We start from the raw sequence: 55,192 nt of genomic DNA on the forward strand, positions 1-55,192 counted from the left end.
GTTGGGGGGGGGGGGGGCCCTCCCCCCCCCCCACCGTTGTGTCCGCCGGGCCCGGGGGATGTGTCCCGGCGGACGGTCCTGGGTGTCGGGTCGTGTCGTCGTCAGGCCCGGGGTTCGGGGCCGGGACCCGCCGGGTCCACGACCTCGATACGGCCGCGCAGCGCCGCCTCGCGGATCGTGTCGCGCAGGGACCGGCAGCCCTCGAAGGCACCCTCGGTCCCGCCCGTCCCACTCGTCCCGTCGGCCGCGTCCCGCTCCGCGCAGGCCGCCGTGGCCCGCGCGGTCCACTGCACACTCGTCTGCTGCCAACTGCTCTTGCGCACCAGCACCTCGGCGGCGCACCGCTCGCAGGCCAGCGGCCGCATCGGGACCCCGTCGGCACGCCGGGCGTCGAGCCGGTTGTCGACGCGCATCAGACCGGCCGGCCCTCGGCGACGGCGGCCTTGCGGGCGAGGTTGGCCTCGACCTCCCGCTGCCACGCCTCCACGGGCCGCGTGGTGTCCAGCTCGAACTCGAAGCGGTCGGTCATCTCCGGCGTCACGTCGGCGGCATCGACGTAGAACTGCTCGTACCAGCGGCGCAGTTGATAGACCGGGCCGTCCTCCTCGCACAGCAGCGGGTTGTCGATGCGGGTCTTGTTCTTCCAGATCTCGATGTCCTGCTCGAAACCGAGCTTGATGAACTGACCCATGCCCGCGGCGAGTTCGTCGGCCTCCTCGGCCGACAGGGACGCCGAGCGCTTGACGACGATGCCGTACTGGAGCACGAAGCGGTTCGCGTCCACCGGGTAGTGGCAGTTGATCAGGACCGAGCGCACGTCGTCGGCGTTCTCGTAGTGGTAGGTGAGGTCGTCGATCATGAAGGACGGGCCGTGGTACGAGGCCACCGAGTTGCTGCCGCTGGTCCTCGGCTTGCCGTCCTGCTCCTGCGGGCGCGCGTCCGGACGGCCGGTGCCGCGCATGAACTGGGTGGCGGTGTGTCCCTCGAAGACGTTCTTGAAGTACGTCGGGAAGGAGTAGTGGACGTAGAAGAAGTGGGCCATGTCCACGACGTTGTCGACGACCTCACGGCAGTTTGCGTCGACCACGGTCTCGTACCAGAGCCAGTCGGTCCACTCGTCGCTGGTGGCGCCCTCGATGCGGGGGACGGTCACGTCCGCGGGCGGCGGGTTGCCCTCCGGGTCGTTCCAGACGAACAGCATGCCGTCCTGGTCCAGGGTCGGCCAGGCCGCCGTACGGGCCCGCAGCGGGACCCGCTTGGAGTACGGGATCTGCTTGCAGCGGCCGTCGCCGCCCCAGCGCCAGTCGTGGAAGGGGCAGGCCACCTGGTCGCCCTTGACCGTGCCCTGGGAGAGGTCGCCGCCCATGTGCCGGCAGTAGGCGTCCAGGACGTTGAGCGTGCCGTCACCGGCCTGGAACACCACGAGCTTCTGGCCGAAGGCCGTCACCGCGTGCGGCTTGCCGTCCTTGTACTTCTCGGCGAGGCCCAGGCAGTGCCAGCCGCGCGCGAAGCGGGTCGGTGCGGCGGCCGCCTCGATGGCCCTGACGTCGTCGTGTGCTGACTCGACTGCGCTCACGTTGCTCTCATCCCCTCAGGACGCGTGGTCTCCACGGTCCGGACGGTAGGCGCGGACATCCGGGTCCACGGCGGTGAGTCCCACTGACCGGTACCGGTGGTCCGGGGCCGCGCGAGGGGTGGTCCCGGTCGGTGGGACGGGGACCGCGACGAGGCGGTCGGCGGGCGTACAGTCCGCCGCTCCGTCCGTCGGCGCACGCAGTGAACAGGAGCCGCGATGAACCGCTTCGAGGGTACGAAGGTCCTGCTCACCGGGGGTGGATCCGGCATCGGACGGGCCACCGCGCTGCGCCTGGCCGCAGAGGGCGCGGCGGTGTTCGCCGTCGACCTGTCCGGCGGGGGACTGGCCGAAACGGCAGCCGCGGCCTCCGGTCCCGGGCGGATCGCGACCCGGGTCGCCGACGTCGCCGACGAGGACGCGGTCGTGGCCGCCGTACGGGCGGCAGCCGCCGAACTCGGCGGCCTCGACGTCCTGGTGAACGTCGCCGGTATCCACCGCACCACGCCGATCGACCGGCTGACCGTCGCCGACCTCCAGCACCTCTTCGCGGTCAACGCCGTCGGCACCGCCCTGTTCTGCCGGGAGGCACTGCCCCTGCTGCCGGACCGCACCGGCGTCGTCGTCAACGTCGCCTCCTCGGCCGCGGCGCACGGGAACCCGTACATGACCGCCTACGCCGCCTCCAAGGGCGCCGTCCTCGGCTTCTCGCTGTCCCTGGCCGCCGAGGTCGCCCACCGGGGCATCCGCGTCGTGCCCGTCTCGCCCGGCTCGGTCGCCACGCCGCTGGCCGGGCCGCACGTGCTGCCGCCCGAGCTGGACGTCTCGTACTACGGGCGGATCCGCTCCCCGTTCGGCACCGCCGAGCCCGAGCAGATCGCCGGGGTGATCGCCTTCGCGGCGTCCCGCGACGCGGGCTACCTCACCGGGGCCGAGCTGCGGGTGGACGGGGGGTCGCACATCTGACGGCGTCCGCATGGGGGCCGAGCGGCCTTCGGCCACTGAGCGGGACTGGATCTTGCCCACTTCCAGAACGAATTCTAGTTTTCGGAGCAGCAGGAACCACAGTCAGTCAGTCCCGGGCCCCCACGCCCCCTCACCCCATACGGAGAGCCATGACCGAGGCCGTCATCGTCGAAGCCGCGCGGACACCGGTCGGGCGGCGCCGCGGTGTCCTGTCCGGGCTCCACCCGGCGGAGCTCCTCGGGCTCGCCCAGAAGGGCCTCGTCGAGCGGGCCGGTATCGCCCCCGACACCGTGGAGCAGGTCATCGGGGGCTGTGTCACCCAGGCCGGTGAGCAGTCCAACAACGTCACCCGCAACGCCTGGCTGCACACCGGGCTTCCGCACACCACCGCCTGCACCACCATCGACTGCGCCTGCGGATCGTCCCAGCAGGCCGTGCACCTGGTCGCCGCGCTGATCGCCGCCGGCGCCATCGAGACCGGCATCGGCTGCGGCGTCGAGTCGATGAGCCGGGTCTTCCTCGGCAAGGCCCTCACGCCCGACACCGGCGTCCCCGTGCCGGAGAGCTGGTCCCTGGACATGCCGGACCAGTTCACCGCCGCCGAGCGCATCGCACGGCACCGGGGCATCACCCGGGCCGACGCGGACGCCCTCGGCCTCGCCTCCCAGCGCAACGCCGCCCGGGCCTGGGCGGAGAGCCGCTTCGAGAAGCAGATCATCGGCGTCGAGGCTCCCGTCGTCGGCGCCGGGGGACCCACCGGCGAGACCGCCCTCGTCACCCGCGACCAAGGCCTGCGCGAGACCACCCCCGAGGCACTGGCCGCCCTCAAGCCCGTCCTGCCCGACGGTATCCACACCGCGGGCAACAGCTCCCAGATCAGCGACGGCGCCGCCGCGGTCCTGCTCATGAGCCGGGAGCGCGCCGCCCGTGAAGGACTGCGCCCACGCGCCCGGATCGTCGCCTCCACCATGGTCGGCTCCGACCCCTACTACCACCTGGACGGTCCGGTCGCCGCGACCGAACGGGTACTGCGCACCGCCGGCATGACCCTCGACGACATCGACCTCGTCGAGATCAACGAGGCCTTCGCCTCCGTCGTCCTGTCCTGGGCCCAGGTCCACAAGGCCGACCTGGACAAGGTCAACGTGAACGGCGGTGCCATCGCGCTCGGCCACGCCGTCGGCTCCACCGGGGCCCGGCTCGTCACCCAGGCCCTGCACGAACTGGAGCGCAGCGGCAAGTCCACCGCGCTGATCACCATGTGCGCCGGCGGGGCGCACTCCACCGCCACCGTCGTCGAACGCGTCTGAGGAGCCGCCATGACCATCGGGCTCACCCAGGAGCACCGCGACCTGCGCGACGCCGTACGCGCCTTCGCGAACCGGCACATCACCGAGAACACCCTCCGCGAGGCGGCCGACGCCGACAAGGAGATCCTCCCCGGCCACTTCAGCGGCCTCGCCGAGCAGGGGCTGCTCGGACTGCACCTGCCACAGGACGCGGGCGGCGCCGGATACGGACTGGTCGAACTCGCCGTCGTCACCGAGGAACTGGGGCGGGCCATGGCGCCCGGACCCTTCCTGCCGACGACGCTCGCCTCCGCCGTCCTGCACGCCGCCGGGCACCGCACCCACCTCGCCGCGCTCGCCTCCGGCATCTCCGTCGGCGCCGTCGCGCTCGCCCCCGGCACCCTCGCCCTCACCCGCGCCGCCGACGGCACGGCCACCCTCACCGGCACCTGTGAACTCGTCGTCGGCGGCCACCTCGCCGACGTGTTCGTACTGCCCGCCGCCGACGGGGACCGCACCACCTGGCTCGTGCTGCCCCGCGCCGCCGTCGACACCACCGATGTCCGCAGCCACGATCTCACCCGCCGCTCCTCCCGGGTGACCGCGCGCTCGGTGCCCGTCCCGGCCGCCGACCTCCTCGACCTCGCACCCGAGCGTCCACGGGACCTCGCCGCGACCCTGTTCGCCGCCGAGGCCTCCGGCATCGCCGACCGCTGCGTCACCACCGCCGCCGACTACGCCCGGGTGAGGGAGCAGTTCGGGCGTCCCGTCGGCCAGTTCCAGGGCGTCAAGCACCGCTGCGCCCGCATGCTCGCCCAGGCCGAGCAGGCCCGCGCCTGCGCCTGGGACGCCGCCCGCGCCGGCGACCCGGGCGGCGCGGACCGAGGTGAGGCCGCCCTGGCCGTCGCCGTCGCCGGTGCCGTCGCCGTCGAGGCCGCGTTCGTCACCGCCAAGGACTGCATCCAGGTGCTCGGCGGCATCGGCTTCACCTGGGAACACGACGCACATCTCGCGCTGCGCCGCGCCCAGACCCTGCGCGTCGCCCTCGGCCCCACCGCCGCCTGGCGCCGCCGCGTCGCCCGCCTCGCCCTGGACGGCACCCGGCGCAGGCTCGGCGTCGAACTGCCGCCCGAGGCCGAGGCCGTACGCGAGGGAATCCGCGCCGAACTGCGGGAGGCCGCCGCCCTGGAGGGCAGGGACCGCTCCGTCCACCTCGCCGACCACGGCTACACCGCCCCGCACCTGCCCGCCCCCTGGGGCAAGGGCGCCGACCCGGTGACCCAGCTCGTCATCGCCGAGGAACTGGACGCCGCGGGCCTCACCCCCGTCGACATGATCATCGGCGGCTGGGTGGTGCCCACGCTCATCGCCCACGGCGACGACACCCAGCGCGAGCGGTTCCTCGCGCCGAGCCTGCGCGGCGACATCCGCTGGTGCCAGCTCTTCAGCGAACCCGGCGCGGGCTCCGACCTCGCCGGTCTCACCACCCGCGCCGAGAAGACCGACGGCGGCTGGCGGATCAACGGGCAGAAGGTGTGGACGTCCATGGCCCGCGACGCCCACTGGGGTGTCCTGCTCGCCCGCACCGACACCGGAGTGCCCAAGCACAAGGGCATCTCGTACTTCCTCCTCGACATGACCAGCCCCGGCCTCGACATCCGTCCGCTGCGGCAGATCACCGGGGAGTCCGAGTTCAACGAGGTCTTCCTCGACGACGTGTTCGTCCCCGACGACCTGCTTGTCGGCGCGCCCGGCGACGGCTGGAAACTCGCCCGCACCACCCTCGCCAACGAACGCGTCGCCCTCTCCCACGACGCCGTCGGCTCCGGCGCCGAGACCCTGCTGGAGATCGCCGCCGCCTGGGACGGGCCGGGCTCCGGCGGCCCGGGCTCCGACGGCCTGGGCTCCGACGGTCTGGGCTCCGGCGGCCTGGACGGGGAACGCCTCACCACCCTCGGCGGTCACCTCTGCGACGCCCAGACCGGCGCCCTCCTCGCCCTGCGCACCACCCTGCGCACCGTCTCCGGACAGCAGCCCGGCGCCGAGGCGTCCATCGCCAAACTCCTCGGCGTCGAGGACCAGCAGCGGGTCTGGGAGACCTGCGTGGACTGGCAGGCCGACGCCGCGCTCACCGGCGAGGGCGAACGCCACGACGCCATGTGGATGTTCCTCAACTCCCGCTGCCTGTCCATCGCCGGCGGCACCACCGAGGTCCAGCTGAACATCATCGGCGAGCGCCTCCTCGGCCTGCCCCGCGACCCCGAGCCCACCCGGAAAGGCTGACCAGGCCATGCCCATCGACCGCGACAAGGCGCTGCGCGCGGACCCCGCCGTCCGCGAGATCCGCTGGACCACGCGCGACGTCCTCCTGTACCACCTGAGCCTGGGCGCCGGTGCCGCCGCGGCCACCGACCCCGAGCTGCACCTGACCTACGAGAAGAACCTCATGGTGCTGCCCACCTTCGCCCTGGTGGCCGGGACCGGCCCCTCCGCGGGCGAGGCCCCCGCACCGGGCCTGGAGATGCCCGGCATCGACGTCGACCTGCGCGCCGTGCTCCACGCCGGGCAGGGCCTGCGGGTGCACCGCCCCCTGCCCGCGTCGGGCTCCGCGACCCTGCGCTCCCGCGTCGCCGAGGTCTGGGACAAGGGCAAGGCCGCGCTCGTCGCCCTGGAGTCGGCGGCCACCGGCGCCGACGGCGAGCCGCTGTGGACCACGACCACCCGCATCTGGGCCCGCGGCGAGGGCGGCTTCGGCGGCGACCCCGGACCCGAGGAGCACGCGGCGGCACCGGACCGCCCCGCCGACACCGTCCTCACCACCGCCACCACGCCCCAACAAGCCCTGTGGTACCGGCTCAACGGCGACCTCAACCCGCTCCACGCCGACCCCGCCTTCGCCCGCTCGGCCGGTTTCGAACGGCCGATCCTGCACGGCCTCGCCTCCTACGGACTGGTCGCCAAGACCCTGGTCGACGGCGTTCTCAACGGCGACGTCACCCGCCTCACCGGCCTCACCGTGCGCTTCGCGGGCCCCCTCGTCCCCGGCGAGTCGATCGTGACGTCCGTGTGGCGCGACGGACCACCGGACGACGACGGCACCCAGCGGCTCCTGCTGCACGCAGCCTGCCCCGAGCGCGACGACGCGCCCGTGCTCACCCACGCGACGGCGACGGTGCGCCCGTGAACGCCCGCGCCGCCGAAGGCACCCCGGTACCCGCACCCGCCTCCGCGCCCGCTCCCGGCCCCCGACTGGTGGCCGAGCCCCGCACCGACGGCGTGGACGCCGCGGTCGCCGCCGCCCGCCGCCTGGTCGCCGCCCTGCTGCGGGCCGGTGACGGAACCGGCGCCGACATGACCGACATCACCGCACGCCTCGACGCCGTCACCGACCGGCTCACCGAGAAGGCCCCCACCGCCTCCGAACGCCTCGCCGAGATGTGGCGCGGCGAGGGCGTCACCCGCCACGACCCCGTCACCGGCCCGGAGAACGCGATCGCCCCGCCGCTCACCCTGCACGGCCGGGAGGACCGCTCCATCGAGGGCGTCGTCACCCTCGACCTGCCCTACCAGGGCCCGCCCGGCCACGTGCACGGAGGCGTCTCGGCGCTGCTCCTCGACCACACCCTGGGCGTCGCCAACCACTGGGCGGGCACCTCCGGGATGACCGCCGAACTCACCCTGCGCTACCTGCGGCCCACCCCGCTGTTCGAGCCCCTCACCGTCACCGGACGGCAGGTCTCGGTGGACGGCTCGCGGATCCGCACGGCCGGCGAGATCACGGCCGGCGGCCGGGTCTGCGTCACCGCGGAGGGCCTGTTCATCAACAAGCAGCTGCCGCGGCCGAGCTGAGAAGGGAAGCGACCATGACGAAGCCGGTACGGAGCCTCGACGGCAAGGTGGCCCTCATCAGCGGCGCCGGCCAGGGCGTGGGCCGGGGCATCGCCCTCGCGCTGGCCGCCGAGGGCGTCCACATCGCCGTACTCGGGCGCACCGCCGCCAAACTGGAGGCGACCTGCGAGCTGCTGCGCGGCAGGGGAGTGGAGGCGGAGCCGTTCGTCCTCGACGTGCTGGACACGGACCGCATACCCGGCACCGTCGACGCCGTCGCCGCACGCTTCGGCGGCATCGACATCCTGGTCAACAACGCCTACACCGGCTGCTACGGCCCCCTGCTGTCGCTCACCGGCGCCCAGTTCCGCAAGGGCTTCGAGAGCGGGCCGTTCGCGGCGTTCGCCTTCATGAACGCCGCGCACCCCCACCTGAAGCGCGACGGCGGAGCGATCGTCAACGTCGTGACCTCCGCCATGGTCCGCTGGGACCTGAGCACCTACGGGGCCTACGCGGCGGCCAAGACGGCCCTGCGCAGCCTCACCCGGACCGCCGCCAACGAGTGGGGCCGCGACGGCATCCGCGTCAACGCCATCGCCCCGCACGCCGTGTCACCCGCCTACGCCACGTGGCAGGACGCCCACCCCGAGGAGGCCGCCGAGTTCAGCGCGACCATCCCGCTGGGCTACGTCGGCGACTGCGAACAGGACATCGGGCGGGCCGTGGTGATGCTGTGCGGACCGGACGCCCGCTACCTGACGGGCGCCACCGTGCCGCTCGACGGCGGCCAGGCCAACTTCGACTGAGCACCCGGCGCCGCCGATCCGGACGCCCTCCCGTCACCGCCGACAGCGCCCGTCCACCCCCGTCCCTCCCGGTCAGCGGGATCACCCCAGCCGGGCCGCCCCGGCCGCGGCTAGCGTCGCCGACGGCGGGAGGCACCGGGCGGACACGGCCCGAGGGGGCGCCGTACGACCACCACCGACGGAACGCGGGCGCACCACCGGCGCCCCCGTCACCGTACCGACACCGGCAGACCCGTCCACCGGGTGAGAGGGACCGACGTTGCCACACCAGACGATTGCCGACCTGCTGCTCGCCCGCGCCGGGGACGACCACCCGGGCCTGCTGACCCGCGAGCGGACCTGGACCTGGGGCGAGGTGGTCGACGAGAGCGCCGCCCGCGCCGCCCGGGCCGGCGAGCTGCGCACCGGGGGGCCGTTCCACATCGGCGTACTCCTCGACAACGTCCCCGAGTACGTGTTCTGGCTCGGCGGCGCCGCCCTGGCCGGCGCGGCCGTCGTCGGCATCAACCCGACCCGGCGCGGCGCCGAACTCGCACGCGAGGTGCGGCACACCGAGTGCCAGTTGATCGTCACCGACCGGGCCGGTCTCGACCTGCTCGACGGCCTGGACATCGGTGTGAAGCGCGACCGCTTCCTCGTCGTCGACGACCCCGAGTACGCGACCGGCCTCGCCGCCCACGCCGGGCGGGGACCCGCGCACGCCGCACCGGACGTCGCGGCCGCCACGACCATGCTGCTCCTGCTGACCTCCGGCACGACCGGCACCTCCAAGGCGGCGATCTGCTCCCAGGGCAGGCTCGCCGCGCTCGGCGCCGCCAACAGCGCCAAGTACGGCATCACCCGCGCCGACACCTGCTACTGCCCGATGCCGCTGTTCCACGGCAACGCCCTGATGGCCCTGTGGGCGCCGGCCCTCAGCGCGGGCGCCACCATCGCCCTCACCCGCAAGTTCTCCGCGTCGGGCTTCCTGCCCGACGTCCGCCACTACGGCGCCACCTACTTCACCTACGTCGGCAAGGCCATCGGCTACGTCCTCGCGCTGCCCGAGACGCCGGACGACGCCGACAACCGGCTCACCCACGCCTTCGGCACCGAGGCCTCACCGGAGGACGCCGACCGGTTCCTGGCCCGGTTCGGCTGCCGTCTCGTCGAGGGGTACGGGTCCAGCGAGGGCGCCGGCATGCTCCAGCGCATCGCCGACGGTCCGGTGGGCGCCCTCGGCAGGCCCGCCCGCGACGGCGTCCGCATCGTCGACCCGACGACCCGCCGGACCTGCCCGCCCGCCCTGCTCGACGCCTACGGCCGGGTGCGCAACCCGGAGGAGGCCATCGGGGAGATCGTCGACACCGAGGGCGCCGCCCGCTTCGAGGGCTACTGGAACAACGAGGCCGCGGGCGCCGAACGCGTCCGGCACGGCTGGTACTGGACCGGCGACCTCGGCTACGTGGACCAGGCAGGCTACTTCTACTTCGCGGGCCGCTCCGGGGACTGGATCCGCGTCGACGGCGAGAACATCTCCGCGCTGCTCACCGAACGCGTCCTGCGCAGACACCCGGGCGTCGTCGCCGCCGGCGTCTTCGGCGTGCCCGACCCCCGCTCCGGCGACCAGGTGATGGCCGCCGTCGAGATCCCCGACGGCACCGGCTTCGACGACCTGGACCTGCCCGGGTTCCTGGCCCGTCAGGAGGACCTGGGCACCAAGGGCGCCCCGCGCTTCGTCCGCGTCTCGCACGCGCTGCCCACCACCGGATCCAACAAGCTGCGCAAGAAGGAGATGCAGCTCGACGGCTGGCGCACCGACGACCCCGTGTACCGCTGGACGGGCCGCGGCGGGCCCGCGTACGCGCCGATGACCGACGACGACAGGACCGCCCTGCGCGACGAGTTCCTCGCCAACGGCCGCGGACGCTTCCTGCCCTGACCGGCGACGACCAGGGCGACGACCTAGGAGTGACGAGACATGCACCTGCGTGAGAGCGCCGCGCACCGCGAGCTGCGGCTCGAACTGCGGGCCTACTTCGCGGGCCTGATGCCCGAGGACGAACGGCGTCGCGTCGGCGAGGAGGGCGTCGGCGGCGACCGCTTCCGCGAGGTGGTCAAACGGCTCGGCGCGGACGGCTGGCTGGGCATCGGCTGGCCCACCGAGTACGGCGGCCAGGGACGGTCCGCCGAGGACCAGTACGTGTTCTTCGACGAGGTCCAGCGGGCCGGGCTGCCCTTCCCCTTCGTCACCGTCAACACGGTCGGCCCGACCCTCATGGCGTACGGGTCCGAGGAGCACCGCAGGCGGTTCCTGCCCGGCATCCTCTCCGGCGACATCGTGTTCGCCATCGGCTACACCGAGCCCGAGGCCGGAACCGACCTCGCCTCGCTGACCACCCGGGCCGTACGGGACGGCGACAGCTACGTCGTGGACGGCTCCAAGATCTTCACCAGCGGCGCCAACACCGCCGACCACGTGTGGCTCGCCGCCCGCACCGACCCGGACGCCCCCAAGCACAAGGGCATCTCCATCCTCATCGTGCCCACCACCGACGAGGGCTTCGGCTGGAGTCCCATCCGCACGGTGGGCGGCATGGCCGTCACCGCCACCTACTACAGCGGCGTACGCGTCCCCGCCGCGGACGTCGTGGGCGAGGTGAACGGCGGCTGGCGGCTGATCACGGCCCAGCTGAACCACGAGCGCATCGGCCTCGCCGCCCTCGGCGGCCGCATGATCCAGCTCTGGGAACGCGTCCTGGACTGGGCGAAGGAGAACGGCACGGCCGACATCCCGTGGGTGCGCCAGGAGTTCGCCCGCACCCACGCCCGGCTGGAGGCGATGCGGCTGATGAACTGGAAGATGACCGCCGCCGTCGCCGCCGGCACCCTCACCGGCGCCGACGCGGGCGCCGCCAAGGCGTACGGCACCGAGACCCACATCGCCGTCCAGCGCGGCCTGACGCAGATCCTCGGCGCGGCCGGCCGCATCCGGCCCGAGTCACCGGGCGCCGTCCTCGCCGGACAGGTCGAACAGCTCTCCAGGCAGGGCCTCGTGAACACCTTCGGCGGCGGCGTCAACGAGGTCCTGCGCGACATGATCGCCACCCAGGGCCTCGGACTGCCGCGCAAGGGGCGTGGCGCGTGACCGGGCGGCAGGACACGGGACGGGACGCAGCGTACGAGGAGCGGCTGCGGGCCTTCGCCGGACGCGAGTTGCGCCCCCTCGGCGCGGCCCAGGACCCGGTCAACCTGCCGATGATCCGGCACTGGACGGAGGCGATGGGCGACACCAACCCCGTCTACACCGACGCCGAGGCCGCTCGTACGACCGGACGCGGGGGCGTGGTGGCACCCGCCTCGATGATCCAGGCCTGGACGATGCGCGGCTACGCCGCCACCGTCTCCCCGCCGGCCGGGCGGGACGGCTTCGCCGAGCTGGTCGACCTCCTCGACGAGGGCGGCTACACCTCCGTGGTGGCCACCGACTCGGAGTTCACCTTCCTGCGCGAGCTGGAGCCCGGTGACCACGTCGCCGTCCGCGAGAGCGTGGAGTCGATCTCGGCGGAGAAGCGGACCGGGCTGGGCACGGGCAGGTTCGTCACCACCCTCAAGACGTACACCGACCAGCACGGCGAGACCGTCGCCACCCAGCGCTGGCGCACCCTCAGGTTCCGCCCGGCACCGGCACCGGCACCGGCGTCGGCACCGGAACCAGAGCCGGAACCGCCGGCAGAGCCCGGCCCGCCCCCGGCCCTGCGGCCCCGGCCCGCGATCAACCGGGACAACGCCTTCTTCTTCGACGGCGCCAAGGAGCACCGGCTGCTCATCCAGCGCTGTGCCGCCTGCTCCGTCCTGCGCCACCCACCGGGTCCCTGCTGCCCGGAGTGCAACTCGCTGGAGTGGGACACCGTCGAGGCCTCCGGCCGCGGTCACGTGTACAGCTACGTCGTCAACCACCACCCGCGCCATCCGGCCTTCGACTTCCCGCTGCTCGTCGCGGTCGTCGAACTCGCCGAGGGCACCCGCCTCATCACCAACCTGACCGGAGTCGCGCCCGACGACGTCGAGATCGACATGCCCGTGGTCCTCGACTGGCTCGACGCCGACCCCGATCTGACCCTGCCGGTGTTCCGGCCCGCACCGACGGAGGCACCCTGATGGATTTCTCCCTGGGAGAAGAGCTCGAAGCCGTCCGTGACCTGGCGCGGGAGATCTTCACCGACCGAGCGACGCCCGAGCGGCTGCGCGAGGTGGAGACCTCGCCCACCCGGACCGACAGCCGCCTCTGGGCCGACCTTGCCTCGGCCGGACTGCTCGGCGCCGCACTGCCGGAGGCGGACGGCGGCGCCGGACTCGGCATGGCGGGACTCTGCGTCCTCCTTGAGGAGCAGGGCCGCAGGGTGGCACCGGTACCGCTGTGGCCGGCCCTGGTCGGGGGCCTCGCCGTCGCCGCGCACGGCACCCCGCGCCAGCGGGCGGAGCTGCTGCCGGGCCTCGCGAGCGGCGGGGGACGGCCGACCGTCGCCCTGGAGGAGTTCGGTCCCGCCGACCCGCTCACGCCCCGCACCAGGGCGACGCCGGACGACACGGACCGGGACGGCCCGCGCTGGCGGCTGACCGGCACCAAGGCCGTCGTGCCCGCGCCGGACGGTGCCCGGCACGTCCTGGTCACCGCGACCACCGACGCGGGCCCCGGCCTGTTCCTGGTCGCCACGGACGCCCCCGGAACGACCTGGGAGCCCGCCGAGACCACCACGTACGACCTGAGCGGCCATCTCGCCCTCGACGGCGCCCCGGCCGAGGCCGTGGGTACGCCCGGCGACGGCACCGCGGCGGCGTTGGTCCGCGACTCCTTCGTGGCGCTGGCCGCCGTCCAGGTGGGCGTGGCCGAGGGCGCCCTGCGGTACGCGGCCGACCATCTGGGCGGGCGCCTGCAGTTCGGCCGTCCGCTGGCCACCTTCCAGGCCGTGCAGCACCAACTCGCCGACTGCTACATCGACATCGACGCGATGCGGGTCACGCTGTGGCAGGCCGTGGACGCGCTGCGGGAACCCTTCGACGCGGCGGACGCCGACCGGGCCGCCCTGGTCGCCAAGTGGTGGGCCACCGAGGCCGGTCTGAACACCGTCCACCGCGTCCAGCACGTGCACGGCGGCATCGGCGTCGACACCGACTACCCGGTGCACCGGCACTTCCTGTGGGGCAAGCAGATCTCCACCACCCTGGGCGGCGCGGGCGCCGACCTGGAACGCCTCGGCACCCTGCTGACCGGCGCGGCGGTGGCCTCATGAGCCCCGTCCAGGACACTCCCGCAGTCCCCGGCACCCGCGCCTACGACGAGGTCGCCGTCGGCGACGTACTGCCGGACCTGACGATCCCGGTGACGCGCACCCTGATCGTCGCGACGGCACTCGCGAGCCGCGACTACCAGGACGTGCACCACGACCCCGAACTCGCCCGCGAGCGCGGCTCCAAGGACATCTTCATGAACATCCTGACCAGCAACGGCCTGGTCGACCGCTACGTCACCGGCTGGGCAGGACCCGCCGCCGTCGTCAAGGCCATCCGCATCCGGCTCGGCGCCCCCAACCACCCCGGCGACACCATGGTGCTCACCGGCACGGTCACCGCGAAGTCCGACGCGGACCGCCACGTCGACATCGCCGTCAAGGGCACCAACGGCATCGGCGCCCACGTCACCGGCACCGTGACGGTGCGCCTGCCCGGGGAGGCGACACCATGACCACCGGCACCCTCTCCCCGGCCGCCGCCGTGGTCGGCATCGGCGCCACCGAGTTCTCCAAGGACTCGGGACGCAGCGAACTCCAGCTCGCCTGCGAGGCCGTGCTCGCCGCCCTCGCCGACGCCGGACTGACCCCCGCCGACGTGGACGGCCTGGTCACCTTCACCGCCGAGACCAACTCCGAGATCCACGTCGCCCGCAACACCGGCATGGGCGACCTGACGTTCTTCTCCCGCATCGGCTACGGCGGCGGCGCGGGCTGCGGCACCGTCCAGCAGGCGGCCATGGCCGTCGCCACCGGCGCCGCCGAAGTCGTCGTCTGCTACCGGGCGTTCAACGAGCGCTCCGGCGAACGCTACGGGCTGGGCCAGGCCGCCCGCCCCATGGACACCACCGCCGACCGGGCCGCCTACGCCTGGATGACCCCCTTCGGGCTGAGCAGCCCCGCCCAGTGGGTGGCCATGTTCGCCCGCCGCTACCTCCACGAGTACGGCGCCACCACCGACGACTTCGGCCGCGTCGCCGTCGTCGACCGGAAGCACGCCGCGAACAACCCGGCCGCCTGGTTCCACGGCCGCCCCATCACCCTCCAGGACCACCGCGACTCCCGCTGGATCGCCGAGCCGCTGCGGCTGCTCGACTGCTGCCAGGAGACCGACGGCGGCCAGGCCCTCGTCGTCGTCTCCGCCGAACGCGCCCGCCACCTGCCCCACCCGCCCGCGCTGATCCGCGCCGCCGCCCAGGGCCTCGGCGCCGACCAGCACATGATGACCAGCTACTACCGGCCCACCATCACCGGCATCCCCGAGATGGGCCTGGTCGGCCGGCAGCTGTACCGGCAGAGCGGCCTCGGCCCCGACGACGTCGACGCGGCGATCCTCTACGACCACTTCACGCCGCTGGTCCTGCCCCAGCTGGAGGAACTCGGCTTCTGCAAGCCCGGCGAGGCGAAGGAATTCATCGCCGACGGCCACCTCGAACTCGGCGGCCGGCTGCCCCTCAACACTCACGGCGGACAGCTCGGCGAGGCCTACCTGCACGGCATGAACGGCATCGCCGAAGGCGTCCGCCTGGTGCGCGGCACCTCCGTCAACCAGCCGGACGGCGTCGGCCACGTCCTGGTCACCGCCGGCACCGGAGTCCCCACCAGTGGCCTGATCCTGGGAGCCGACCACCGATGACCGGCACCCGCGCGTGGCACGGCCACGACCTCGGCACCCGCACCGTCTCCTACACCGAGCGCGACGCCATCCTGTACGCCCTCGCCGTCGGCGCCCCGGCCGACCGGCTGGACCTCGTCTACGAGCGGGACCTGCGCGTCCTGCCCACCTTCGCGCTGACCCTCGCCCAGTGGGCGCCCGACGCCCTCGGTACACTCGGCGCCTTCGACATCACCACCGCCGTGCACGGCAGCCAACGCCTCACCATGAAACGCCCGTTGGAGCGCTCCGGCGAGCTGGTGACGTCCGCGCGGGTCGCCCAGGTCTGGGACAAGGGCTCCGCCGCCGTGTTCGACGTCGAGGTGGACTGCGACCGGTTCACGGCCACCTGGTCGATCTTCGCCCCCGGCTGCGGCGGATTCGGCGGCGAGCGCGGGCCGTCCGCACCGCGCCGCCCGGACCGGCCGGCCGACCAGCGCCTGACCGTGCCCACGCACTCCCGGCAGGCCGCCCTCTACCGGCTGCTCGGCGACCGGCACGCCATGCACATCGACCCCGAGGCGGCGAAGGCGGCGGGGATGCCCCGGCCGTTCCTGCACGGACTGTGCACCCTCGCCGCGGCCCTGCTGCCGCTCGCCGACACGCTCGGCGCCCACCCCGCCGACCTGGCGGAGCTCCAGGCCCGGTTCGCCGCCCCCGTCTTCCCGGGCGACCCGCTCGCCCTGCACGGCTGGACCGGTGACGGCGCCGGCGTCCGCTTCGAGGCGGCGGCCGACGACGGACGCACGGTGCTCTCCGGCGGCCGCGCCCGCTTCGCCCCCGACCGGGGCCCCGCCGCACCGACCCGCGAGGAGACCCTCGATGCTTGACCCCGCACAGCGCGCCGAGGCCGCCGAACTGCTCCGCACCGCACAGCGCGACCGGACCCCCGTCGACCCGCTGACCACGACCTGGCCGGACATCGACGCCACCGACGCGTACGAGATCCAACTCCTCAACATTCGAGAGCAGTTGAGAACAGACGGCGTCACCGTCCACGGGCACAAGGTCGGCCTGTCCTCCAAGGTCATGCAGCAGATGATGGGCGTCGACGAACCCGACTACGGCCATCTGCTCTCCGACATGGTGCTGACCGAGGGGGCACCCGTCGACACCGGCCGCTACTGCCAACCGCGCATCGAGGTCGAGATCGGCTACGTGCTGGGCCGGAGCCTGCCCGGCGAGGGGTGCACCACCGCGGACGTCCTCGCCGCCACCGAGTACGTCGTCCCGAGCATCGAACTCATCGACAGCCGCATCAGGGACTGGAAGATCGGCCTCGCCGACACCATCGCCGACAACGCGTCCTCCGCCGGTGTGCTCCTCGGCGCCGCCCGGGTCCGCCCGGCCGACCTGGACCCGGCCGACGTCGCCGCCGTCCTGTACCGGGGCGGCGAGGAGATCGCCCGTGGCAACACCAGCGCCGTACTGGGCGACCCGACCGAGGCGGTCGCGTGGCTGGCCCGCATGGTGGCCTCCTACGGGGTGCGCCTGGAGGCCGGGCACGTCGTGCTGCCGGGCTCGTGCACCCGGGCGGTGGACGTGCGGCCGGGGGACGGGTTCCGGGCCGACTTCGAGGGACTCGGCTCCGTCTCGATCGCCTTCGTCTGACAACACGTAACAGGAACACGGAAAGAGGCACAGCATGAGCACCACGAACACCACCCTGGAGGGGCGTACCGCCGTCGTCACCGGTGCGGGCGCTGGACTCGGCCGGGCCGAGGCGCTCGCCCTCGCCGGACTCGGCGCCAACGTGGTGGTCAACGACGTCGGCCCGGCGGCCGACGACGTGGTCGCCGAGATCAAGGCCCTGGGCGCGGACGCGGTCGCCGTAACCGGTGACGTGGGCGACTGGTCCATGGGCGAACGCCTGGTGGCGGCCGCCGTGGAGACCTTCGGCGGCCTCGACGTCGTCGTCAACAACGCGGGCGTACTGCGCGACCGGATGCTCTTCAACCTCTCCGAGTCCGACTGGGACGACGTCATCCGCGTCCACCTCAAGGGCCACGCCGGTCTCTCCCGCGCCGCCGCCGTGCACTGGCGGGCCGCCTCCAAGGCGTCCGGCGCCCCCGTCTACGGCCGGGTCGTCAACACCTCCTCCGAGGCCTTCCTGTTCGGCGCCCCCGGCCAGCCGAACTACTCCGCGGCCAAGGCCGGGATCACCGCGCTCACCCTGGCCACCGCCCAGGGCATGTCCCGCTACGGGGTCCGCGCCAACGCCATCTGCCCGCGCGCCCGCACCGCCATGACCGCCGACTCCTTCGGCGAGGGCGTGAACGCGCCGGGCGGCCTCGACATCATGGCCCCCGAGCGCGTCGCCACCCTGGTCGCCCACCTGGCCTCACCGGCCGCCGACGGGATCAACGGGCAGGTCTTCGTCGTCTACGGCGACATGGTCGCCCTGCTCGCGCCGCCCACGGTGGAGCACAGGTTCACCGCCGCCGACGGCACCTTCACCCCCGAGGAGCTCGACGCCCAGCTCACCCCGTACTTCACCGGCCGGGCCCCCTACCGGAACTACGCCGCGTACAGCGTGGCCGCGCTCGACACGACGGGCACCCAGCAGACCCTGGCGGGCTGAAGGCCCCGGCCCCTCGCCCCCGTCAGACCCCGTCAGACCCGTCGTCGCCGGGGGCGAGCAGCAGCCGGCAGGCCATCCGCAGGTCGGCGTCGGCCTCCTCCGGGGAGATCCGCTCGTTGAGCCGGGACTGCAGAACGCCGTACCAGAGCAGGGTCAGCAGCCGCAGCCGGGCCACATGGTGCTCCGTGGGGTCCTCGACGGCCCAGGCCCGCAGCAGCAGGTCGAGGAAGCCCGTGTCGACCCGGGCCAGGTCGGGGACGGTCGAGGCGCGGGCCGCGTTCGCCGACTGGATCATCGCGGTGGCGAGCTCCGGGCGGCGCAGCAGACTGCGGGTGGCACCCGCCAGCGTCGCGAAGACGGCGTCCTCGGGCGAGTCGTGCCCGGCCCGGTCCGCGAGCCGCGCGCCGAGCCCCTCGATCTGGTCGGCCATCACGGCCGTGAACAGGTGCGTCTTCGACGGGAAGTACCGGTACAGGGTGCCGATCGCCACCCCCGCGGACTTGGCCACCTCGTGCATCTGCACCCGCTCGAGCCCCGTCTCGGCGGCGATGTCCGCCGCCGCCCGCAGGATGCTCTGCCGGCGCGCGTGCTGCCGGGGCGAACTGGGCTCGGCCCCCGCCCTGGCCTCGGCGATTCTGGGCACGCTCTCCCTCCAGGCGCTCGATCATCTCGTGGCAACGGTCTTCGACAATACGCGCGCCCCGGCCCCACGTCAGGTGCCGCCCGGCCCTCGTTCCGGTCAGTGGGACCACTCCCGCCCCCGCCGCCGACGGCGCGGTCTGCTGAGGCCGCACACCACCGCACCACCACGTACCACTGAGCACCACCACGTACCACTGAGCACCACCGACTGGCAGGAGGGCATCCATGCGGGACGGCCGACGGAACGGCGGCGCCACCCACGACGTGATCGTCGTCGGATCCGGCGCGGCAGCGATGACCGGGGCCCTGGTGGCCGCCGCGGACGGCCTGGACACGGTCGTACTGGAACGGGCGCCGCTGCTCGGCGGCACCTCCGCCTACTCCGGGGCCGCCTGCTGGCTGCCCGGCACCCAGGTGCAGGAACGGGCGGACCTCGGCGACTCCACCGACGCCGCCCGCACCTACCTGCGGGCCCTCGTCGGCGACGCCGGATCGGACCGCCGGGAGGCCTTCCTGCGGCACGCGCCCGAGCTGGTCGCCCGGCTCGAACTCGACCCGGCCGTGGAGTTCGAGTGGCGGGCCTTCCCCGACTACGTCGCCGCCCCGGGACGGATGGACGCCGGACGGTCCTTCGTGCCGCGCGACCTTCCCCAGGAGGAGCTGGGCGATCTGCTGCCCCTGGTCCGCCCGGCGGTCGACCGGGACCGGACCGGCCAGGGTCACCCCGACGGCCCGCTGACCGCCGGCCGCGCCCTGATCGGCCGCCTCCTGCTCGCCGCCACCCGCACCGGCAACGCCACCGTGCGCACCGGGCACCGCGTCACCGGCCTGGTCACCGAGCACGGCCGGGTGACCGGCGTCGAGGCCGAGACCCCGCAGGGCACGGTCACCGTACGGGCCCGGCACGGCGTGCTGCTGGCCGCGGGCGGCTTCGAGGGCGACGACGCGCTGCGCACCGAGCACGGCGTACCCGGCGCCGCCGCGTGGACCATGGCACCCCCGGGAGCGACCACGGGCGACCTGCTGCGCGCCGCGGTCCGGATCGGGGCCGCCACCGACCTCATGGACGAGGCATGGTGGTGCCCCGGCACCGAACGGCCCGACGGCAGCGCCGCGTTCACCCTCGGTCTGCGCGGCGGCATCGCCGTGGACGCGGACGGCCGGCGCTTCGCCAACGAGTCCCTGCCGTACGACCGCATGGGCCGCGCCCTCGCCACCGCGCAGGCACCCGCCCATCTGATCTTCGACTCGCGTGCGGGCGGCGGCCTGCCCGCCATCACCGTGCCGCCCGCCGACCCGGAGGAACACCTCGCGTCCGGCGTGTGGGTGAAGGCCGACACGCTGCCCGAACTCGCCGAACGCATCGGCGTCCCGGCCGACGCGCTGACCGCCACCGTCGCCCGCTTCAACGGCCACGCCGCCACCGGCACCGACCCGGACCACCACCGCGGCGAGGACCCCTACGACCGGTTCTTCGCCGACCCCCGCAACGCCCCCGGACCCAATCCCTGCCTGGTCCCGCTGGACCGCCCGCCCTACTACGCGGCCCGCCTCGTCCTCGCCGACCTCGGCACCAAGGGCGGCCTGCGCACCGACGTCCACGCCCGCGTCCTCGACGGCGACGGACACCCGATCCCCGGCCTGTACGCCGCCGGGAACACCAGCGCCTCCTTCACCGGCCGGGTCTACCCGGGCCCCGGCGTCCCCATCGGCACCGGGATGGTCTTCGCCTCGCTGGCGGTGCGGGACATGGCCTCCCCCGACGCGGTCCCGACCGTGCTCCCGGCCAGTGGGATCACCGACGGCGCCGTACACAGGACGCGTTCTACGGTCACGGCACCGCCGGCCAGGGACTGAGGAGAGGTACTCGATGATCGACAAGAACGTGTACGGGCCGTGGGCGGTCGTCGCGGGCGGCTCCGAGGGCGTGGGCGCCGCGTTCGCCGAGCGCCTCGCGGACGCCGGGCTCAACCTGGTGCTGATCGCCCGCAAGCAGGGGCCGCTCCACGAGACCGCCGACCGGGCGCGGGCCCGGGGCGTCGAGGTCCGCACCCTCGCCCTCGACCTGCTCGACCCCGGGGCCCTGGCCGCCGTCCGCACGGTCACCGACGGCCTGGAGGTCGGGCTGCTGATCTTCAACGCGGGTGCCAACACCTACGGCCACGACTTCGTCACCGGCGACCTCGACGGCGTCCAAGGCGTCCTCGACCTGAACATCACGGCGCAGCTCGCCCTCACCCACCACTTCGGGGCCCTGATGAAGGAACGGCGCCGGGGCGGCATCATGCTGGTCGGCTCCCTCTCCGGCTACCTGGGCCAGGCCCGGATCAGCGTCTACTCGGCGGCCAAGGCGTTCAGCCGCGTCTTCGCCGAGGGCCTGTGGCTGGAGCTGCGCGAGTACGACGTGCACGTCCTCGAACTGGTCCTGGGCGTGACCCGGACCCCCGCGATGGAACGCGCCGGCCTGCGCATGGACCTCCCCGGCCTCCGCGTCGCCGAACCGGACGACGTCGCCCGGGAGGGCCTCGACCACCTCGCCGACGGACCCGTGCGGGTCGCCGGGGGCAACGCCGAGACCGCCGAGCGGCGCAGCGGCTTCCCCCGCGCCGAACTGGTCCTCGGCGCGCACGAGGCCTCCCAGCGGCTGCTGCCCTCCGGTACCTGACCGGGGGAGCGGCACACCCTCCCGCGCACCGCCGCCCCGCACCCTCACCGACCGCGTACGCCGTCCCCTCCCGGAGAGCAGATGAGCGAGCCCGAGCCCCCACTCACGATCCCCGGCGCCCTGGACCTCGCCGCCGCCCGCGCCCCCGACCGGGAGGCGCTGGTGGACGACGACGTACGGCTGACCTGGAGGGAACTGCGCGACCAGGTGCGGGCCGCCGTCAAGTCGCTGATCGCGCTCGGCACGCGACCCGGTGACCGGATCGCCGTCTGGGCGCCCAACAGCCACCGCTGGGTGGTGGCAGCGCTCGCCGTCACCTCGGCCGGCGCCGTACTCGTCCCCGTCAACACCCGCTACAAGGGCGGCGAGGCCCGCTGGCTCCTCGAACGTGGCGCGGCCAGAGTGCTGTTCGTCGAGAACGGCTTCCTCGGCAAGGACTACCTGGCCATGCTGGACGACGGCGCGGAGGCACGCGACGAGACGCGTCCAGTCCCCTCCCTGCCGGGCCTGGCCGCCGTGGTGACGCTCGACGGCGACGAGGACGGCGAAGTCGGCGCACGTGACAAAGAGGACCGCCCCGGCACCCTGCCCTGGGGGGCCTTCCTCTCCTACGGCGCCCACCTGCCCGACGACGAGGTCACCGTCCGTACCGCCTCCGTACGCCCCGACGACCCCTCCGACCTGCTCTTCACCTCGGGCACCACCGGCCGCCCCAAGGGCGCGCTGACCACCCACCGCCAGAACCTCACCACCTACCGCGCCTGGAGCGCGCGCACCGGAGTCACCGGCGACGACCGCTACCTGATCCTCAACCCGCTCTTCCACTGCTTCGGCTACAAGGCGGGCGTACTGGCCTGTCTCCTGCGGGGCACCACGATGGTGCTGCAACCGGTCTTCGACGTGAACCGGGCCCTGCGCGCCGTCGAGACCGAACGGATCAGCGTCCTGCCCGGCCCGCCCACCATCTACACCGAACTGCTCGACGCCCCCGACCGGTCCCTGTTCGACCTGTCGTCGCTGCGCCTCGCGGTGACCGGCGCCGCCGTGGTCCCCGTCGCCCTGGTCCGGCGCATCCGCGCCGAACTGTTCCCCGAGGTGCTCACCGCCTACGGGCTCACCGAGTCCTGCGGCACGGTCAGCGTCTGCTCCGCCGACGACGACGCGGAGACCGTGGCGCTGACCGCCGGCCGCCCCATCGACGGCGTCGAGGTACGCATCGCCGACGGCGACCGGCGCCCGCTGCCCGCCGGGCGGGACGGCGAGATCCTGGTCCGCGGCTACAACGTGATGCTCGGCTACCTGGACGACCCGGCGGCCGGCGCGGCGGCCGTGGACGACGACGGCTGGCTGGCCACCGGAGACGTCGGCCACTTCGACGCACGCGGCAACCTGGTGCTCACCGGCCGCTCGAAGGACATGTTCGTGGTCGGCGGCTTCAACGTCTACCCGGCCGAGATCGAGCAGGTGCTCACCGGACACGACGCCGTCGCGGAGGCCGCCGTGATCGGCGTCCCCGACACCCGTCTCGGAGAGGTCGGCCGGGCCTACGTCACGGCCCGCCCCGGCGCCGGGAGCGACCCGGGCGCCCTGCTCGACTGGTGCCGCGAACGGCTCGCCAACTTCAAGGTCCCCCGCGAGGTCGTCGTCCTGGGGGCACTGCCGCGCAACGCCGCCGGCAAGGTCGACAAGGCCGCGCTGCGCACCGGCTGACACCCGCGGCGCCACCCGCACCGCACGGACACGGCCCCGCGAGGGCCGGGAGGACGGGACGATGGGCAATCAGGTTCTGGAGTCGGTACGCGCCCTGCTGCCCGGCATCGGCAAGCGCGCCGTCGCCGCCGACGAGGCACGCCGCATACCGGAGTCCACGATCCGCGAACTGACCGGGGCAGGCGTCTTCCGGATGCTCCAACCCGCCCGCTACGGCGGCCTGGAGAGCGACCCGGTCGACTTCTACCAGGTGGTGCGGGCGATCTCCGCCGTCTGCTGCTCCACCGGCTGGGTCGCCTCGGTGCTGGGCGTGCACCCCTGGCAGCTCGGGCTGTTCCCGCGCCGGGCGCAGGACGACGTCTGGGGCGAGGACCCCGACACCCGCATCTCCTCGTCGTACGCGCCGGTCGGCCGGCTCACCCCAGTCGACGGCGGCTACCGGCTCACCGGCCGCTGGAGCTTCTCCTCCGGCTGCGAACACGCCACCTGGGCCCTGCTCGGCGCCCTCGTCGTCGGCGCCGAGGGACGGCCGGTGGACTTCCTCACCGTCCTGGTGCCCCGCTCCGACTACACCATCGAGGACGCCTGGGACGTGGTCGGGCTGCGCGGCACCGCCAGCAACGACATCGTCGTCGAGACGGCGTTCGTGCCCGGCCACCGGGTGCTGCGCAACTACGAGCAGGCCCGGCTGAAGGTGCCCGGGCAGCAGGTCAACAAGGGGCCGCTGTACCGGCTGCCGTTCGGCGCCATCTTCACCAGCGCCATCACGGCACCGGTGATCGGTGCGGTGTCGGGCGGCTACGAGTCCTACGTGTCGCTGATGAAGGAACGGGTGCGGCTCAGCCTGGGCGGTGGCCGGTTCACCGAGGACCCCTTCGCCCAGGTCGCCATCGCACGCGCCGCCTCCGACATCGACGCGACCGTCCTGCAGATGGACCGCAACCTGCGCGAACTGTCCGAACTCGCCGCCGCGGGCCGGGAGATACCCATGGAGCTGCGGCTGCGCACCCGACGCGACCAGGTGCGGGGCACCGAACGGGCCGTCGCCGCGATCGACCTGCTCTTCAAGACCGCCGGCGGCAACGCGCTGCGCCGCGGCAACCCCGTCGAGCGCGCCTGGCGCGACGCCCACGCGGGCAGCGTGCACGTCGCCAACGACGTGGAACGCGCGCTCGCCATGTACGGCCGCGGGGCGTTCGGCCTCACGGTGGAGGACAACCTGGTCTGAGGAGGAGCACATCATGCGGCTCGAAGGACGCGTCGCGATCGTCACCGGCGCCGGGGACGGCATCGGCGCCGCGGTGGCCCGGCGGTTCGCCGCCGAGGGGGCCAGGGTGCTGGTCGCGGAGATGAACGAGGAGACCGGCCGGGCGGTAGCCGACGCGATCGGCGGCCGCTTCCTGCGCACCGACGTCGGCGACCGGGCACAGGTGCTGGCCATGGTCGACACCGCGGTACGGGAGTTCGGCGGCGTCGACATCCTGGTCAACAACGCCTGGGCGGTCGGCGACCTCGGCCGGGTGGAGAACAAGACCGACGAGATGCTGGCCCGGGGGATGGGCATCGGCTTCTACGGCCCGTTCTGGGCGATGCGGGCGGCGTTCGCGCACATGCGGGAGCGGGGCTGGGGCCGGGTCGTCAACATGTGCAGCCTCAACGGCGTGAACGCCCACATGGGCACCCTGGAGTACAACGCCGCCAAGGAGGCCCTGCGCACCCTCACCCGGACCGCCGCCCGGGAATGGGCCCCCACCGGGGTCGTCGTCAACGCGATCTGCCCCGGCGCGAAGAGCGCCGCCTTCCGACGGCGGATGAGCGCCAACCCCGAGCTGGAGAAGCAGGTCGGCGCCATGAACCCGATGGGGCGGATGGGCGACCCGGACGAGGACATCGCCCCGGCCGCGCTGTTCCTCGCGAGCGAGGACGCCCGGTACGTCACCGGCAACACCCTCTTCGTCGACGGCGGTTCGCACATCAACGGCGTGGCCTGGACCCCCGACCTGCCGTGACGGACCCGAGCCCGGGAGAGGCGGCACGCTCTCTCCCGGGCTCCGGCATGTCCCTCACACCCCCTGGCCCGCCGCCCTCGCGGCGAGGTACCGGGCCGGGAACTCCCCGCCGCCGTGCACCGCGAGGTCCGCCCCGTTGACGTACGCCGCCAGGTCGCTCGCCAGGAACAGGCAGGCCCGTGCGACGTCCGCGGGCGCGGCCATCCGCTTCATCGGGATCACGCCGGCCACCGAGGCGCCGCCGTCCGCGCCGTAGACGGACGCCGCGCTATCGGTGCGGATCAGGCCGGTGGTGATGTGGTTGACCCGCACCTCGGGCGCCCACTCCAGGGCCAGCGCCTTCGTGAGGGCCAGCAGCCCCGCCTTGGCGGCCGTGTACGCGGCGGTGCCCGGCTGCGGATCGTGCGCGGAGACGCTGCCGATGTTGACGACCGAGCCGCCGCCCGGCCGGGCCCGCATGGCACGGTGGGCCGCCTGCGCCACGTAGAACGGCGCGAGCAGGTTGAGCGCGACGATCTTCTCCACGAAGCGCGGCGAGACGGTCGCCGCGTCCGCGTCCGGGGAGCCGCCCGCGTTGTTGACGAGCACGTCGAGACGGCCGAAGCGCTCCACCGCGCTGTCGACGAGCTGCGAGGCCGCCGCCGGATCGCGCACGTCGGCGGCGACGAAGACCGCCTCCCGGCCCCCTGCCGCCGGCAGGGCGCCCGGCGCGTTGCGGCCGCAGACCACGACATCGGCCCCGGCCCCGAGGAACGCCTCCGCGATGGCGGCGCCGATGCCCTTGGTGCCGCCGGTGACGAGCACCACGCGCCCCGTGAAGTCCAACGGGCTGTTGATGTCGGTGTCGGTGTTCATGTCCACTGGCCTCTCCGGTCAGCTGGGGCTGTTGTTGTTCGAGGTGAGTCCGAGCCCGGCGGCGAGCCGTGCCCGGTGCGAGGCGGGCGGGCCGAAGAGCTCGCCCGCTCCGTGTGCCCGCTTGAAGTAGCGGTGCGCGTCGTGCTCCCAGGTGACACCGATCCCGCCGTGCAGCTGGATCGTCTCCCCGGCCACCGCCGAGAACGCCTCGGAGCACACCGACTTGGCGACGGCGGCGGCCCGCGGCAGCGCGCCGGGGCCCTCGTCGGCGGCGAAGGCCGCGCCGAGGGCGGCCGAACGCGCCGACTCCACCAGTACGTAGGCGTCCGCCAGCCGGTGCTTGACCGCCTGGAACGAACCGATCGCCCGGCCGAACTGGACGCGGTCGCGCGCGTAGGCGACGGTGAGTCCGAGACAGCGCTCGGCGGCGCCCACCTGTTCGGCGGCGAGCGCGGTGCAGGCCAGGTCCCGCACGTGCGCCAGGACCCGGCCCCCGTCGCCCGCGACACCCACCGGGCGCCCCTCGGCGCCGTCCAGGAACCACCGGGCCTGGCTGCGGGTGCCGTCCATCGTGACGACGGGTTCGCGGCGCGCTCCCGGCGCGTCCGCCGCCACCTCGAACAGGGAGACACCGGCCGCCGTACGGGCCGCGACGAGCAGCACGTCGACGTCCGGCCAGTCCAGTACGTGCTCCTTGACGCCGCTGAGGAACCAGGCGCCGCCGCCGGGACCCGGTACGGCTCGGGTGCGTATTGCCCCCGCCTCCCAGGAACCCTGTTCGGCCCAGGCCAGCGCACCCACCGAACGCCCTTCGGCCAGCGGCGGCAGCAGGCGTCCGCAGGCCTCCTTGTCGCCGGAGGCGAGCAGCGCCCCCGCCGTGAGCACCGCCGAGCCGAGCACCGGCAGCGGACTCAGGCACCGGCCCAGCTCCTCCATCACCACGTGCACGTCCCGGGCGCCGCCGCCCGCGCCCCCGTACTCCTCCGGTACGGCGAGTGCGGCGACGCCGACCTGCTCGGCCAACGGCCGCCACGCCGCCTCCCCTTCGTGCCGGGCCAGCAACGACCGTACGGCCGACCGCAGTTCTTCCTGCTCCTCCGTCAGCCTCATCGGGCTGCTCCCCTCAGGTGTGTGACGCGCGGTGGTGCCGCGCGGTCAGGCGGCCAGGACGCGGGCCCGGCAGGCGGCCGGGGTGCCCCAGGCGTTGCGCAGCGGACGGGCCTTGCGGATCCACAGGGACAGGTCCAACTCGTCGGTGTAGCCGACCGCCCCGTGCAGTTGCAGCGCGGTGCGCGCGGCCCGGTGGGCGGCCTCGCCCGCCGCGACCTTGGCGGCGGCGACGTCCCGGCCGGCCTCCGGGGCGCCGGCGGCGAGCGCGAGCGCGGCGCCGTGCACCAGTGGCTCGGCGAACTCCAGGGCGACCAGCGTGTCCGCCAGCCGGTGCTTGAGGGCCTGGAAGGAGCCGACGGGCACACCGAACTGGGTCCGCTGTCCGACGTACTCGACGGTCCGGGCGAGCAGCGCGCGGCCGAGCCCCAGGGACTGGGCCGCGGTGACCAGCGCGGCGACGTCGGCCGCGTGTGCGGCGGCCGAGGCAACCGCGGGGCCCCGGGCCAGTACCGTCCCGCCGGAAGACGGCCGCGACAGGCGCCGCGCCGGATCCGCCGACGGCTGTACGGGGCCCGGCGCGGCGCCCGCGCGCAGCACGTCGCCGTCCACGACCAGCACCGTGTCGGCCGCGTCGGCGTCGAGAGCGTACGGGCCGAGGGCGGTCAGGCAGAGGGTGGCGACGGTCTCGCCCGAGGCGATGCCGAGCAGGTGGGCGGCGGCCGTGTCCGGGTCGCCGAGCCGGTCGAGGAGGACCGCCGCGGCGACCGTCTCGACCAGCGGGCCGGGTACCGCGTGCCGCCCCAGCTCGGTGAAGGCGACGGCGAGGTCGAGCGGCAGCGGGCCGAACCCGTCGTGGCGTTCCGGCACCGCGAGGGCGAACACCCCGGCCTCGGCCAGCCGCGCCCACACCGCCCGCCCCGGTGCATGGTCACCGGCGGCCCAGGACCGTACCGCGGCCGGGGTGTCCGAGGAGGCGAGGAGACCGTCGAGGGAGCGGGCGAACTCCCGCTGCTCGGCGTCGAGGAGGAACCGCATCACCGGCGTCCCTTCGGCAGGCCGAGCAGCCGCTCGGCGATGATGTCGCGCTGGATCTCGTTGGTGCCCGCGTAGATGGGTCCGGCCAGGGAGAAGGTGTACCCCTCGGCCCAGGCGCCGCGGTCCGGCGACTCGGCGGCGTGGTCGGCGAGTTCGCCGTACGGTCCGAGCAGGTCGAGGGCCGTCTCGTGCAGGGCGATGTCCAGCTCGGACCAGAACACCTTGTTGAGGCTGGAGGCGGCACCGGCCGGGCCGCCCTCGTCGTGCAGGACGCGGGAGGCGCCCGCGTAGGAGAACAGCCGGTAGGCGCGGGCGCCGATCACCGCGTCGGCGACCCGGTCGCGCAGCGCCGTGTCGGCGGGGTCGCCGTGCTCGCGCCACAGCGCGGTCAGCCGGTCGGCGGCGGCGGTGAAGCGGCCCGGGCTGCGCAGGGTGAGGCCGCGCTCGTCGCCGGTGGTGCTCATCGCCACCCGCCAGCCCCGGCCGGGCTCCCCGATCACGTCCTCGTCCGGCACGAACACGTCGTCCAGGAAGAGTTCCGCGAAGGCCGGCCTGCCGTCGAGCCGTCCGATGGGCCGCACCGTCACACCCTCGGCGTCCAGCGGGAACATCAGGTACGTCAGCCCGCGGTGCGGGCGGCCGGCGTCCGGGTCGCTGCGGAACAGGCCGAAGGCCCGGTCGGCGAACGCGGCCCGCGACGACCACGTCTTCTGGCCGCTGAGCAGCCAGCCGCCCTCGGTGCGCCGGGCGGTCGACCTGAGCGAGGCCAGGTCGGAGCCGGACTCGGGCTCGGACCAGGCCTGCGCCCAGATCACCTCGCCGCTCGCCATCGCGGGCAGGATCCGCGCCCGCTGCTCGGGCGTGCCGTGCTCGAAGAGGGTGGGGGCGAGCAGGTTGATGCCGTTCTGGCTGACGCGTCCGGGGGCACCGGCCGCGAAGTACTCCTCCTCGAAGACCAGCCAGCGCAGGATCGAGGCGTTCCGCCCGCCGAACTCCTCGGGCCAGGACACCACCGACCAGCGGTCGGCGGCCAGTTCGGCCTCCCACTCCCGGTGGGCGGCGAACCCCTCGGCGCTCTCCAGGGACGGCAGGGGAGCGGCCGGCACATGGGCCGCCAGCCAGTCGCGGGCCTCGGCGCGGAACGTCTCGTCCGCCTCGTCGAAGTCGAGGTCCATCAGCCGCCCGCCTTCTTCATCGCCCCGATGTCCATCCCGCCGAGCGCGTCCGGCGCGGTCTCGGCGTTGTGCGCGTGCGCGAGGTGGTGCAGGCCGAACACCGAGTCCATACCGGCGTGCAGGCCCTGGAGGTCCTCGGCCTGGTTCACGGCCCGCTTGGTCAGCGCGAGGCCGAGGCGGGGCATCTCGGCGATGCGCAGCGCCAACGCCTGTGTCTCGTCGACCAGTTCCTCGCGGGGCACGACACGGTTGACCATGCCGACCTCGTACGCGCGCCTGGCGCTCATGCGGTCCCCGGTGAACAGGAACTCCTTGGCGACGCGCGGCGGCATCACCCACGGGTGGGCGAAGTACTCGACGCCGGGTATGCCCATCCGCACCACCGGGTCGGCGAAGAACGCGTCCTCGGAGGCCACGATCAGGTCGCACACCCAGGCGAGCATCAGCCCGCCCGCCACACAGGCGCCCTGCACGGAGGCGACGACCGGCTTGGGCAGCTCGCGCCAGCGGCGGCACATGCCCAGGTACACCTCGGACTCGCGGGCGAAGCGGCTCTCCGCACCCTGCTTGTCCGAGTGGTCCCACCACAGTCCCGCGCGGCGCTCGAACGGCAGATGGGCATCCCGCTCGGGGGTGCCGATGTCGTGGCCGGCGGAGAAGTGCTTGCCCGCTCCGGCGAGGACGACGGTCTTCACCTCGTCGTCCTCGGCGGCCCGGTAGAAGGCCCGGTCCAGGGCGTAGGTCATCGCGGAGTTCTGCGCGTTGCGGTATTCGGGGCGGTTCATGGTGACCGTAGCGACCGGACCCTGCTTCTCGTAGCGCACGGGTTCGCCGGTCTCGTCTTGGGCAGCGGACATCGTCGGCCCTCCTTCCCTAACAAGTGTTTGGTAGATTAACGTAACGGCATGAGCAGCGTCGAGGAGTTCCGCGCCGAGATCCGCGGCTGGCTGGCCACCCACCTCACCGGTGCCTTCGCCGCCCTGCGGGGCCGCGGCGGACCCGGCCGTGAGCACGAGGTCTTCGCCGAACGGCTCGAGTGGGAACGGCACATGGCCGCCGCCGGCTGGACCTGCGTCGGCTGGCCCGAGGAGTACGGCGGCCGGGGCGCGACCATCGAGCAGCAGGTCGCCTTCCACGAGGAGTACGCCCTGGCCGACGCGCCCGCCCGGGTCAACCACATCGCCGAGCAGCTGCTCGGCCCCACCCTGATCGCCTTCGGCACCCCCGGGCAGCGGGCCAGGTTCCTGCCGCCGATCGTCGCCGCCGAGGAGTTGTGGTGCCAGGGCTACAGCGAACCCGACGCCGGGTCCGACCTGGCAGGCGTGCGCACCCGCGCCGAACGCGACGGCGACCACTGGGTGGTCACCGGGCAGAAGATCTGGACGTCACTCGCCCACGAGTCCCAGTGGTGCTTCGTCGTCGCCCGCACCGAACCCGAGTCCCAGCGCCACCACGGCCTGTCCTACCTCCTGGTCCCGCTGGACCAGCCCGGCGTCGAGGTCCGCCCCATCACCCAGCTGACCGGCACCTCCGAGTTCAACGAGGTCTTCTTCGACGGCGCCCGCACCCGCGCCGACCACCTCGTCGGCGCCCCCGGCGACGGCTGGCGCGTGGCCATGGCCACCCTCGGCTTCGAACGCGGCGTCTCCACCCTGGGCCAGCAGGTCGGCTTCCGGCGCGAACTGGAGACCCTCGTCGAGACGGCGAAGCGCAACGGCGCCGCGGACGACCCGCTGATCCGCGACCGGCTCGCCCGCGCCTGGACGGGACTCGAGACCATCCGCTGCAACGCCCTGCGCATGCTCGACGGCGTCGCGTCCGGCGCCCCCGGCCCGGAGGCGTCCATCGGCAAGATCTTCTGGGCCACCTGGCACCGCGAACTGGGCGAACTCGCCATGGACGTGTGCGGCGCGGGCGGCATGCTCGCCGCCGGTGAGCCCTACGACCTCGACGACTGGCAGCGGCTGTTCCTCTTCTCCCGCTCCGACACCATCTACGCCGGGTCCAACGAGATCCAGCGCAACATCATCGCCGAGCGCGTCCTCGGCCTGCCCAAGGAGGCCCGCCCGTGACCCCGAAGCCCCCACCGTATGTGCCGGGGCACTCGCTCCTGGCCGGGCGCACCGCCGTCATCACCGCCGCCGCCGGTGCCGGGATCGGCGGCGCCACCGCCCGCCGGTTCCTGGAGGAGGGCGCCCGCGTCGTCCTCGGCGACGCCCACGAACGGCGCCTCGGCGAGAGCGCCGCCGCCCTCGCCGAGGAGTTCGGCGCCGACAACGTGGCCTCACTGCCCTGCGACGTCACCGACCAGCGGCAAGTCGACGCCCTGTTCGCGCTCGCCGCCGAACGGCACGGCGGCCTCGACGTCGTGGTCAACAACGCCGGACTAGGTGGCACCGCGGACCTCGTCGACATGACCGACGACCAGTGGGCCAGAGTCCTCGACGTCACCCTGAACGGCACCTTCCGCTGCACGCGGGCCGCCCTGCGCCGGTTCAAGGAGCAGGACGGCGAGGGCGGTGTCGTCGTGAACAACGCCTCCGTCGTCGGCTGGCGGGCCCAGCGCGGCCAGGCCCACTACGCCGCCGCCAAGGCCGGGGTGATGGCCCTCACCCGGTGCGCCGCACTGGAGGCCGCCGACTTCGGGGTACGGGTCAACGCCGTCGCCCCGAGCCTCGCCATGCACCCGCACCTGGTGAAGGTCACCACCCCCGAACTCCTCGCCACGCTCACCGAACGCGAGGCCTTCGGCCGGCACGCCGAGCCGTGGGAGATCGCCAACGTCATCGTCTTCCTGGCCAGCGGCTACGCGTCGTACATGACCGGTGAGACGGTTTCCGTCAGCAGTCAGAGAGCATGAGCGGATGAAGCGCAACTCCTCAGCCTCGTCGTCGTCCACCTCGTCGTCGTCCACGTCCTCGTCGTCCACGTCCTCGTCGTCCACCCCCTCGCCCTCCGCCGCCGAGCGCCGCGCCGAGATCCTGGCCACCGCCGCCCAGGTCTTCGCCGACCAGGGCTACAACGCCACCACCGTCCGCCGCATCGCCGACGCCGCCGGGATGCTCGCGGGCAGCCTCTACTACCACTTCGACTCCAAGGAGTCGATGCTGGACGAGATCCTCACCGCCTTCCTGGACGAGCTGTGGGCCGGCTACGACACGGTGCTCGCCGCCGGACTCGGACCGCGGGAGACCATCGAGGCCCTCGTCACCGAGTCCTTCCGGCAGATCGACCGGCACGGTCCCGCGGTCGCCATCTACCAGAAGGAGTCCCGGCACCTCTCCGCCCAGCCGCGCTTCGGCTACCTCGCCGACTCCCAGGTGAAGTTCGAGAACGCCTGGCTGCGCACCCTGGAACGCGGCGTCACCGACCAGGTCTTCCGCGGCGACCTCGACGTGCGGCTCGTCTACCGGTTCGTGCGCGACACCGTCTGGGTGGCCGCCTCCTGGTACCGCCCCGGCGGCACCCACAGCCCGGAGGAGATCGCCCGGCAGTACCTGTCCATGGTCCTGGAGGGCATCACCCCGCGCGGCTGACACCCCCGGCCCACCCCCCGATCCACCACCAAGGAGCACTGTCATGGCCGAGGCCTACATCGTCGAAGCGGTCCGCACCCCGGTCGGCCGGCGCCGGGGCGGGCTGTCCGCCGTCCACCCCGCCGACCTCGGGGCACATGTCCTCAAGGCGCTGATCGAGCGCACGGGCATCGACCCGGCCGCCGTCGACGACGTCGTCCTCGGCTGCCTGGACACCGTGGGACCGCAGGCCGGGAACATCGCCCGCACCGCCTGGCTCGCCGCCGGCCTGCCCGAGGAGGTGCCCGGCACCACCGTCGACCGGCAGTGCGGCTCCTCCCAGCAGGCCGTCCACTTCGCCGCCCAGGGCGTGCTCTCCGGCACTCAGGACCTGGTCGTCGCGGGCGGCACCCAGAACATGTCGATGATCCCCATCGCCTTCGCCAGCCGCCAGGCCGCCGAACCCCTCGGCCTCACCGACGGCCCCTACGCGGGCTCCGAGGGCTGGCGCGCCCGCTACGGCGACGCGCCCGTCAACCAGTTCCACGGCGCCGAACTCATCGCCGAGAAGTGGGACATCTCCCGCGAGGACATGGAACGGTTCGCGCTGCGCTCGCACCAGCGGGCCGCCCGCGCCGTCGACGAGGGCCGCTTCGACCGCGAGACCGTCCCCTACGGCGACGTGACCCGCGACGAGGGCCCGCGCCGCGACACCTCGCTGGAGAAGATGGCGGCCCTCAAACCGGTCGTCGAGGGCGGCCGGCTGACCGCCGGGGTGTCCTCCCAGGTCTCCGACGGCGCCTCCGCGCTGCTCCTCGCCTCCGAACGGGCCGTCGCCGAACACGGACTGACCCCGCGCGCCCGCGTCCACCACCTGTCGGTGCGGGGCGAGGACCCCATCCGCATGCTGTCGGCGCCGATCCCGGCGACGGCGTACGCCCTGAAGAAGGCCGGGATGTCCATCGACGACATCGACCTGGTCGAGATCAACGAGGCCTTCGCGCCCGTCGTCCTGGCCTGGCTCAACGAGACCGGCGCCGACCCCGACCGCGTCAACGTCAACGGCGGCGCCATCGCGCTGGGCCACCCGCTCGGCGCCACCGGCACCAAGCTGATGACGACCCTGCTGCACGAACTGGAGCGCACCGGCGGCCGTTACGGCCTGCAGACCATGTGCGAGGGCGGCGGACTCGCCAACGTCACCATCATCGAACGCCTTTGAGGCACCTGCGGGAGGGGGCGGTCCGGATCTCCGGGCCGCCCCCCTTCACACCTGCCTCCGAGCGGTCTACCGGGGCAGCGTCTTCAGCGTGGCCTGCGCCTCGTTCATGATCCGTCCGACCAGTTCCGCGCAGGACGGCAGGTCGTCGATCAGGCCCGCCACCTGTCCCGAGGCCATCACCCCGATGTCGGTGCGCCCCTCGACCATCGAGGCCTTGAGCAGCATCGGGGTGTTGGCGGCCAGCAGCACCTGGCCCCAGGTCAGTTCCTTGCCGTGCTTCATCGCCAGTCCGTCCCGCACCAGCCTCGGCCAGCTCGTACCCGTCTCCTTCCGGAAGGCCGCGGCGTGCCGCAGCGCCCGCAGGCTCGACGTCACGCGGCCGGTCCGCTCCAGCGAGTCGACCATCGCGGTGCGCAGCATGCGGTGCGGCATGCCGTCGACCTTCGTCGTGACCGTGACGTCCTTGACCGCGGCGGCCAGGTACTTCGCCTTGACCTCCGCCGGGACGGTGCTGTCGGAGGTGAGCAGGAACCGGGTGCCCATGCCGACGCCGGCCGCGCCGTAGGCGAGGGCGGCCACCAGACCGCGCCCGTCGTGGAAGCCGCCCGCCGCGATCACCGGGATGCCGACGGCGTCCACGACCTGGGGGAGCAGCACCGACGTGGCCACGTTCCCGGTGTGCCCGCCGCCCTCGCCGCCCTGCACCATCACCGCGTCCGCTCCCCACGCGGCGACCTTCTCCGCGTGCCGCCGGGCGCCGACCGAGGGGATGACCACGACACCGGCGCCCTTGAGCCGCGCGATCAGTTCCTTGGACGGGGCGAGCGCGAAGGACGCCACCCGCACGCCCTCGTCGACGATGATCCGCACCCGGTCCGCGGCGTCCCCGGCGTCCGCCCGCAGATTGACGCCGAACGGCGCGTCCGTACGGGACTTGACCTCCCGCACCGCCGCCCGCAACTGCTCCACGGACATCGTCGCGGAGGCGAGGATGCCGAGCGCCCCCGCGTCGGCGGAGGCGGACACCAGCCGGGGACCGGCCACCCAGCCCATCCCGGTCTGCACGATCGGGTACCGCACCCCGGTCAGTTCGGTCAGCGGCGTCGCGAACGTCCCGTCGCCCGCCGCGCTCACGCCGGGACCTCCCGCTCCCGCAGCCCCTTCGGGTCGACGACCTCGCGGATCAGCCGCAGCTCCGCCTCCGTCGGCTCCCGGGTGAGGGGCACCTCGTCGGGGACCGTGAGGGCGAAGCCGGTGGCCCCGGTGACCTGCTCGACGGTGACCCCGGGGTGCAGGGAGCGCAGCCGCATCGTGCGGTCGGGGGTCTCGAAGTCGAAGACGCCGAGGTTGGTGACGACCTCGGGGATGCGGTGGTAGCGGGTCGCGGCGGGACCGGCGGCCGCGGCCCGGTCGTACCCGACGCCGCTGACCATGTCGACGCGCTCGACGAACACCCGCGCCGAGTGCCTCGGCACCCAGTAACTCGTCGGGTTGTTGAGCGTGTTGACCGGCGCCCCGCGCACACCGAGCAACTGCCGGGCGGGGCGGGCCCAGTCGCCGATGCAGGAGATGTTCTGGTTGCCGTACCGGTCGAGCTGGCTCGCGCCCATCATCACGTGCCGGCGGCCGGTGGCCGTCAGCGCCAGGTGCTGGCGGAACGGCAGCCAGCCCTCCACGGCCCCCGGACGCTGCCCGACCGCGGGCACGTCCGCCATGAGCAGCGCCTCCCCGTCGGTCAGCAGCAGGTCCGGCGAGAAGGTGAGCTTCGCCAGCCGCGCCCCGATGGCCGGAACGGTGCCCATCGGGCTGGCGAGGACCTCCCCGTCGCCGCGCCAGGCCTCGGCGCAGGCCACCACGCAGTACTCGGCGCGGGTCGCGGCCGGCAGACCGGTCGCGGTGACGCTCATGCTTCCTCCTGCTGCTGATCCTGCTGGTCCTGCTGGTCCTGATGGAACGCCGTGACGGCGGCCTGGTAGGCGGCTTCGTCCCCGGACAGGAACCGCGCCCCGAACACCTTCCACGCCTCGGGATCGCGGGCGGCCCGGACATAGGCGCGCTGGAAGTCCTCGTCCCGGTCGTGGTCGGGGACGCAGGAGGTGAAGTGCGCGCCGTTCGGCGTCTGAACGACACCGTCCACGAACAGACGCTTCACCAGCAGGGTCTGCGGGCCGTGCTCCTTGAGCAGGTCCGCGGTGTCCACGATCCGCTCGCAGGAGACGTACGCGTGGTCGGCGGCCTCGCAGAACAGGTCGTCGAAGTACGGGTCCGGGCCCAGGTACTGGCCGTTGCCGTGCGTGTCGGCCCGGTTGAGGTGGACCAGCGCCGCGTCCAGGCGCAGGGCCGGTGCCGCGACCAGTTCCTCCCCGTCGTCGTAGGGCGAACGGACCGTGCGCAGTGCGGGGTTGACCTTCATCACGTCCGATCCGAGCCCGGCCCGTACCGGGATGAACGGCAGCCGCTGCGCCCCGGCGGTCAGGCCCCACATGAGCATCGCCTCGTCCAGCTCCACCATCTCGAAGGCCCCGCGCTGCCGGGCGGCGGTGAAGTGCGGCTCCAGGGGTATGGAGTCCAGGGTGCCGAAGGCCGCGACCAGCTTGCGGATCTTCCCCGCGGCCGCCAGCAGACCGACGTCGGGGCCACCGTACGACACCACCGTCAGATCGGTGACGTCCGAGCGCAGCAGCGCCCGCACCAGGGCCATCGGCTTGCGGCGCGAGCCCCAGCCGCCGATGCCGATCGTCATGCCGCTGCGCAGCCGGCCGACGACGTCGTCCGCCGTCATCGTCTTGTCCTGGGTCACGCTCGCTGCTCCTTGCCGATGCCGGACGTGCCGGAGGTGTGGGTGCCGAAGGTGTCGCGGACGCGGTCGGCGACCCCGCTGAGGCTGGCCTCGAAGGTGAAGCCCTGCTCGAAGCGGTAGCTGCGGCGTACGTCGACGGGGTCGATGCCGTTGATGGCGGCCTTGGCCAGCCGGATCAGCTGCCCGTCCTTGGCGGCGATCTCACCGGCCAACTCCAGGGCGGCCGAACGCAGTTCCTCGCGCGGGACGACGCGCCACACGGAGCCGTGCCGGTGCAGTTCCTCGGCCGTCGCGGTGCGGGAGGTGTAGTACAGGGCTCGCATCAGGTGCTGCGGGACCAGCCGGGCGAGGTGCGTGGCCGCGCCGAGCGCGCCGCGGTCCAGCTCCGGGAGCCCGAAGGTCGCGTCGTCGGACGCCACGATCGCGTCCGCGTTGCCGACCAGGCCGATACCGCCGCCCAGGCAGAAGCCGTGCACGGCGGCCACCACGGGCACCTCGCACTCGTAGACCGCGGCGAACGCCTCGAAGCAGCCCCGGTTGGCGCCGATCAGCGCGCCGTGCCCCTCCGTGCGCTGCATCTCCTTGATGTCCACGCCCGCATTGAACCCCCGGCCCTCGGCCGTGAGTACCAGGCAGCGCACCTCGGGATCGGATCCCGCGGCGCGCACCGCGGCGGCCAGCTCGTACCAGCCGCGCACGGGCAGGGCGTTGACCGGGGGGAAGTCCACGGTGACGACGGCGACGCCCTTTTGCGGGGCGGAGGTGGAGACACCCATGAGCAGATCAGCTACCTTTCCACCAAACGTTTGTTAGGCAGAAGGTAGCAGTGATGCGAACGCCGGGGGAGTGCCCCGTGCCACTGAGCGGTACGGCCCCGCCCCACCCCCGGCCCCGACCGAAAGGACACCCCATGACTTCACCGACCGCCCTGTGCGCCGGCCGCGTCGTCGCCGTCACCGGCGCGGGCCGCGGGCTCGGCCGCGCACACGCCCTGGCGTTCGCCGCCGAGGGCGCGAAGGTCGTCGTCAACGACCTCGGCGTGGGCCTCGACGGCTCCGGCGCGGGCGAGGGCCCCGCCCAGCGGGTCGTCGAGGAGATCCGCGCCGCCGGCGGCGAGGCCGTCGCGCACGGCGGCGACATCGCCACCGGCGACGGCGCGGCCTCCCTCGTCGCAGCCGCCCTCGACGCCTTCGGCCGACTCGACACCCTGGTCAACAACGCGGGCTTCCTGCGCGACCGGATGCTGGTGAACCTGGACGAGGACGACTGGGACGCGGTGATGCGCGTCCACCTCAAGGGCCACTTCCTGCCGATGAAGCACGCGGCGGCGCACTGGCGTGCCGAGGCCAAGGCGGGCCGCGTCCCCGAGGCGCGCGTGATCAACACCGGTTCCGGAGCCGGCCTGCTGGGCAGCGTCGGCCAGGGCAACTACTCCGCGGCCAAGGCGGGCATCGTCGGACTGACCCTGGTGGCCGCCGCCGAGATGGGCCGTTACGGCGTCCAGGTCAACGCGATCGCCCCGGCCGCCCGGACCAGGATGACCGAGGACACCTTCGCCGAGACCATGGCGGCGCCCGGCGCGGGCGGCTTCGACGCGATGGCCCCGGAGAACGTGTCGCCGCTCGTCGTGTGGCTCGGCTCGGCTGCCTCGGCCGGGGTGAGCGGCCGGGTCTTCGAGGCGGAGGCGGGCCGCATCACCGTGATGGAGGGCTGGCGCCCGGGCCCCACCGCCGACAAGGGCGCCCGGTGGACCCCGGCCGAGGCGGGGGAGACGGCGGCGAAGCTCCTGGCCGCCGCCGAGACGCCCCAGCCGGTGTACGGCGCCCGCTGACCGGGGCCGCACGACGCGGAGGGGGCGGTGGCGAGCCGTCACCGCCCCCTCGTCCGTGGGCAACCCGGTCAGCCTTGGGCCGCCCGTTCCCCGCGCACCCCGCCGGCCAGCAGCGCCGGGGACTCGGGGCGGCCGTCCAGGACGCGGTTGGTGCGGGTGACCACCTCCCACCCGGCGGCGGAGTCCGTACGGCGCAGCCGCCAGTGGTTGGCGGTGGCCCGGCGCACCATGTACCGGCCCTCCTCGTGCACCACCATCAGCGAGTGGCACACGGCGATCGCCTCGTCGCCGTCGACCGTGATGTGCGGCGGTCCCACGACGTGCGCGCAGCCCTGCCGGATCCAGCCCCGGTGTGCGGCGGACCGCACCATCCCGGCGATCCGCTCCCGGCCCGCGAGGAAGAGTTCGTCGATGTCGTAGACACCGTCCGGCGCCCACAGCGCGGCGACACCGTCCGCGTCGCCGCCGTCGACCAGCGGCCCGTAGGAGGCCATCATCCTGGCGATGTCCCGCTCGTCCTCCAGACGCCGCAGCCGCGCCTCGACGTCGTCCGGCAGTCGCTCGCTCACGCCGCCGCCTCCTCGCCCGCCGCGACACCGGCGATCTTCGCCAGCGCCTCCAGCTGCTCCACGTAGTGGGCCGCGGACTCGGCGGCCAACGACACGCTGACCAGCGTGGCCCCCGCCTCGGACACCCGGCGCAGCGCCTGCGCCGCGGCGTCCGCGTCGCCGGACGGATCCAGCGGGCGTCCCGCGCTCAGCACCACCTCGAACCCCTCCGGCAGCGGCGCCGCGTCGACCATCTCGCGCAGCCGGTCCAGCGGCAGCCCGAACGGTACCCAGCCGTTCCCGTACGCCACCGCCCGCCGCAGCGAACGAGGAGTGCGACCGCCGATCCACAGGGGCACCGTCTCCTGCACGGCGTGCGGCTCCACCACGAACCCCTCGTAGTCGAAATGCTCCCCGTGATAGGCCGGTTCCCGGCGGGACAGCGAGGCCCGCAGCGCCGCGAGGGCGTCGTCGGCGATCCCGCCCCGCCCCTCGAAGGCCGCGCCGAGCAGCCGGAACTCCTCCTCCAGGCTGCCGACTCCCAGCCCGAGCACGAGCCGCCCGCCGGAGATCCGGTCCAGCGTGCCGTAGCGCTTGGCGAGGGCCAGCGGGTGGTGGTAGCCCAGCACCAGGACCTGGGTGGCGAGCCGGATGCGGCGGGTGCGGGCGGCGAGGTACCCGAAGGTGGCGAGCGGGTCCCAGTAGGTCCCGCCCCGCTGCTCGGCTACGTCCACGGGCACCGCCACGTGCTCCGAACAGGTCAGGTGGTGGAAGCCGAGCCGGTCGGCGGCCTCGGCGACCGCCCCCAGCTCCTCGATGCCGGCACCGCGCTCCCACGGGGAGTGGACGCCGGGCACGGCCGTGACGACGGGACTGGTGATGCCGATCCGCATGGGGGCACCTCTCTCGGACGCGAGCAGACGGGAGGGGAAGGGGGCGGGGGGGGAAGGGCCATCCAAGTCCGCGGTCCGTGCCACAGGCGGCCCGGTCCCACTGACCGGAACGCCACGCCCCGCGCCCGCCCGGCACGCGAAAGCATCGGCCGCCGACGGAAGGACGCCCAGACCGTGCCCCGAACGAGCGGCGAGAGAACCCCCGCGCACCCGACCTCGGCCCAGCAGCGCCGGCGCCACGCCCGGATCCTGCGGAGCGCGGCACGCCTCGGCGCGGAACACGGCCTCGACCGGGTGCAGATGCAGGACGTGGCCAGGGAGTCCGGCGTCGCGATCGCCACCCTCTACCGCTACTTCCCCTCGAAGACCCACCTGTTCGCCGCCGTCATGCACGCCCAGGTACTCCGGCTCGACGCCGAGACACCGCCCCCACCGCCGGGCACCGGACCGGTGGAGGCCGTGACCGACCTGCTCACCGGAGCGAGCCGACAGCTCTTCGAACAGCCGCTGCTGGCCCTCGCGATGATGCGGGCCAACAACGCCGCACCCGTCGACGACGGCGGCGGCCCGGCCCGCCGCACCGACGAACTCCTCGCCGAACTGATGCTGCGGACGGCAGGCGTGCGCCACCCCGCCGAGCGGGACCGCCGCGTGGCCCGCCTGCTGCAGCAGGCCTGGTACGGGCTGCTCGTCACCGTCCTGTACGAACGCTCCTCGCCCCGGGACGCGCAGGACGGCATCCGGCTGGCCTGCCGCCTCCTGCTCGCCCCGCAGCCCGGTCACCGGGAGTGGACGGGACCTCGCGCAAGCGGGCCGACTAGCGTGCCCGCACTTCACCAGCCGACCTGAGGAGACCCCATGCCCCGCAACGTCGTCGTCACCGGTTCCGGTTCCGGGATCGGTGCCGCCCTCACCGACCTCCTGCGCGCCCGGGGCGACCGCGTCGTCGGCGTCGACCTGCGCGGCGGCGAGATCGACGCCGACCTCTCCACCCCGCAGGGCCGTACCGCTGCCGCCGCCGCGGCGGCCGAGGCGGCCGGCGGGGTCGTGGACGCGGTCGTGACCTGCGCCGGCACCTCCGTGCCGGGCACCGCGATGGTCACCGTCAACTACTTCGGCACCACCGAGTTCGTCACGGCACTGCGCCCGGCCCTCGCCGCCGCCCGGCAGCCCCGCGCCGTCGTCATCGGCTCCATCTCCGGCACCCGGCCCACCGACCCGGACGTCGTCGCCGCCTGCCTGGCCGCCGACGAGGACAAGGCACTCGCGCACGCCGAACGCGCCGTCGCCGACGGCCACGCCGGCCGCCTCTACCCCTCGTCCAAGGCGGCGCTCGCCCAGTGGGCCCGGCGCACCGCCGTCGCCGAGGGCTGGGCCGACGCCGGGATCCCCGTGAACGTCGTCGCGCCCGGCATCGTGCTCACCCCCATGAGCGCGGACATCTTCGACGACCCGGAGATGAAGAAGGTCATGGACACCGCCGTCCCGATGCCGCTCAACGGCTACCTCCGTCCGGAGGACGTGGCGCGGGCCGTCCTCTTCCTGGCCGGTGCCGACAACATGCACATCACCGGGCAGGTCCTCTATGTCGACGGGGGCGCCGAGGCGACGCTCCGCGAACCCGCGCACTTCTGAGCGAACGAGGCACCCGCCACGGCGTCCGAGCATTCACCCGGCGCCGCGCGGGGCCCCGGCCGCGGACAGCGACCGGGGCCCTGCCTACGCCCGGCCCCTCAGAGCCGTACCGAGTGCCGGATCACCTTCCCGGTGGCGTTGCGCGGCAGCGCCTCGTCGGTCAGCCGCCAGCGCCGGGGCACCTTGAAGTAGGCCAGTTCCTTCGCCGCGTACTCCCGCAGCGCCTCCTCCGTGACCTCCGCCCCCGGCCGGAGCACCACGACCGCGGCCACCTCCTGGCCCAGATCGGGGTGCGGTGTCCCGATGACCAGGCACTCCGACACGTCCGGGTGTTCGACGAGCACCGTCTCGATCTCGGCCGGGTAGATGTTCTCGCCGCCCCGGATGATCAGGTCCGAGCGACGGCTGACCAGGAACAGCCGGCCCTCGCGCAGGCACCCCAGGTCCCCGGTGCGCAGCCAGCGGTCCGCGCCGACGGTGTCGGCGGTGGCCCCGGGGTCGCGCCAGTACCCCAGCATGTTGTACATGCTGCGCACCCACACCTCGCCCTCCTCGCCCTCGCCGAGGACCTCGCCGAGCGGGTCGCGGATCTCCAGCCGGACGCCGGTCACCGGCCGGCCCAGGGTGCCGGGGGCGGCCGCCAGCTCCTGGGGGTTCGCCGCCGCGATCGCCGTACAGGACTCGGTCAGCCCGTAGCTGTCGACGAGCGAGTCCTTCGCGAACGGCAGCTCCCGCCGCAGCCGCTCCTTGAACGCCGTCGTCGACGGCGCCGACGCCAGCGCGAACGCCGTGAGGGACGACGTGTCGTACCGGTCCGCGCCGCCGTGTTCGAGCAGCCGGTGCGCCATCGTGGGCACCGCCCCCCAGTTGGTGACGCGTTCCCGCTCGACCATGCCCAGGACCGCGTCCACGTCGAACGCGCCCTGGTGCAGCGCGATCCGGCTGCCCGTGGCGAGCCGCGGCACGGCGAGGTTGTGCAGGCTGGCGATGTGGAACAGCGGCAGGGTGAGCAGGTAGACCCGGTCCTCGGCGGTCAGCGGGTCGCCGAACTCGTGCAGCAGGGCGTCGTTCAGCCGGTGGTACTCCACGACCGCCAGCAGGTTGCGTTGGGTGTGCACGGCGCCCTTGGGGCGGCCCGAGGTGCCCGAGGTGTAGAGGATGACGGCCGGGTCGTCCTCGGCGACGTCGGCGGACGGCAGCGGCGCGTCCGGGTGGGCCGCGGCGAAGCGGCTCACGTCGTCCTCCAGGGACACCACCGGGACGCCGCAGCCGGCCAGCTTCGCCGACTGCCGGGCGTCGGCCACCACCAGCGACGGCTCGGCGTTCGCCACCCCGTGGGCCATCTCGCGCGGTGACCACCAGGCGTTGAACCCGACCGCCACCGCCCCGATCGACACCGTCGCCCAGAAGATCTGGATCCACTCCGGGGAGTTCGCGGCGGCGATGGCCACCCGGTCCCCCTTGGCGATGCCGTACTCCTCGCGCAGCACCCGGGCCAGCGAGGCGACCCGGGCCGCGTGAGAGGCGAAGGTGATCCGGCGGTCCGCGGTGACGATGTAGGCGCGGTCGGCGTGCGCGACGGACGCGTGCAGCACCTCGTGCAGGGCCCGCTGCCGGTGGGTGAAGACCGGCAGCCGGGCGCCCAGCACGTCGTCTTCGGCGAGCTCGAACCGGCCGCCCGGGCCGGTGAGCGCCGCCACGCGGGCGAGGACGGCAGAGCGGTGATCCGTGTCGCTGGGCATCGGGACTCCTGGTGCGTCGGGAACCTCACTGGGACCGCGGTCGGGCTCAGTCTCGGCGCGGACCGGGGATCGCTCCCCGGCCGGTTCCGGTCACCGGGACACCGTGTCACGGACCGGTCGGACGCGGAACGGCCGCCCCACCCGCGCCGGACACCTCCCACCCGGCTCCCGGTGAGTGGGATGCGTCACGTCGGCCGGATTTCGCCGGCCGTAGCGTCCACCCACCCGATCCGGGCTTCCACCCACCCGATCCGGCTCCGGACCACCACCGCTTCCCCCCACCGGACTACTGGAGGAACACATGAAGCGAGCACCACGGGCGCGAGCCCGGCTCGCCGCAGCCCTGGCCGCCGCGGCGATGCTCACCTCCGCGTGCGTCTCACCGGACGACGGGGGCGGCGACAGCGGCACGCAGCAGAAGGCCGAACGCGGCCGCTACACCTTCGGCAGCGTCGGCGAGCAGCCCGCCGGCGGCGAGCCCGTCCGCGGCGGCACCCTGCACTTCGCCGACTACGCCGAGGCCCGCAGCCTCAGCCCCGCCGCCACCTACGCCACCGGCGCCTCCGGCGGCTCCGCGCTCGCCGCCGTCTACGACGTCCTCATGCGCTACGACACCGCCGCCCACGAGTACGAGCCCTGGCTGGCGAAGGATCTGCGCTCCAGCGACGACGCCAAGACCTGGACCCTCACCCTGCGCGACGGCGTCGAGTTCTCCGACGGCACTCCGCTCGACGCGAAGGCCGTGATCGGCAGCATCACGTGGTACCAGGAGAACAAGGGCGCCGACACGGCCCTGCTCGCCCCGAACCTCGCGAAGATGGAGGCCAAGGGCGACTCCACCGTCGTCTTCACCCTCCGCAACTCGTGGGCCACCTTCCCCGCCATGCTCGCCCAGGCCCCCGGCATGATCGTGGCGCCCGCCGCCCACGCCGGGAAGAAGTTCCGGCCCATCGGTGCCGGCGCCTTCACCCTGGGCTCGTACAAGCCGCAGGAGGAGATGGTCCTCAAGGCGAACAAGAACTACTGGAAGGGCGAGCCCTACCTCGACGCGCTCCGCTTCACCTGGCCGCAGTCCGACCGCGCCAAGCTCGAGGCACTCGACGACGGCACCGCGGACGTGGTGTACATGCGCAGCCCGGACGTGGTCGACGAGGCGGTCAAGGCGGGCCACCCGGGCGAACTGACCCTGACCGGCCTCGGCAACATGGTCGTCGTCAACACCCGCGAGGGCCGGCCCGGCGCCGACCTCAGGGTCCGCAAGGCCATGGCCCTGGCCCTCGACCCCGCCCTCGACACCGAACGCGCCTACGACGGCAAGGGACTGCCCGGTCAGGAGATCTTCCCGCCCGAGTCACGCTGGCACTCCGACGTGAAGCCTCTCGGCATCGACCTCGACCAGTCGAAGAAGCTCCTCGCCGAAGCCAAGAAGGACGGCTTCGACGGCACCGTCACCTACATGGACGGCACCGACCCCGTCTCCCGGGCCAAGGCCGTCGTCACCAAGGCGATGCTGGAACGCGTCGGCTTCAAGGTGGAACTCGACCTCGTCTCCTCCATCGCCGACCGGACCTCGAAGACCTACGTGGAGCACGACTTCGACCTCAGCCGCGGCGCGGCCAGCGTCTCCGAGAGCGACCCCTACCACCGCCTGCAGAGCGTCCTGAACTCCAAGAGCTACGGCAACCCCGGAGGCTACGCCAACCCGAAGATGGACCAGCTCCTCGTCGAGCTCCAGGGAGCGACCGACGAGGCGGCGACCCAGCGCGTCCTCGACGACATCCAGACCCTGTTCAACGAGGACGTCCCCCTCATCAACCTCGGCGCCAGCGCCGCGTTCACCGCCTGGGGCGAGAACGTGCACGGCATCGTGCCGACCGACGAGTACATGGCCCTCTTCGGCGAGGCCTGGATCGGCAAGTGACCCCCGCGGCCCCGGGCCCGGCAGCGGTGCCGCCGGGCCGAGATCTGGAGGAACCATGAGTGTCGCCGCGCTGCGCCGGCCGGCCCTGCGGCTGCTGGAACTCCTCGGCGTGCTGTTCATCGCGAGCATCGGGGTCTTCTCCCTGGTGGTCCTGATGCCCGGCGATCCCGCCGTCGACATCCTCGGCGCCGGCCGGGCGCCCTCCGAGTACGCCGCGCTGCGCACCGAACTCGGCCTCGACCAGCCCCTGGTCAGCCGCTACCTCGACTGGCTCGGCGGCGCGCTCACCGGCGACCTCGGCCGCTCCGTCGTCCCCCCGCAGAGCGACGTCGCCGACCGGGTGCTGTCCGCCCTGCCCGTCAGCTTCGAGATCGCCGCCCTCGGCCTGCTCATCGCCCTGCTGATCGCGGTGCCGCTGGCCATGTGGTCGGCCTACCGGGAGGGCTCGGCGGCCGACCGGATCATCGGCGCCGGCACCTTCGGAGTCCTGTCCGTGCCCAGCTTCCTGGCCGGACTACTGCTGATCCTCGTCCTGGTCAACTCGGCCGGCTGGTTCCCGCGCTCCGAGTGGGTGCGGATCGGCGACGGCGACCTCCTGGGCAACCTGCACCACGCCTTCCTGCCCGCACTGACCGTCGCGCTGGCCGAACTCGCCATGTTCACCCGGGTGCTGCGCGGCGACCTGATCGTCACGCTGCGCGAGGACTACATCCTCGCCGCCCGCGCCAAGGGCATGCACCCGTTGCGCGTCCTGTTCACCGACGCCCTGCGCCCCTCCTCGTTCTCCCTGGTCACCCTGCTCGGCCTCAGCCTCGGCCGGCTGATCGGCTCCACCGTCGTCGTCGAGTACCTCTTCTCACTGCCCGGCATGGGGACCCTGATCGTCAACGCCGCCGGCCAGGGCGACTACCCGATGGTCCAGGGCGCCGTGCTCACCATCGCCGTGATCTACGTGGTGATCAACGCCGGCATCGACCTCTCCTACGGCTACCTCGACCCGAGGACGCGACGTGTCCATGTCTGACCTCGCTCCGCGTACGCGGACCGCCTTCTCGCCGCCCCTGCTGGCCGGCGCCGCCCTCACCGTCGTCGGCCTGGTCCTGCTGGTGTTCGGCGCGACCACGCCCCAACTCGTCACGCCCGCCAAGGCCGCCGTCGCGCTGCTCGGCCTCGGCCTGCTCCTCGCCGGGGCCTCCCGGCTCGGCAAGGTGTGGGCGGGGCCCGGCTTCGACGTGGTGTTCTGGTTCGGCGCGGCCTGGCTGCTGCTGCTCGGCCTAGCCATCCTGTGCGCGCCGTGGCTGCCGCTCGCCGAGGACCGCGACGTCGCGAGCACCGTCGCCGAACCCGTCTTCGCCACCCCGACGTTCACCGGCGGCCATCCCCTCGGCACCAACGCCTTCGGCCTCGACCTGCTCGCCCGGTCCCTCTACGGCGCCCGCTCCTCCCTGCTCATCTCGCTGTCCGCGGTCGCCCTCGGCACCGTGGTCGGCGGGGCGATCGGCATGGTCGCCGGGTACTTCCGGAGGAGCGTCGACCGGGCGGTGGGCATCGCCACCAACTCGCTGCTCGCCGTGCCCCCGCTGATCCTGCTGATCGCCCTCGCGACCGTGCTCCAGCCGCACCTGCGCAACGTCGCCTTCTCCCTGGCGCTGCTCACCATCCCGGGCATGGTGCGCCTCGCCCGCGCCACCACCATGGCCTATGCCAACCGGGAGTTCGTCGTCGCCGCCCGCGCCATGGGCGCCACCCGCACCCGCATCCTGCTGCGCGAACTACTGCCCAACGTCCTGCTGCCCGTGCTGTCCCTGGCCGTCGTGATGATCTCGGTGCTCATCGTCGCCGAGGCCTCCCTCAGCTTCCTCGGCCTCGGCATCCAGCCCCCGGAACCCACCTGGGGAAACATGATCGCGGAGGGGGAGGGCCGGGTCTTCGAGGAACACCCGCACATCGTGCTCGTGCCCGGCGCCTTCCTCTTCCTCACCGTGTTCGCCTTCAACATCGTCGGCGAGAAGGCTCGCGGGCGCTGGGACTCCCGGAGCGTGAAACTGTGACCGTGCTGCTCGACGCCACCGACGTACGCACCGCCTTCCACACGCCCCGCGGCCGGGTCCGGGCCGTCGACGGGGTGTCGCTGACCCTGTCCGAAGGAGAGACCCTCGGCATCGTCGGCGAGTCGGGATCCGGCAAGTCCGTGCTCGGCCGCACCCTCATGGGCCTGATCACCGACGGCCCCGGCACCACCGTCTCCGGCACCGTCCGGATCGGCGGCAAGGACGTCCACGCCCTCACCCCCGCCGGACGGCGCGCGCTGTGGGGCACCGAGGTCGCCATGGTCTTCCAGGACCCGATGACTTCCCTCAACCCGGTCAAGAAGGTCGGCGTCCACCTGTCCGAGAGCCTCCGACCGCACCTCGGACTCGGCCGCGCCGACGCCCGGGACCGGGCCGTCGACCTGCTCCGCCAGGTCGGCATCCCCGAACCCGCCCGGCGGGCCGGCCAGTACCCGCACGAACTCTCCGGCGGCATGCGCCAGCGCGTCGTCATCGCCATGGCCCTCGCCTGCGGCCCCCGGCTGCTCATCGCCGACGAACCCACCACCGCGCTCGACGTCACCGTGCAGAAGCAGATCCTCGACCTGCTGCGCTCGCTCGCCGAGGAACTGCGCATGGCGACCGTCCTCATCAGCCACGACCTCGCCACCGTCGCGGGCCGCACCGACCGCGTCGCCGTCATGTACGCGGGCCGCCTGGTCGAGTACGCGGACACCGCCGCCGTCTTCGACCGGCCCCGCCACCCCTACAGCAGCGCCCTGATCGCCTCCATCCCGCGCCTGGACCTGCCCCCGCACACCCTGCTGCCCGCCATCGAGGGCCGCCCGCCCAACTTGCTGCATCCGCCGCCCGGTTGCCGCTTCGCCGCGCGCTGCGCCACGGCGACCGACCGCTGTACCACCGAGTCCCCGCGCCTGACCGCCTACGCGGGGGTGCGCGACGCCGGCGGGCTCGTCGCCTGCCACCACCCGCTGGGCGCCGCCGAGGAGGCCGCCGTATGACCACCACCCGGGACGCGCCCGTGCTGACGGCGACGGACCTCGTCGTCGAGTTCCCCGCCGGACGCGGACAGAAGGTGCACGCCGTCTCCGGCGTCTCCCTGGAGGTCGCGGCGGGGGAGACCCTCGGCATCCTCGGCGAGTCCGGCTGCGGGAAGTCCACCGTCGGCCGTTCCCTGATCCAGCTGCCACCCCCCGACACGGGCACCGTCCGCCTCGGCGACGTCACCCTCACCGGGCTCGCCCCGCGCGAACTGCGCCGCGCCCGCGCCCGGATGCAGATCATCATGCAGGACCCGGTCTCCGCCCTGAACCCGCGCCGCCGGGTCAAGGACCTGGTGTGGGAGGGCCGGTCGATCTGGGGCCCCGGCGACGACACCCGCGACCGGGACGCCCGCGTCGACGCCGCCCTGCGCGACGTCGGCCTCGACCCCGCGACCGTACGGGAGCGCCGGCCGCACGAACTCTCCGGCGGCCAGTGCCAGCGCGTCTGCATCGCCCGCGCCCTCATGCTCGACCCCGAGGTGCTGATCTGCGACGAACCCGTCTCCAGCCTCGACGTGTCCGTGCAGGCGCAGATCCTCAACCTCCTGGAGACGACGGCCCGGCGGCGCGCGCTGAGCATGGTCTTCATCGCCCACGACGTGTCCGTGGTGAAGAACATCAGCGACCGCGTCATGGTCATGTACCTCGGCAAGGTCTGCGAGGTGCTGCCCTCCGACGGCATGCAGCACGAGGCCGCCCACCCCTACACCCGGCTGCTGCTCGCCTCCCTCCCCGAGGCCCAGATCGGCTCCACCGCCCCCGCCGGACCGCCCGCCGTCGAGGGCCGGGCCGCCGAACTGCCCTCGCCGCTGAACCCGCCCTCGGGCTGCCGCTTCCGCACCCGCTGCCCGCTGGCCACCGCACGGTGCGCCGCCGAGGAACCCGCCCCGCGGGAGATCCGCCCCGGCCACCGGATCGCCTGCCACCACGCCGAAACCAGGAGGAACCACCCGTGACCGCCCCCGAGACCCCCGCCGCGCCCGACAGCCCCGCCACGCCCGACAGCCCCGCCACGCCCCCCGCCGCCCCCGACGTCCTGGCGCCCGCCAGGCTGGGCCCCGTCGAGCTGCGCAACCGCGTCATCAAGGCCGCGACCTACGAGGGGCTCAGCCACAAGTCCCTGGTCACCAAGGACCTCGTCGACTTCCACGTCGCCTACGCCCGCGGCGGCGTCGGCATGACCACCGTGGCGTACTGCGCGGTCGCCAAGGAGGGACGCACCGACCGCCACCAGATCCACTGGACCGACGAGGCGATGCCCGGCCTGCGCGTCCTCACCGACGCCGTGCACGCCGAGGGCGCCGCCGTCTCCGCGCAGATCGGACACGGCGGCCCGGTCGCCAACCCCAAGGGCAACGGCGCTCCCGCCCTCTCGCCGTCCCGGCACTTCCACGCCACCACCCTCAGCTTCGCGCAGGAGGCGTCCCTCGACGACATCCGGCGCGTCACCGAGGCCCACGCCGAGGCCGCGCGCCGTGCAGTCGAGGCGGGTTTTGACGCCGTCGAGGTGCACCTGGGCCACAACTACCTGGCCAGCTCCTTCCTCAGCCCCCGCGTCAACCACCGCACCGACGCCTACGGCGGCAGCCTCGACAAGCGCGCCCGCTTCGCCCGGGAGATCATGCGGGCCGTGCACGACGCGGTCGGCGGGCGCATCGCGGTCATCGCCAAGATGAACATGGACGACGGGGTGCCCGGCGGCTTCTGGCTCGACGAGGCCATCCCCGTGGTGCAGTGGCTCGAACAGGACGGCACCGTCGACGCCCTGGAGATGACCGCGGGCAGCTCCCTGCTCAACCCGATGTACCTCTTCAAGGGCGACGCCCCGCTCAGGGAGTTCGCCGAGATCATGCCGCAGCCGATGAAGCTCGGCGTGAAGATGGTCGGCGAGCGGTTCCTGCGCAGCTACCCCTACCGCGACGCCTATCTGCTGGCGGACGCCCGGCAGATCCGCGCCGCGGTCAAGCTGCCGATGATCCTGCTCGGCGGCATCACCGGCAAGCCCGTCATGGACCTCGCGATGCGCGAGGGCTTCGAGTTCGTGGCCATGGCCCGCGCGCTGCTGCGCGAGCCCGACCTGGTCAACCGCATGCGCGAGGACGCCGCCACGCCCTCGCTGTGCATCCACTGCAACAAATGCATGCCCACCAACTTCACCGGCACCCGCTGCGTCCTGGTCGACCGCGGCACCACCCGGCGCGAGACCTGGGGCAAGCCCGCCGGATACGTGGCGTGAGGGGCGTGGCAGGCATGGGCACCGGAAGCCGTCCCTGCGACGCCGTCGCCACGGCCGCCGCCGTACGGAGCGGGGAATGCGACGCCCGTACCGTCACCGAGCGGGCGATCGCCCGCATCGAGAAGCTCGACCCCGGGCTCAACGCGGTGATCCACACCCGGTTCGAGGCCGCCCTCGCCGAGATCGCGGCAGGACTGCCCGAGGGGCCGCTGCACGGGGTTCCCATGCTGGTCAAAGACCTCGGCACCGAGGTCGAGGGACTGCCCGCCACCGGCGGCAGCCGTCTGTTCGGCGAGGTGACCGCGCGCCGCGACAGCGAACTGGTCGCCCGCTACCGCCGGGCCGGCGCCGTCGTCCTCGGCACCACCAACACCCCCGAGCTGGGCCTCAACGCCTCCACCGAACCGGCGCTCCACGGCCCCACCCGCAACCCGCACAGCGCCGCGCACTCGCCCGGCGGCTCCAGCGGCGGATCGGCCGCCGCGGTCGCGGCCGGGATGGTCCCGGTCGCGCACGCCAGCGACGGCGGCGGCTCGATCCGCATCCCGGCGGCGGCCTGCGGGCTGTTCGGCCTCAAACCCAGCCGCGGCCGTGTCTCGCCCGCGCCGCGGCCCACCACCCTGTCGGGCCTCGTCTCCGGACACCACGCCCTCACCACGACCGTCCGCGACAGCGCCCTGCTCCTCGACATCGCCGCCGGCCCGCTGCCCGGCGACGCCTACGCCGCACCGGAGCCGTCCGCGCCGTTCGCGGAACTGGCCCGACGGGACCCGGGGCGGCTGCGGATCGGCCTGCTCACCGAGCTGCCGGACGGCCCGGAGGTGCACCCCGACTGCGCGCGGGCGGTGCGCTCGGCGGCCCTGCTGTGCGAGCGGCTGGGCCACGACGTCGTCGAGACCACCGCCCGGTACCGGCCCGACGACGTCGGCCGCACCTCGGGCGTGCTGATGGGCGCCGACCTGGTCGCCCAGATCGACGCCCGGTTGGACCGGCTGGGCAGGCCGCTGGCCGACGACGACATCGAACCCTTCACCCGCGTGCTGTACGAGACCTACCGCGCCCTCCCGGCGGCCGACGTCAGCCGTGCGCTGCGCCGGGCGCAGGAGATCGGCTGGGCCGTCGGCGCCGCCTTCGACGAGGTCGACGTGCTGCTCAGCCCGACCCTGGCCAGTCCGACGCCGCCGCTCGGCACCCTCGACACGGCCGACCCGGAGTCGGTCTACCGGCACGCGTCCGTCTACGCGGCCTTCACCAGCGTGTACAACGTCACCGGAATGCCTGCGATGTCCGTTCCCCACGGCCGGGACGGCCGGGGTCTGCCGCTCGGTGTCCAGTTCGCCGCCGGGCTCGGCGGGGAGGGGACGCTGCTGGCCCTGGCCGCGCAGCTGGAACGGTCGGCGCCGTGGGTGACGGGGTGAGGCGTTCGCGCTCCGGCCGGAGCGGGGGCGTGCCGTCCGTCGGCGGGGACGGCACGCCCCCGCTCAGACGGACGTCGGCGCGTCCGAGGCCAGTGTCCGGGTGACCGGGCGGCCGCCGTCACCCCGCCGGGGGCGGAAGCGGGAGGCCAGGCTCCAGCGGCCCGGTCCGAGGGCGGCGAGCAGGAGGAAGGACCAGCAGAACATGGCGGCCGACTCCCCGCCGTTCTCGATGGGGAAGAGCCCGTCGGGCTGGTGCTCGACGAAGTAGGCGTACGCCATGGACCCCGAGCACAGGACGGCCGACGTGCGGGTCGCGAGACCGCACAGGACCAGCGTGCCGCCGACCAGTTGCACCACTGCGGCCCACCAGCCGGGCCACGCGGCGAAGCCCGGAGCGGGCCCGTGCGGACCGCCCATGACGTCGAACAGGGTGGCGGCTCCGTGGCAGGCGAACAGCAGGCCTACGACGATGCGGAAGAGCGCGATCACGTGCTCCCTGCGTTTTTCCAGCGCTTCCAACGGTGGTGCTCCTCTCTTGCGCAACGACCGCCGGGGAACCGGGCGGCCGGTGGGGATGGTGCGCAGCACGGGGCGGGGTCGACGGCGTCCCGAGGGAGGGGGGAGACGCACAACCCATTCGACTTTTAACCATCGCGGCGATCCTTGTCTAGACCAATAGCGCAACGAGTTGCGCATCAGGGCCGTCGCGTCAAACGCGCACCACCGCTTGTCGGTTGATGTTGCGCGAACCCTTGACCGGACCGGCTCCGTCGCTATGGTCTAGACCTGAAGTCGTCAGGTCTAGACCTGTATCCGAAAGGGGCACGACATGCGCACCAAGAGACGGGTGGCCTTCGCGGTCGGGGCGCTGGTCGCTCCGTTGCTCGCCGTCAGCCTTCCGGCGAGCACGGCGAGCGCGCACGGGTGGGTGACCTCGCCCGGCAGCCGGCAGGACCAGTGCGCCGCGGGGATCGTCGACTGCGGTCAGATCAAGTACGAGCCCCAGAGCGTCGAGGGCCCGAAGGGCCTGAGCAGCTGCAGCGGCGGAAACAGCCAGTTCGCCGAACTCGACGACGACAGCAAGGGCTGGCGCGTCACACCGGTCAACAGCACGCACACCTTCACCTGGCACCACACGGCACGCCACGCCACGGCCAGCTGGCAGTACTTCATCGGCAGCCAGAAGATCGCCGAGTTCGACGGCCACGGAGCGCAGCCCGCCCCGGACGTGAGCCACCAGGTGAACTTCGGCGGCTTCACCGGCCGGCAGAAGGTCCTGGCCGTCTGGAACGTGGCGGACACCGGCAACGCCTTCTACTCCTGCATCGACGTCAACATCGGCGGCACCGGCGGGGGCGACGGGGGCGGTGACGGCGGCGGAGACGGCGAGCCGGGCGACTGCGCCGCGGCGGTCTGGAGCGCCGGGAGCGTCTACAACGGCGGCGACACCGTCTCCCACGGCGGCCACACCTGGCGCGCCAAGTGGTGGGTGACCGGCGAGGAGCCCGGCACCACCGGCGAATGGGGCGTCTGGGAAGACCTCGGAGCCTGCGCGGCCGCGTGACGGCGCCGGACCCGTTCGTCACCGGCGCCCGCCCGTGACGAACGGGTCCGCTTTTCTGGAAAGCCGGTAAAATAATTCAAAAGCGGAAGGGGGTCGTGATGGATTCGTGGCTGATCTGGCTGATCGTTTCGGTGGTCCTGATCATGGCGGAGATCTTCACCCTGACCGCCGCGCTCGGAATGCTGGGCGTGGCCGCGCTCATCACGGCCGGATCCGCGGCGGCCGGCCTTTCCACACCCTTTCAATTCCTCGTGTTCACGGTCGTTTCCGCGATCACCCTCTTCTTCCTCCGCCCCGTCGCCCTGCGCCACCTCGTCCAGCCCCAGACCCAGCGCTTCGGGGTCGACGCCCTGGTCGGCCAGGCCGCGTACGTCCTCTCCGAGGTGACCGGACGGGAAGGCAGGGTCCGTATCGGCGGTGAGGAATGGACGGCCCGTTCCTACGACGAGACGCTGGTGATTCCCCGGGGTGCGACCGTCGACGTCCTGGAGATCAGCGGCTCCACCGCATTCGTCTATCCCCGGGAGTGACCATGGAAGCCTCGGCGTTCCTCATCGCCGGTGTGATCGTCGCGCTTCTCGCCGTATTCACCGTGGTGCGGGCGGTGCGCATCGTGCCGCAGGCCCGCGCCCGAAACGTCGAACGGCTCGGCCGCTACCACCGCACGCTGAAACCCGGGCTCAGCGTGGTCATCCCGTACATCGACCGGGTCTATCCGGTGATCGACCTGCGCGAGCAGGTCGTTTCTTTCAAGCCCCAACCGGTCATCACCGAGGACAATCTGGTCGTCGAGATCGACACCGTGCTGTATTTCCAGGTCACGGACCCGCGGGCGGCCTTCTACGAGATCGCGAGCTTCCTCCAGGCGGTCGAGCAGCTCACCGTCACCACCCTGCGCAATGTCGTGGGCTCCATGGACCTGGAGAAGACCCTCACCTCGCGCGACACCATCAACAGCCAATTGCGCGGAGTGCTGGACGAGGCCACCGGGAAATGGGGGCTGCGGGTGAACCGGGTGGAGATCAAGGCGATCGACCCGCCGCAGTCCATCAAGGACGCCATGCAGAAGCAGATGCGGGCCGAGCGGGACAAGCGGGCCGCGATCCTCGGCGCGGAGGGCCAGCGCCAGTCGCAGATCCTCACCGCCGAGGGCGACAAGCAGGCCGCCGTGCTGCGTGCCGAGGGCAACCGCACCGCCGAGATCCTCAAGGCGGAGGGGCAGTCCCGGGCCATCGACGAGGTCTTCCAGGCCGTGCACCGCAACGACCCCGACCCCAAGCTGCTGGCCTACCAGTACCTCCAGGTGCTGCCCCAGCTGGCGCAGGGCTCCGGCAGCACGTTCTGGGTCATCCCCAGCGAGGTCACCTCCGCGCTCCAGGGGGTCTCCCGCGCCTTCACCGAAGCGCTGCCGCAGTCGCCGGCCACCCGGGAGAGCCCGTCGGACGACGGGGCCGCCCAGGCGGCCAGCGACACGGCGCAGGCCGCGGAGGCCGCCGCACAGGCCCTCGCCGACGCGGCCAGGGCCAACGGCATCCCCACCGAGGCGATGCGGTCCGCCCCCGTGGCCGAGGACCGCTGAGAACCCCCAGCACCATGCGAGGCTTC

The 55,192-nt window shown here is 73.4% G+C and carries 53 protein-coding genes; 37 read left to right on the forward strand and 16 right to left on the reverse strand.

Annotated features, from left to right (window positions below; genetic code table 11):
• Positions 1-101 precede the first annotated feature (101 nt).
• A complete protein-coding gene (locus ACFV9J_RS32705) occupies positions 102-413 on the reverse strand; it encodes a ferredoxin (protein WP_385360311.1) in 312 nt (103 codons plus the stop codon).
• The gene (locus ACFV9J_RS32710) at positions 413-1,576 is read right to left on the reverse strand and encodes a Rieske 2Fe-2S domain-containing protein (protein WP_385360313.1); all 1,164 of its coding nucleotides are present in this window, start codon (positions 1,574-1,576) and stop codon (positions 413-415) included. The genes ACFV9J_RS32705 and ACFV9J_RS32710 overlap by 1 nt, the downstream gene beginning before the upstream one ends.
• 216 nt (positions 1,577-1,792) lie before the next feature.
• On the opposite strand from ACFV9J_RS32710, the gene ACFV9J_RS32715 reads away from it, so the two are divergent.
• The 15 genes from ACFV9J_RS32715 to ACFV9J_RS32785 all read left to right on the forward strand — a co-directional run bounded on the left by ACFV9J_RS32715 (position 1,793) and on the right by ACFV9J_RS32785 (position 17,967).
• A complete protein-coding gene (locus ACFV9J_RS32715) occupies positions 1,793-2,539 on the forward strand; it encodes an SDR family NAD(P)-dependent oxidoreductase (RefSeq protein ID WP_385360316.1) in 747 nt (248 codons plus the stop codon).
• 149 nt (positions 2,540-2,688) lie between these two features.
• Positions 2,689-3,849, forward strand: a complete 1,161-nt coding sequence (locus ACFV9J_RS32720; protein ID WP_385360318.1) for a steroid 3-ketoacyl-CoA thiolase — start codon at positions 2,689-2,691, stop codon at positions 3,847-3,849.
• Between the two features lie 9 nt (positions 3,850-3,858).
• A complete protein-coding gene (locus ACFV9J_RS32725) occupies positions 3,859-6,111 on the forward strand; it encodes an acyl-CoA dehydrogenase (protein ID WP_385360321.1) in 2,253 nt (750 codons plus the stop codon).
• A gap of 7 nt (positions 6,112-6,118) precedes the next feature.
• The gene (locus ACFV9J_RS32730; protein WP_385360323.1) at positions 6,119-7,012 is read left to right on the forward strand and encodes a MaoC/PaaZ C-terminal domain-containing protein; all 894 of its coding nucleotides are present in this window, start codon (positions 6,119-6,121) and stop codon (positions 7,010-7,012) included.
• Positions 7,009-7,677, forward strand: coding sequence for a PaaI family thioesterase (locus ACFV9J_RS32735; protein ID WP_385360325.1), 669 nt, complete (start codon positions 7,009-7,011; stop codon positions 7,675-7,677). The genes ACFV9J_RS32730 and ACFV9J_RS32735 overlap by 4 nt, the downstream gene beginning before the upstream one ends.
• A 14-nt stretch (positions 7,678-7,691) precedes the next feature.
• Positions 7,692-8,462 carry an SDR family NAD(P)-dependent oxidoreductase gene (locus tag ACFV9J_RS32740; protein ID WP_385360328.1) on the forward strand — a complete coding sequence of 257 codons (771 nt, stop codon included), beginning with the start codon at positions 7,692-7,694 and terminating at the stop codon, positions 8,460-8,462.
• A 259-nt stretch (positions 8,463-8,721) separates the two neighbouring features.
• On the forward strand, positions 8,722-10,383 hold the full coding sequence (locus tag ACFV9J_RS32745; RefSeq protein WP_385360330.1) for an AMP-binding protein: 1,662 nt from the start codon (positions 8,722-8,724) through the stop codon (positions 10,381-10,383).
• A 39-nt stretch (positions 10,384-10,422) separates the two neighbouring features.
• Positions 10,423-11,589 carry an acyl-CoA dehydrogenase family protein gene (locus ACFV9J_RS32750; protein ID WP_385360331.1) on the forward strand — a complete coding sequence of 389 codons (1,167 nt, stop codon included), beginning with the start codon at positions 10,423-10,425 and terminating at the stop codon, positions 11,587-11,589.
• Positions 11,586-12,602 (forward strand): bifunctional MaoC family dehydratase N-terminal/OB-fold nucleic acid binding domain-containing protein, encoded by a 1,017-nt coding sequence (locus tag ACFV9J_RS32755; protein ID WP_385360333.1) that lies wholly within the window; start codon positions 11,586-11,588, stop codon positions 12,600-12,602. Before ACFV9J_RS32750 ends, ACFV9J_RS32755 begins: the two co-directional genes overlap by 4 nt.
• Positions 12,602-13,735, forward strand: coding sequence for an acyl-CoA dehydrogenase family protein (locus tag ACFV9J_RS32760; protein ID WP_385360335.1), 1,134 nt, complete (start codon positions 12,602-12,604; stop codon positions 13,733-13,735). The genes ACFV9J_RS32755 and ACFV9J_RS32760 overlap by 1 nt, the downstream gene beginning before the upstream one ends.
• On the forward strand, positions 13,732-14,187 hold the full coding sequence (locus ACFV9J_RS32765; protein ID WP_385360337.1) for a MaoC family dehydratase: 456 nt from the start codon (positions 13,732-13,734) through the stop codon (positions 14,185-14,187). Before ACFV9J_RS32760 ends, ACFV9J_RS32765 begins: the two co-directional genes overlap by 4 nt.
• Positions 14,184-15,368, forward strand: coding sequence for a lipid-transfer protein (locus tag ACFV9J_RS32770; RefSeq protein WP_385360339.1), 1,185 nt, complete (start codon positions 14,184-14,186; stop codon positions 15,366-15,368). The genes ACFV9J_RS32765 and ACFV9J_RS32770 overlap by 4 nt, the downstream gene beginning before the upstream one ends.
• Positions 15,365-16,216 (forward strand): MaoC/PaaZ C-terminal domain-containing protein, encoded by an 852-nt coding sequence (locus ACFV9J_RS32775; protein ID WP_385360342.1) that lies wholly within the window; start codon positions 15,365-15,367, stop codon positions 16,214-16,216. The genes ACFV9J_RS32770 and ACFV9J_RS32775 overlap by 4 nt, the downstream gene beginning before the upstream one ends.
• A complete protein-coding gene (locus tag ACFV9J_RS32780; RefSeq protein ID WP_385360344.1) occupies positions 16,209-16,997 on the forward strand; it encodes a 2-keto-4-pentenoate hydratase in 789 nt (262 codons plus the stop codon). Before ACFV9J_RS32775 ends, ACFV9J_RS32780 begins: the two co-directional genes overlap by 8 nt.
• A 34-nt stretch (positions 16,998-17,031) precedes the next feature.
• A complete protein-coding gene (locus ACFV9J_RS32785; protein ID WP_385360347.1) occupies positions 17,032-17,967 on the forward strand; it encodes a 3-oxoacyl-ACP reductase in 936 nt (311 codons plus the stop codon).
• A 22-nt stretch (positions 17,968-17,989) separates the two neighbouring features.
• Here the strand turns inward: ACFV9J_RS32785 and ACFV9J_RS32790 are convergent, their stop codons facing one another.
• Positions 17,990-18,610: a TetR family transcriptional regulator gene (locus tag ACFV9J_RS32790; protein WP_385360349.1), complete on the reverse strand. Its 621-nt coding sequence runs from the start codon at positions 18,608-18,610 to the stop codon at positions 17,990-17,992.
• A gap of 224 nt (positions 18,611-18,834) precedes the next feature.
• Here ACFV9J_RS32790 and ACFV9J_RS32795 point away from each other — a divergent pair, with 224 nt between their 5' ends.
• The 5 genes from ACFV9J_RS32795 to ACFV9J_RS32815 all read left to right on the forward strand — a co-directional run bounded on the left by ACFV9J_RS32795 (position 18,835) and on the right by ACFV9J_RS32815 (position 24,993).
• Entirely contained in the window at positions 18,835-20,466 is a 1,632-nt protein-coding gene (locus ACFV9J_RS32795; RefSeq protein WP_385360352.1) for an FAD-dependent oxidoreductase, read from the forward strand.
• 13 nt (positions 20,467-20,479) lie between these two features.
• Positions 20,480-21,274 (forward strand): SDR family NAD(P)-dependent oxidoreductase, encoded by a 795-nt coding sequence (locus tag ACFV9J_RS32800; protein WP_385360355.1) that lies wholly within the window; start codon positions 20,480-20,482, stop codon positions 21,272-21,274.
• Between the two features lie 81 nt (positions 21,275-21,355).
• The gene (locus ACFV9J_RS32805; protein ID WP_385360357.1) at positions 21,356-22,984 is read left to right on the forward strand and encodes a FadD3 family acyl-CoA ligase; all 1,629 of its coding nucleotides are present in this window, start codon (positions 21,356-21,358) and stop codon (positions 22,982-22,984) included.
• Positions 22,985-23,045: 61 nt separating this feature from the next.
• Entirely contained in the window at positions 23,046-24,212 is a 1,167-nt protein-coding gene (gene hsaA, locus ACFV9J_RS32810) for a 3-hydroxy-9,10-secoandrosta-1,3,5(10)-triene-9,17-dione monooxygenase oxygenase subunit (RefSeq protein WP_385360359.1), read from the forward strand.
• A 13-nt stretch (positions 24,213-24,225) separates the two neighbouring features.
• Complete coding sequence (locus tag ACFV9J_RS32815; protein ID WP_385360361.1) at positions 24,226-24,993, forward strand: SDR family NAD(P)-dependent oxidoreductase; 768 nt, start codon at positions 24,226-24,228, stop codon at positions 24,991-24,993.
• 54 nt (positions 24,994-25,047) lie between these two features.
• Here the strand turns inward: ACFV9J_RS32815 and ACFV9J_RS32820 are convergent, their stop codons facing one another.
• The 5 genes from ACFV9J_RS32820 to ACFV9J_RS32840 are packed head-to-tail and all read right to left on the reverse strand — an operon-like array spanning position 25,048 to position 30,025.
• Entirely contained in the window at positions 25,048-25,848 is an 801-nt protein-coding gene (locus ACFV9J_RS32820; RefSeq protein WP_385360364.1) for an SDR family oxidoreductase, read from the reverse strand.
• Between the two features lie 18 nt (positions 25,849-25,866).
• Entirely contained in the window at positions 25,867-26,958 is a 1,092-nt protein-coding gene (locus ACFV9J_RS32825; protein WP_385360366.1) for an acyl-CoA dehydrogenase family protein, read from the reverse strand.
• 45 nt (positions 26,959-27,003) lie between these two features.
• Positions 27,004-27,993: an acyl-CoA dehydrogenase family protein gene (locus ACFV9J_RS32830; protein ID WP_385360368.1), complete on the reverse strand. Its 990-nt coding sequence runs from the start codon at positions 27,991-27,993 to the stop codon at positions 27,004-27,006.
• On the reverse strand, positions 27,993-29,168 hold the full coding sequence (locus tag ACFV9J_RS32835; RefSeq protein ID WP_385360370.1) for an acyl-CoA dehydrogenase family protein: 1,176 nt from the start codon (positions 29,166-29,168) through the stop codon (positions 27,993-27,995). Before ACFV9J_RS32835 ends, ACFV9J_RS32830 begins: the two co-directional genes overlap by 1 nt.
• The gene (locus tag ACFV9J_RS32840) at positions 29,168-30,025 is read right to left on the reverse strand and encodes an enoyl-CoA hydratase (RefSeq protein WP_385360372.1); all 858 of its coding nucleotides are present in this window, start codon (positions 30,023-30,025) and stop codon (positions 29,168-29,170) included. The genes ACFV9J_RS32835 and ACFV9J_RS32840 overlap by 1 nt, the downstream gene beginning before the upstream one ends.
• Before the next feature lie 48 nt (positions 30,026-30,073).
• Between ACFV9J_RS32840 and ACFV9J_RS32845 the strand changes: the two genes are divergently transcribed.
• The 4 genes from ACFV9J_RS32845 to ACFV9J_RS32860 are packed head-to-tail and all read left to right on the forward strand — an operon-like array spanning position 30,074 to position 33,905.
• Positions 30,074-31,240, forward strand: coding sequence for an acyl-CoA dehydrogenase family protein (locus tag ACFV9J_RS32845; protein ID WP_385360375.1), 1,167 nt, complete (start codon positions 30,074-30,076; stop codon positions 31,238-31,240).
• Positions 31,237-32,028: an SDR family oxidoreductase gene (locus ACFV9J_RS32850; RefSeq protein ID WP_385360377.1), complete on the forward strand. Its 792-nt coding sequence runs from the start codon at positions 31,237-31,239 to the stop codon at positions 32,026-32,028. Before ACFV9J_RS32845 ends, ACFV9J_RS32850 begins: the two co-directional genes overlap by 4 nt.
• A 4-nt stretch (positions 32,029-32,032) precedes the next feature.
• A complete protein-coding gene (locus tag ACFV9J_RS32855) occupies positions 32,033-32,704 on the forward strand; it encodes a TetR/AcrR family transcriptional regulator (protein WP_385360380.1) in 672 nt (223 codons plus the stop codon).
• Positions 32,705-32,747: 43 nt separating this feature from the next.
• The gene (locus ACFV9J_RS32860) at positions 32,748-33,905 is read left to right on the forward strand and encodes an acetyl-CoA C-acetyltransferase (RefSeq protein ID WP_385360383.1); all 1,158 of its coding nucleotides are present in this window, start codon (positions 32,748-32,750) and stop codon (positions 33,903-33,905) included.
• A 66-nt stretch (positions 33,906-33,971) separates the two neighbouring features.
• On the opposite strand, the gene ACFV9J_RS32865 is transcribed toward ACFV9J_RS32860, so the two are convergent.
• The 4 genes from ACFV9J_RS32865 to ACFV9J_RS32880 form a co-directional block, all read right to left on the reverse strand.
• Complete coding sequence (locus tag ACFV9J_RS32865) at positions 33,972-34,958, reverse strand: NAD(P)H-dependent flavin oxidoreductase (RefSeq protein WP_385360492.1); 987 nt, start codon at positions 34,956-34,958, stop codon at positions 33,972-33,974.
• A gap of 77 nt (positions 34,959-35,035) precedes the next feature.
• Positions 35,036-35,812, reverse strand: a complete 777-nt coding sequence (locus ACFV9J_RS32870) for a CoA-transferase subunit beta (protein ID WP_385360386.1) — start codon at positions 35,810-35,812, stop codon at positions 35,036-35,038.
• Complete coding sequence (locus ACFV9J_RS32875; protein WP_385360494.1) at positions 35,809-36,687, reverse strand: CoA transferase subunit A; 879 nt, start codon at positions 36,685-36,687, stop codon at positions 35,809-35,811. Before ACFV9J_RS32875 ends, ACFV9J_RS32870 begins: the two co-directional genes overlap by 4 nt.
• A gap of 14 nt (positions 36,688-36,701) precedes the next feature.
• Entirely contained in the window at positions 36,702-37,481 is a 780-nt protein-coding gene (locus tag ACFV9J_RS32880; RefSeq protein ID WP_385360389.1) for an enoyl-CoA hydratase family protein, read from the reverse strand.
• Between the two features lie 134 nt (positions 37,482-37,615).
• On the opposite strand from ACFV9J_RS32880, the gene ACFV9J_RS32885 reads away from it, so the two are divergent.
• A complete protein-coding gene (locus tag ACFV9J_RS32885) occupies positions 37,616-38,536 on the forward strand; it encodes an SDR family oxidoreductase (RefSeq protein ID WP_385360391.1) in 921 nt (306 codons plus the stop codon).
• 68 nt (positions 38,537-38,604) lie between these two features.
• Here ACFV9J_RS32885 and ACFV9J_RS32890 read toward each other — a convergent pair whose 3' ends face one another.
• Positions 38,605-39,105, reverse strand: a complete 501-nt coding sequence (locus ACFV9J_RS32890) for a nuclear transport factor 2 family protein (protein WP_385360394.1) — start codon at positions 39,103-39,105, stop codon at positions 38,605-38,607.
• On the reverse strand, positions 39,102-39,977 hold the full coding sequence (locus ACFV9J_RS32895; RefSeq protein WP_385360396.1) for an LLM class F420-dependent oxidoreductase: 876 nt from the start codon (positions 39,975-39,977) through the stop codon (positions 39,102-39,104). Before ACFV9J_RS32895 ends, ACFV9J_RS32890 begins: the two co-directional genes overlap by 4 nt.
• Before the next feature lie 174 nt (positions 39,978-40,151).
• Here ACFV9J_RS32895 and ACFV9J_RS32900 point away from each other — a divergent pair, with 174 nt between their 5' ends.
• Positions 40,152-40,826, forward strand: a complete 675-nt coding sequence (locus ACFV9J_RS32900) for a TetR family transcriptional regulator (protein ID WP_385360398.1) — start codon at positions 40,152-40,154, stop codon at positions 40,824-40,826.
• A 9-nt stretch (positions 40,827-40,835) separates the two neighbouring features.
• Positions 40,836-41,612: an SDR family oxidoreductase gene (locus ACFV9J_RS32905; protein ID WP_385360400.1), complete on the forward strand. Its 777-nt coding sequence runs from the start codon at positions 40,836-40,838 to the stop codon at positions 41,610-41,612.
• Between the two features lie 98 nt (positions 41,613-41,710).
• Here ACFV9J_RS32905 and ACFV9J_RS32910 read toward each other — a convergent pair whose 3' ends face one another.
• Positions 41,711-43,354, reverse strand: coding sequence for a class I adenylate-forming enzyme family protein (locus ACFV9J_RS32910; RefSeq protein WP_385360402.1), 1,644 nt, complete (start codon positions 43,352-43,354; stop codon positions 41,711-41,713).
• 301 nt (positions 43,355-43,655) lie between these two features.
• Between ACFV9J_RS32910 and ACFV9J_RS32915 the strand changes: the two genes are divergently transcribed.
• From ACFV9J_RS32915 to ACFV9J_RS32945, 7 genes are read left to right on the forward strand one after another with little or no spacing between them, the layout of a single operon-like run.
• On the forward strand, positions 43,656-45,275 hold the full coding sequence (locus ACFV9J_RS32915; protein ID WP_385360403.1) for an ABC transporter substrate-binding protein: 1,620 nt from the start codon (positions 43,656-43,658) through the stop codon (positions 45,273-45,275).
• 55 nt (positions 45,276-45,330) lie between these two features.
• Positions 45,331-46,299, forward strand: coding sequence for an ABC transporter permease (locus ACFV9J_RS32920; protein WP_385360405.1), 969 nt, complete (start codon positions 45,331-45,333; stop codon positions 46,297-46,299).
• Positions 46,292-47,326 carry an ABC transporter permease gene (locus tag ACFV9J_RS32925; protein WP_385360407.1) on the forward strand — a complete coding sequence of 345 codons (1,035 nt, stop codon included), beginning with the start codon at positions 46,292-46,294 and terminating at the stop codon, positions 47,324-47,326. The genes ACFV9J_RS32920 and ACFV9J_RS32925 overlap by 8 nt, the downstream gene beginning before the upstream one ends.
• A complete protein-coding gene (locus ACFV9J_RS32930) occupies positions 47,323-48,327 on the forward strand; it encodes an ABC transporter ATP-binding protein (protein ID WP_385360409.1) in 1,005 nt (334 codons plus the stop codon). The genes ACFV9J_RS32925 and ACFV9J_RS32930 overlap by 4 nt, the downstream gene beginning before the upstream one ends.
• Positions 48,324-49,325, forward strand: a complete 1,002-nt coding sequence (locus ACFV9J_RS32935; RefSeq protein WP_385360412.1) for an oligopeptide/dipeptide ABC transporter ATP-binding protein — start codon at positions 48,324-48,326, stop codon at positions 49,323-49,325. The genes ACFV9J_RS32930 and ACFV9J_RS32935 overlap by 4 nt, the downstream gene beginning before the upstream one ends.
• Positions 49,322-50,605: an NADH:flavin oxidoreductase gene (locus ACFV9J_RS32940; RefSeq protein ID WP_385360414.1), complete on the forward strand. Its 1,284-nt coding sequence runs from the start codon at positions 49,322-49,324 to the stop codon at positions 50,603-50,605. Before ACFV9J_RS32935 ends, ACFV9J_RS32940 begins: the two co-directional genes overlap by 4 nt.
• A 14-nt stretch (positions 50,606-50,619) precedes the next feature.
• Positions 50,620-52,023: an amidase gene (locus tag ACFV9J_RS32945; RefSeq protein ID WP_385360416.1), complete on the forward strand. Its 1,404-nt coding sequence runs from the start codon at positions 50,620-50,622 to the stop codon at positions 52,021-52,023.
• 63 nt (positions 52,024-52,086) lie between these two features.
• Here ACFV9J_RS32945 and ACFV9J_RS32950 read toward each other — a convergent pair whose 3' ends face one another.
• Positions 52,087-52,542 carry a DoxX family protein gene (locus ACFV9J_RS32950; protein ID WP_385360418.1) on the reverse strand — a complete coding sequence of 152 codons (456 nt, stop codon included), beginning with the start codon at positions 52,540-52,542 and terminating at the stop codon, positions 52,087-52,089.
• 310 nt (positions 52,543-52,852) lie between these two features.
• Between ACFV9J_RS32950 and ACFV9J_RS32955 the strand changes: the two genes are divergently transcribed.
• From ACFV9J_RS32955 to ACFV9J_RS32965, 3 genes are all read left to right on the forward strand, one after another.
• The gene (locus tag ACFV9J_RS32955) at positions 52,853-53,587 is read left to right on the forward strand and encodes a lytic polysaccharide monooxygenase (RefSeq protein ID WP_385360420.1); all 735 of its coding nucleotides are present in this window, start codon (positions 52,853-52,855) and stop codon (positions 53,585-53,587) included.
• A 98-nt stretch (positions 53,588-53,685) separates the two neighbouring features.
• Positions 53,686-54,117, forward strand: a complete 432-nt coding sequence (locus ACFV9J_RS32960) for an NfeD family protein (RefSeq protein ID WP_385360422.1) — start codon at positions 53,686-53,688, stop codon at positions 54,115-54,117.
• 2 nt (positions 54,118-54,119) lie between these two features.
• Positions 54,120-55,166 carry an SPFH domain-containing protein gene (locus tag ACFV9J_RS32965; RefSeq protein ID WP_385360424.1) on the forward strand — a complete coding sequence of 349 codons (1,047 nt, stop codon included), beginning with the start codon at positions 54,120-54,122 and terminating at the stop codon, positions 55,164-55,166.
• Positions 55,167-55,192: the final 26 nt, after the last annotated feature.

Source organism: Streptomyces sp. NPDC059906, assembly GCF_042730645.1.
GTDB lineage: Bacteria > Actinomycetota > Actinomycetes > Streptomycetales > Streptomycetaceae > Streptomyces > Streptomyces rubrogriseus.

What these genes read in the sequence shown, in the direction of transcription:
- ACFV9J_RS32750 (WP_385360331.1), top strand. Translation starts at nt 10,423, where the DNA reads ATGCACCTGCGTGAGAGCGCCGCGCACCGCGAGCTGCGGCTCGAACTG.
- hsaA (WP_385360359.1), top strand. Translation starts at nt 23,046, where the DNA reads ATGGGCAATCAGGTTCTGGAGTCGGTACGCGCCCTGCTGCCCGGCATC.
- ACFV9J_RS32960 (WP_385360422.1), top strand. Translation starts at nt 53,686, where the DNA reads ATGGATTCGTGGCTGATCTGGCTGATCGTTTCGGTGGTCCTGATCATG.
- ACFV9J_RS32855 (WP_385360380.1), top strand. Translation starts at nt 32,033, where the DNA reads ATGAAGCGCAACTCCTCAGCCTCGTCGTCGTCCACCTCGTCGTCGTCC.
- ACFV9J_RS32925 (WP_385360407.1), top strand. Translation starts at nt 46,292, where the DNA reads ATGTCTGACCTCGCTCCGCGTACGCGGACCGCCTTCTCGCCGCCCCTG.
- ACFV9J_RS32825 (WP_385360366.1), bottom strand. Translation starts at nt 26,958, where the DNA reads ATGAGGCTGACGGAGGAGCAGGAAGAACTGCGGTCGGCCGTACGGTCG.
- ACFV9J_RS32955 (WP_385360420.1), top strand. Translation starts at nt 52,853, where the DNA reads ATGCGCACCAAGAGACGGGTGGCCTTCGCGGTCGGGGCGCTGGTCGCT.
- ACFV9J_RS32905 (WP_385360400.1), top strand. Translation starts at nt 40,836, where the DNA reads ATGCCCCGCAACGTCGTCGTCACCGGTTCCGGTTCCGGGATCGGTGCC.
- ACFV9J_RS32780 (WP_385360344.1), top strand. Translation starts at nt 16,209, where the DNA reads ATGCTTGACCCCGCACAGCGCGCCGAGGCCGCCGAACTGCTCCGCACC.
- ACFV9J_RS32920 (WP_385360405.1), top strand. Translation starts at nt 45,331, where the DNA reads ATGAGTGTCGCCGCGCTGCGCCGGCCGGCCCTGCGGCTGCTGGAACTC.
- ACFV9J_RS32865 (WP_385360492.1), bottom strand. Translation starts at nt 34,958, where the DNA reads ATGGGCTGGGTGGCCGGTCCCCGGCTGGTGTCCGCCTCCGCCGACGCG.
- ACFV9J_RS32760 (WP_385360335.1), top strand. Translation starts at nt 12,602, where the DNA reads ATGGATTTCTCCCTGGGAGAAGAGCTCGAAGCCGTCCGTGACCTGGCG.
- ACFV9J_RS32800 (WP_385360355.1), top strand. Translation starts at nt 20,480, where the DNA reads ATGATCGACAAGAACGTGTACGGGCCGTGGGCGGTCGTCGCGGGCGGC.
- ACFV9J_RS32725 (WP_385360321.1), top strand. Translation starts at nt 3,859, where the DNA reads ATGACCATCGGGCTCACCCAGGAGCACCGCGACCTGCGCGACGCCGTA.
- ACFV9J_RS32910 (WP_385360402.1), bottom strand. Translation starts at nt 43,354, where the DNA reads ATGCCCAGCGACACGGATCACCGCTCTGCCGTCCTCGCCCGCGTGGCG.
- ACFV9J_RS32720 (WP_385360318.1), top strand. Translation starts at nt 2,689, where the DNA reads ATGACCGAGGCCGTCATCGTCGAAGCCGCGCGGACACCGGTCGGGCGG.
- ACFV9J_RS32875 (WP_385360494.1), bottom strand. Translation starts at nt 36,687, where the DNA reads ATGACGGCGGACGACGTCGTCGGCCGGCTGCGCAGCGGCATGACGATC.
- ACFV9J_RS32870 (WP_385360386.1), bottom strand. Translation starts at nt 35,812, where the DNA reads ATGAGCGTCACCGCGACCGGTCTGCCGGCCGCGACCCGCGCCGAGTAC.
- ACFV9J_RS32840 (WP_385360372.1), bottom strand. Translation starts at nt 30,025, where the DNA reads ATGTCCGCTGCCCAAGACGAGACCGGCGAACCCGTGCGCTACGAGAAG.
- ACFV9J_RS32880 (WP_385360389.1), bottom strand. Translation starts at nt 37,481, where the DNA reads ATGGGTGTCTCCACCTCCGCCCCGCAAAAGGGCGTCGCCGTCGTCACC.
- ACFV9J_RS32835 (WP_385360370.1), bottom strand. Translation starts at nt 29,168, where the DNA reads ATGGACCTCGACTTCGACGAGGCGGACGAGACGTTCCGCGCCGAGGCC.
- ACFV9J_RS32815 (WP_385360361.1), top strand. Translation starts at nt 24,226, where the DNA reads ATGCGGCTCGAAGGACGCGTCGCGATCGTCACCGGCGCCGGGGACGGC.
- ACFV9J_RS32740 (WP_385360328.1), top strand. Translation starts at nt 7,692, where the DNA reads ATGACGAAGCCGGTACGGAGCCTCGACGGCAAGGTGGCCCTCATCAGC.
- ACFV9J_RS32770 (WP_385360339.1), top strand. Translation starts at nt 14,184, where the DNA reads ATGACCACCGGCACCCTCTCCCCGGCCGCCGCCGTGGTCGGCATCGGC.
- ACFV9J_RS32935 (WP_385360412.1), top strand. Translation starts at nt 48,324, where the DNA reads ATGACCACCACCCGGGACGCGCCCGTGCTGACGGCGACGGACCTCGTC.
- ACFV9J_RS32730 (WP_385360323.1), top strand. Translation starts at nt 6,119, where the DNA reads ATGCCCATCGACCGCGACAAGGCGCTGCGCGCGGACCCCGCCGTCCGC.
- ACFV9J_RS32945 (WP_385360416.1), top strand. Translation starts at nt 50,620, where the DNA reads ATGGGCACCGGAAGCCGTCCCTGCGACGCCGTCGCCACGGCCGCCGCC.
- ACFV9J_RS32795 (WP_385360352.1), top strand. Translation starts at nt 18,835, where the DNA reads ATGCGGGACGGCCGACGGAACGGCGGCGCCACCCACGACGTGATCGTC.
- ACFV9J_RS32895 (WP_385360396.1), bottom strand. Translation starts at nt 39,977, where the DNA reads ATGCGGATCGGCATCACCAGTCCCGTCGTCACGGCCGTGCCCGGCGTC.
- ACFV9J_RS32785 (WP_385360347.1), top strand. Translation starts at nt 17,032, where the DNA reads ATGAGCACCACGAACACCACCCTGGAGGGGCGTACCGCCGTCGTCACC.
- ACFV9J_RS32845 (WP_385360375.1), top strand. Translation starts at nt 30,074, where the DNA reads ATGAGCAGCGTCGAGGAGTTCCGCGCCGAGATCCGCGGCTGGCTGGCC.
- ACFV9J_RS32965 (WP_385360424.1), top strand. Translation starts at nt 54,120, where the DNA reads ATGGAAGCCTCGGCGTTCCTCATCGCCGGTGTGATCGTCGCGCTTCTC.
- ACFV9J_RS32715 (WP_385360316.1), top strand. Translation starts at nt 1,793, where the DNA reads ATGAACCGCTTCGAGGGTACGAAGGTCCTGCTCACCGGGGGTGGATCC.
- ACFV9J_RS32860 (WP_385360383.1), top strand. Translation starts at nt 32,748, where the DNA reads ATGGCCGAGGCCTACATCGTCGAAGCGGTCCGCACCCCGGTCGGCCGG.
- ACFV9J_RS32830 (WP_385360368.1), bottom strand. Translation starts at nt 27,993, where the DNA reads ATGCGGTTCCTCCTCGACGCCGAGCAGCGGGAGTTCGCCCGCTCCCTC.
- ACFV9J_RS32915 (WP_385360403.1), top strand. Translation starts at nt 43,656, where the DNA reads ATGAAGCGAGCACCACGGGCGCGAGCCCGGCTCGCCGCAGCCCTGGCC.
- ACFV9J_RS32705 (WP_385360311.1), bottom strand. Translation starts at nt 413, where the DNA reads ATGCGCGTCGACAACCGGCTCGACGCCCGGCGTGCCGACGGGGTCCCG.
- ACFV9J_RS32765 (WP_385360337.1), top strand. Translation starts at nt 13,732, where the DNA reads ATGAGCCCCGTCCAGGACACTCCCGCAGTCCCCGGCACCCGCGCCTAC.
- ACFV9J_RS32775 (WP_385360342.1), top strand. Translation starts at nt 15,365, where the DNA reads ATGACCGGCACCCGCGCGTGGCACGGCCACGACCTCGGCACCCGCACC.
- ACFV9J_RS32820 (WP_385360364.1), bottom strand. Translation starts at nt 25,848, where the DNA reads ATGAACACCGACACCGACATCAACAGCCCGTTGGACTTCACGGGGCGC.
- ACFV9J_RS32885 (WP_385360391.1), top strand. Translation starts at nt 37,616, where the DNA reads ATGACTTCACCGACCGCCCTGTGCGCCGGCCGCGTCGTCGCCGTCACC.
- ACFV9J_RS32805 (WP_385360357.1), top strand. Translation starts at nt 21,356, where the DNA reads ATGAGCGAGCCCGAGCCCCCACTCACGATCCCCGGCGCCCTGGACCTC.